This is a genomic window from Pseudomonas sp. B21-035, from assembly GCF_024748945.1.
Classification (GTDB): domain Bacteria; phylum Pseudomonadota; class Gammaproteobacteria; order Pseudomonadales; family Pseudomonadaceae; genus Aquipseudomonas.
On the sequence record NZ_CP087179.1, the window covers coordinates 2,608,608 to 2,666,278 of the forward strand.

The 57,671-nt window shown below is 64.4% G+C and carries 34 protein-coding genes and 3 pseudogenes (2 of these 37 cut by a window edge); 14 read left to right on the top strand and 23 right to left on the bottom strand.

Features of this window, described 5'->3' with window-relative positions:
• From LOY22_RS12055 to LOY22_RS12075, 5 genes are all read right to left on the bottom strand, one after another.
• Window positions 1-330 carry the start of a DUF4434 family protein gene (locus tag LOY22_RS12055; RefSeq protein ID WP_045198696.1) on the bottom strand. The gene continues 516 nt to the left of window position 1, outside the view, so 330 of the gene's 846 nt are visible here — the first part of the coding sequence; it begins with the start codon at window positions 328-330; its stop codon lies off the left edge, out of view.
• Window positions 330-3,305, bottom strand: coding sequence for an NfrA family protein (locus tag LOY22_RS12060; RefSeq protein ID WP_258597602.1), 2,976 nt, complete (start codon window positions 3,303-3,305; stop codon window positions 330-332). The genes LOY22_RS12055 and LOY22_RS12060 overlap by 1 nt, the downstream gene beginning before the upstream one ends.
• Complete coding sequence (nrfB, locus tag LOY22_RS12065; RefSeq protein ID WP_093383415.1) at window positions 3,302-5,476, bottom strand: cyclic di-3',5'-guanylate-activated glycosyltransferase NrfB; 2,175 nt, start codon at window positions 5,474-5,476, stop codon at window positions 3,302-3,304. The genes LOY22_RS12060 and nrfB overlap by 4 nt, the downstream gene beginning before the upstream one ends.
• Window positions 5,473-6,627 (bottom strand): non-hydrolyzing UDP-N-acetylglucosamine 2-epimerase, encoded by a 1,155-nt coding sequence (gene wecB / locus LOY22_RS12070; RefSeq protein WP_093383410.1) that lies wholly within the window; start codon window positions 6,625-6,627, stop codon window positions 5,473-5,475. The genes nrfB and wecB overlap by 4 nt, the downstream gene beginning before the upstream one ends.
• 113 nt (window positions 6,628-6,740) lie before the next feature.
• Window positions 6,741-7,625 (bottom strand): LysR substrate-binding domain-containing protein, encoded by an 885-nt coding sequence (locus LOY22_RS12075; RefSeq protein ID WP_176794263.1) that lies wholly within the window; start codon window positions 7,623-7,625, stop codon window positions 6,741-6,743.
• A 98-nt stretch (window positions 7,626-7,723) separates the two neighbouring features.
• Here LOY22_RS12075 and LOY22_RS12080 point away from each other — a divergent pair, with 98 nt between their 5' ends.
• The 3 genes from LOY22_RS12080 (at window position 7,724) to yiaY (ending at window position 11,114) form a co-directional block, all read left to right on the top strand.
• Entirely contained in the window at window positions 7,724-8,152 is a 429-nt protein-coding gene (locus LOY22_RS12080) for a PACE efflux transporter (RefSeq protein WP_258597604.1), read from the top strand.
• A gap of 179 nt (window positions 8,153-8,331) precedes the next feature.
• Window positions 8,332-9,894 carry a threonine ammonia-lyase, biosynthetic gene (ilvA, locus tag LOY22_RS12085; protein WP_052676528.1) on the top strand — a complete coding sequence of 521 codons (1,563 nt, stop codon included), beginning with the start codon at window positions 8,332-8,334 and terminating at the stop codon, window positions 9,892-9,894.
• A gap of 71 nt (window positions 9,895-9,965) precedes the next feature.
• Window positions 9,966-11,114, top strand: a complete 1,149-nt coding sequence (gene yiaY, locus LOY22_RS12090) for an L-threonine dehydrogenase (protein WP_093383396.1) — start codon at window positions 9,966-9,968, stop codon at window positions 11,112-11,114.
• A gap of 62 nt (window positions 11,115-11,176) precedes the next feature.
• On the opposite strand, the gene LOY22_RS12095 is transcribed toward yiaY, so the two are convergent.
• On the bottom strand, window positions 11,177-12,529 hold the full coding sequence (locus LOY22_RS12095; RefSeq protein WP_045198708.1) for a GntP family permease: 1,353 nt from the start codon (window positions 12,527-12,529) through the stop codon (window positions 11,177-11,179).
• A gap of 99 nt (window positions 12,530-12,628) precedes the next feature.
• Entirely contained in the window at window positions 12,629-13,168 is a 540-nt protein-coding gene (locus LOY22_RS12100) for a gluconokinase (RefSeq protein WP_093383393.1), read from the bottom strand.
• Window positions 13,169-13,374: 206 nt separating this feature from the next.
• Here LOY22_RS12100 and LOY22_RS12105 point away from each other — a divergent pair, with 206 nt between their 5' ends.
• The 3 genes and pseudogenes from LOY22_RS12105 to LOY22_RS27050 form a co-directional block, all read left to right on the top strand.
• A complete protein-coding gene (locus LOY22_RS12105; protein WP_258597605.1) occupies window positions 13,375-14,394 on the top strand; it encodes a LacI family DNA-binding transcriptional regulator in 1,020 nt (339 codons plus the stop codon).
• 204 nt (window positions 14,395-14,598) lie between these two features.
• Window positions 14,599-15,276: pseudogene (locus tag LOY22_RS27045) on the top strand (PAS domain-containing protein); the annotation flags it as partial.
• 105 nt (window positions 15,277-15,381) lie between these two features.
• Window positions 15,382-15,813 (top strand): annotated as a pseudogene (locus tag LOY22_RS27050) (methyl-accepting chemotaxis protein); the annotation flags it as partial.
• Here LOY22_RS27050 and LOY22_RS12115 read toward each other — a convergent pair.
• From LOY22_RS12115 to LOY22_RS12160, 10 genes and pseudogenes are all read right to left on the bottom strand, one after another.
• Window positions 15,788-19,099, bottom strand: a complete 3,312-nt coding sequence (locus tag LOY22_RS12115; protein ID WP_258597606.1) for a transporter substrate-binding domain-containing protein — start codon at window positions 19,097-19,099, stop codon at window positions 15,788-15,790. The pseudogene LOY22_RS27050 and the gene LOY22_RS12115 overlap by 26 nt on opposite strands.
• 7 nt (window positions 19,100-19,106) lie before the next feature.
• Entirely contained in the window at window positions 19,107-19,721 is a 615-nt protein-coding gene (locus LOY22_RS12120; protein ID WP_258597607.1) for a response regulator transcription factor, read from the bottom strand.
• A gap of 244 nt (window positions 19,722-19,965) precedes the next feature.
• A pseudogene (locus tag LOY22_RS12125) lies at window positions 19,966-22,210 on the bottom strand (FepA family TonB-dependent siderophore receptor).
• A gap of 183 nt (window positions 22,211-22,393) precedes the next feature.
• Complete coding sequence (locus LOY22_RS12130) at window positions 22,394-25,318, bottom strand: TonB-dependent receptor (protein ID WP_258597608.1); 2,925 nt, start codon at window positions 25,316-25,318, stop codon at window positions 22,394-22,396.
• 115 nt (window positions 25,319-25,433) lie between these two features.
• A complete protein-coding gene (locus tag LOY22_RS12135) occupies window positions 25,434-26,378 on the bottom strand; it encodes a FecR domain-containing protein (RefSeq protein WP_213601445.1) in 945 nt (314 codons plus the stop codon).
• Entirely contained in the window at window positions 26,375-26,887 is a 513-nt protein-coding gene (locus LOY22_RS12140) for a sigma-70 family RNA polymerase sigma factor (protein ID WP_258597610.1), read from the bottom strand. The genes LOY22_RS12135 and LOY22_RS12140 overlap by 4 nt, the downstream gene beginning before the upstream one ends.
• 149 nt (window positions 26,888-27,036) lie before the next feature.
• The gene (locus LOY22_RS12145; RefSeq protein ID WP_213601443.1) at window positions 27,037-28,482 is read right to left on the bottom strand and encodes a curlin; all 1,446 of its coding nucleotides are present in this window, start codon (window positions 28,480-28,482) and stop codon (window positions 27,037-27,039) included.
• A gap of 16 nt (window positions 28,483-28,498) precedes the next feature.
• Window positions 28,499-28,969, bottom strand: a complete 471-nt coding sequence (locus LOY22_RS12150) for a curlin (protein ID WP_045198721.1) — start codon at window positions 28,967-28,969, stop codon at window positions 28,499-28,501.
• A gap of 16 nt (window positions 28,970-28,985) precedes the next feature.
• Window positions 28,986-31,214 carry a cadherin-like domain-containing protein gene (locus tag LOY22_RS12155; protein ID WP_258597611.1) on the bottom strand — a complete coding sequence of 743 codons (2,229 nt, stop codon included), beginning with the start codon at window positions 31,212-31,214 and terminating at the stop codon, window positions 28,986-28,988.
• Between the two features lie 35 nt (window positions 31,215-31,249).
• Window positions 31,250-32,596, bottom strand: coding sequence for a hypothetical protein (locus LOY22_RS12160; protein ID WP_258597612.1), 1,347 nt, complete (start codon window positions 32,594-32,596; stop codon window positions 31,250-31,252).
• A 249-nt stretch (window positions 32,597-32,845) separates the two neighbouring features.
• Here LOY22_RS12160 and LOY22_RS12165 point away from each other — a divergent pair, with 249 nt between their 5' ends.
• The 5 genes from LOY22_RS12165 (at window position 32,846) to LOY22_RS12185 (ending at window position 41,272) form a co-directional block, all read left to right on the top strand.
• Window positions 32,846-34,303: a HAMP domain-containing sensor histidine kinase gene (locus LOY22_RS12165; protein ID WP_213601437.1), complete on the top strand. Its 1,458-nt coding sequence runs from the start codon at window positions 32,846-32,848 to the stop codon at window positions 34,301-34,303.
• 235 nt (window positions 34,304-34,538) lie between these two features.
• On the top strand, window positions 34,539-37,319 hold the full coding sequence (locus LOY22_RS12170; RefSeq protein ID WP_258597613.1) for a multicopper oxidase domain-containing protein: 2,781 nt from the start codon (window positions 34,539-34,541) through the stop codon (window positions 37,317-37,319).
• Between the two features lie 15 nt (window positions 37,320-37,334).
• A complete protein-coding gene (locus LOY22_RS12175) occupies window positions 37,335-38,270 on the top strand; it encodes an SCO family protein (RefSeq protein WP_258597614.1) in 936 nt (311 codons plus the stop codon).
• Window positions 38,271-38,382: 112 nt separating this feature from the next.
• Window positions 38,383-39,870: a HAMP domain-containing sensor histidine kinase gene (locus LOY22_RS12180; protein ID WP_093383336.1), complete on the top strand. Its 1,488-nt coding sequence runs from the start codon at window positions 38,383-38,385 to the stop codon at window positions 39,868-39,870.
• A complete protein-coding gene (locus tag LOY22_RS12185; protein ID WP_093383333.1) occupies window positions 39,845-41,272 on the top strand; it encodes a sigma-54 dependent transcriptional regulator in 1,428 nt (475 codons plus the stop codon). The genes LOY22_RS12180 and LOY22_RS12185 overlap by 26 nt, the downstream gene beginning before the upstream one ends.
• Before the next feature lie 246 nt (window positions 41,273-41,518).
• On the opposite strand, the gene LOY22_RS12190 is transcribed toward LOY22_RS12185, so the two are convergent.
• The 4 genes from LOY22_RS12190 to LOY22_RS12205 form a co-directional block, all read right to left on the bottom strand.
• The gene (locus tag LOY22_RS12190; RefSeq protein WP_045198739.1) at window positions 41,519-41,824 is read right to left on the bottom strand and encodes a hypothetical protein; all 306 of its coding nucleotides are present in this window, start codon (window positions 41,822-41,824) and stop codon (window positions 41,519-41,521) included.
• Window positions 41,825-41,904: 80 nt separating this feature from the next.
• Window positions 41,905-43,098, bottom strand: coding sequence for a hypothetical protein (locus LOY22_RS12195; protein ID WP_093383330.1), 1,194 nt, complete (start codon window positions 43,096-43,098; stop codon window positions 41,905-41,907).
• Window positions 43,099-43,181: 83 nt separating this feature from the next.
• A complete protein-coding gene (locus LOY22_RS12200) occupies window positions 43,182-43,649 on the bottom strand; it encodes a VOC family protein (RefSeq protein ID WP_093383327.1) in 468 nt (155 codons plus the stop codon).
• Window positions 43,650-43,758: 109 nt separating this feature from the next.
• Window positions 43,759-45,378, bottom strand: coding sequence for an NADP-dependent glyceraldehyde-3-phosphate dehydrogenase (locus LOY22_RS12205; protein ID WP_045198745.1), 1,620 nt, complete (start codon window positions 45,376-45,378; stop codon window positions 43,759-43,761).
• A gap of 139 nt (window positions 45,379-45,517) precedes the next feature.
• Here LOY22_RS12205 and LOY22_RS12210 point away from each other — a divergent pair, with 139 nt between their 5' ends.
• Window positions 45,518-47,773 (top strand): bifunctional diguanylate cyclase/phosphodiesterase, encoded by a 2,256-nt coding sequence (locus LOY22_RS12210; protein ID WP_093383320.1) that lies wholly within the window; start codon window positions 45,518-45,520, stop codon window positions 47,771-47,773.
• On the opposite strand, the gene LOY22_RS12215 is transcribed toward LOY22_RS12210, so the two are convergent.
• Both LOY22_RS12215 and LOY22_RS12220 read right to left on the bottom strand, forming a co-directional pair.
• On the bottom strand, window positions 47,749-52,080 hold the full coding sequence (locus tag LOY22_RS12215; protein WP_258597615.1) for a dermonecrotic toxin domain-containing protein: 4,332 nt from the start codon (window positions 52,078-52,080) through the stop codon (window positions 47,749-47,751). The two genes, LOY22_RS12210 and LOY22_RS12215, sit on opposite strands and share 25 nt — an antisense overlap.
• A gap of 66 nt (window positions 52,081-52,146) precedes the next feature.
• Complete coding sequence (locus tag LOY22_RS12220) at window positions 52,147-56,331, bottom strand: dermonecrotic toxin domain-containing protein (protein ID WP_258597616.1); 4,185 nt, start codon at window positions 56,329-56,331, stop codon at window positions 52,147-52,149.
• 394 nt (window positions 56,332-56,725) lie between these two features.
• On the opposite strand from LOY22_RS12220, the gene LOY22_RS12225 reads away from it, so the two are divergent.
• Both LOY22_RS12225 and LOY22_RS12230 read left to right on the top strand, forming a co-directional pair.
• Window positions 56,726-57,424, top strand: a complete 699-nt coding sequence (locus tag LOY22_RS12225) for a hypothetical protein (RefSeq protein ID WP_258597617.1) — start codon at window positions 56,726-56,728, stop codon at window positions 57,422-57,424.
• A gap of 91 nt (window positions 57,425-57,515) precedes the next feature.
• Window positions 57,516-57,671: the beginning of a hypothetical protein gene (locus LOY22_RS12230; RefSeq protein ID WP_258597618.1), read on the top strand. It continues 804 nt past the right edge of the window; only the first 156 of its 960 coding nucleotides appear in the window; its start codon is at window positions 57,516-57,518; the stop codon falls past the right edge of the window.

The window sequence follows — 57,671 nt, forward strand, 5'->3', positions numbered from 1 at the left end:
GGCGGCCAGGCCGGCGCCATCGAGTTCGTCGATGCGCTGGTAATAGGCGGCGTCCATGTACAGCCCCAGCACCAGCTGCAGACCTTGTTCGTGGGCCAGGCGCAGGCTGTTGGCCAGCCAGCCCCGGGCACCGCCGAAGTCGCTGTCGCCATAGGCGCTCCACTGCACGATCAGGGTTTTGCCGCCCTGGGCCGCAGTGGCTTGCCACAGCGCGCGCCACTGCGCCTCGCTCAACTGCGCGTCGCGGTTCAGCGGTTGGTAGAACAGGCGCTCGTCGGCAGTTGCCTGCAGGCTCAGGACGAACAGCATCACAGCGATCAAGCGGCGCATCAAAAGGTCAACTCCGCACCCAGCAACACGCCGTTGGCGTGTTCATAAAGATTGCCGCCCAGCGACTGCTGGTATTCGGCGCGTACTTTCAGCGAACCGCGATAGGCGTTGTAGCGGTCGTCGTCGAACCACCATTGCCAGCGCAGGCCCAGGCCGGTGCGCAGGTCCTGGCGCCAGTCGTTGCTCGGGTCCTGGCTTGAGAACTCGAGAAAACCATACGGCATCAGGGTTTGTGGCGAGGCACTGGGCAGCTTCCAGGTGTGCCCGCGCTGGTAGCGCGACAGCCATTGATGGTCGCCGGCGCGGGTCCACCAGGCGGCATCGAGGTAGAGGAAGCGCTCGTCCCACTCGTCCTCGTCGACCCGCCAGTCGTTGCGCCATTTGCCCTGGTCGAGGTACGAAGCGGTGGCGCGCAGCAGCAGGTCGTTGCTCGACTCGGCATGGCCGCGCAGGTCGCCATAGTTGTCGCCGACCTTGCTCGGGCTGAGCAACTGGCCAAGGCTCAGGCCGCCGTAACGGGCATCGTCGATCTGGCGCTGGTGGTACAACTCGGTGTACAGGTTCAGGTTGCTGGTGCCCAACGGCTTGTAGCGCAGGCCGACGCCTGTGCCCATGCTCTGCGCATAGTCGTTGCGCCCGCTGCCACCGAACAGCACCCGGCCATAGACCGAGAAGGTGCTGCCATTGCGGCTCGGCTCTTCGCCCAGGGCGTGGTCCCACATCGCCAGTTGCACGTTTTGCGAAGTGGCGCGGCGGTCCTGGCGGTCATCGCGAAAGTTGTCGTTGGTCGAGACGCCGGCCGGCGACCAGGTGCTGGCCAGGGTGAAGCTGTCGCGCCGCGACAGCGCCTCGTGGGCGCGGCGCTGACGGTACTTGCGGGCGTCCAGGCTGCCGAACTGGTCGTCGCCATCGACCAGGTCGTGTTCGACATCCAGCACCCGGCGCAGCTCTTTGCGGGCCGCGGCGCTGTTCTCGACTTCGTCGTAGCGCCAGGCCAGGGTTTCGCTGATCCGGTAATCCTCGGGGAAGGCCTTGGCGGCGCGCTCAAGGTAGGGGATCGAGCGGGCGCGGGTTACTTGTTGTTCCGAGCCCGCCAGGCGCATGCCGTAGTCGGCGCTGTAGCGCGGCTGCTCTGGCGCCAGGCGCACGGCCTCGGCAAGCCAGGCGGTGCTCTGCGCCAGGTCGCCGTTCTGCGCGGCGGTCACCGCAGCGCCATAGTAATGGTCGGGGCGCGGTTGCTGCGCGAGGGCCTGGCGCTGGTAGTCCATGGCGTCGTGGACCTGGTAGTCGCGCTGGGCGATGGCCGCGCCCAGCGCCCAGTCATCGGCCGTTACCGGCGTTGCCTGTTTCCAATAGGTGTATGCCAGGTGAGGATTGTCGGCGTTCAGCGCACTGCGCGCGGCGGTAAGCCGGGCGTTGGCGGTCCACTCGCTGTCGGCCAGGGCTTTCCACAGCGGTTGCGCGGCGTAGGAATCGCCGGCGGCTTCCAGGGCGTAGGCCAGCGGCAGGCGGCTGCCGGTATCGCCCAGGTCTGCGGCGGCCTGGTAATAGACCACCGCTTCGCCAGGGCGCTCGGGCATGGCGCAGCGGCCCAGGGCACGCAACTGGCCGACTTCGCTGGGTGTGGCGGGGATCGCCTGGCGGACCGTGTCGCACTGCCCGCGCTCGGCCAGGCGGGCGAGCAGCAGGGCGCGGTTGGCGGCATCGACCCGCGGGATCAAGCCGGCCATTCGCCGGCTGTCGAGCGGCGCATCGTCGGCACTGTAAAGCCCGGCCAGGCGCTGCAGCAAGGGTTGTGGCAAGCGGCCCTGGCGGCGGTCGTAGGCCTGTTCGAGCAGTTGGCGCACATGCTCCTTGCGGCCCTCCTTGAGCTGCAGGAAGCTCGCTTGTTCGAGGGCCTGCAGGTCGCCGCTCTGGCGGTACAGGCGCTCCCACATCTGTGCGGAACGCGCCTCGCCACCCGGGCCCTGCAGGCGCTGGTTGAGTACCAGCCAGGCTTTGGGGTTGTCATCGGCGCGGCAGCCTTTGAGCTGCTCGCGGGCGGCCTGCGGATCGTGGCGCGACAGCCATTCGGTGGTTTCCAGGCATGGCCGGTTCAGCTCGTTGCTGAGCCGCCGTACCAGCGCGGCATCATCGCCCTGGCGCGCCAGTTCCCACAGCTGCCGACGATTGGCCGGGTCGTGCAGGTCTTGCTCGGGCAGCGACTGCAGCCAGCGCTGGGCCAGCTCGGTGTGGCCCATGGCAATTGCCCGGTTGGCCATGGCCAGGCGGGTCTGGCGGGCGATCTCGGGGGTGGGCGCCTGCTTGAGCAGTTGTTGCAGTGGCGCCTCGTCCAGGCGCTGTACGTAGGCGTTGGCCAGGCGTTGCCAGTCTTGCGCCGGCAGCTCGCCGCGCTCGGCCAGCGGCGCCAGGGCGGCGATGGTCTGGCTCCAGTTGCGCAGTTGCTCGGCCCAGTTGGCCCGGGCCAGGCGCAGGATGTTGTCGTCGCCATGTGCCGGCAGGTGGTTGAGCCACTCCAGGGCCTTGGCCGCGCCACCGAACTTGGCCAGGCTCAGGCTGTAGGCCTGCCACAGGCGGATACGCTGGTTGAGGCTGCTGGTGGCGATCCAGCCCTCGACCCGGCTTGCGGCGGGTGGGTCCTGCTCGATCCAGGTCAGGCGCAGCTCCAGCAGGGCGTCGGCGTCGCTGCTGCTGGCGGCTTCGGCCAGTTGCTCGGCTTCGCGGTAGCGGCGCTGATGGGCCAGGGCCTGGATCAGCAAGGCGCGGGCTTCGCTGTTGTTGGGTACCCGCTCGAGCAGGTGGCGGGTCAGGCGTTCGACTTCTTTCCAGTTGTCGGCCTTGGCCTCGCGGTAGCTGCGTTCAAGGAAGGGGTAGCTGCGAAAGCGTTCGAAGTCGCTAAGCGGCGCGGCCAGGCCGTGCACGGTGTAGAACGACAACAACAAACTGGCCAGCGTCAGCGGCGGGCGCACACTCATGCCACCTCCCGGGTCAGGTCATAAGCGGCTTGCTGTTCTTCGAGCTGCTCGGCGAGGGCGTCTTGCAGTACCGCTTCGCTGATGATGCCGCGGGCAATCAGGTGCTCGCCCAGGGACATGTGCTCCGGGTTGAAATCGATCAAGGCCTGGTTGAACAACGTGGGGGGGACCATGCCGCGCACCTGCAACAGGGTGCCGAGCATGATTTGGTGGTGACTGACCCGCTCAAGCAACGCGGCATCGTCCTGATGCTTTTCGAGAACCGCGAGCATGTGCCGGGTCTCCTCCTTCTGCCAGGGGCTGGGGTAGTGGTAACGCAGGCCGAGGGTGACCCGGCCCTGGGGCGCCAGGCGATATTGCACCGGGCGCTTGAGTTGACGGCTGATGACCCCGAGGGACACCTGGCTGACCGGGCCTTCGCTGGCCAGGATCAATGTATCGCCGTCTTGCGCTACCGGCAGCACCCCGTAGTGCACTGCCAGGCGGCGGGGCAGCAGGGTAATCAATTTGCGCTCAAGTTTGAATGGATTTAATGGCGCCCAGGGTAAATCCAGTTGTTCGGCCAGGGTTTGCACCAGTTGCTCGCTGGTCAACAGCCCGCGCAGCAGCAGTTCGCGGCCCAGGCGCCGGCGCACGGGACTGGTGATCAGCACTTGCAATTGCGCCTCGCTGATCAGCCCCTTGGCCACCAGGCGCTGACCCAGAGGCGTGCGTGCCGGCGCGCCGAGGGCCGGGAACTCGTGGGTGGTCTTGTCCCACGCCACCCGGCGCGAGTCGCCCATTTCCATGACCTGGCGCAGCGCCCGCAGGTTGGCGAAGAAGTTGACGAAGTTGCTCCACATCATCCGCGGCGCCGACAGCAGCCCCTCGAAGATGCCGTAGTAACGGGTGACGAAAAATCCGCGCTGGAACAGGCGGTTGATCAACAACAGGCCGTTGAGCCAGAGCAGGGTCATCAGCAGCGGGCTGTCGCTGAGAATTGACTGGAAGCGCCAGGCGTTGGGCGCCAGCATCGTCACCAGCCACATGGCGATCAGCACCAGGAACAGCAGGTTGACCAGAAAACTCAGCAGGTAGGCGAACAAGCCGCGGCGGTCGCGCCAGAGAAAATAGTTGAGCGCGCCGGTGCGGCTCCAGCCCAGGTTGCTGGTGCCCTGGAAGACAATGCCGACAATCCACCGCGACTTTTGCCGGATCGCATGCTGCCAGTCGCGCGGGAAGTGCTCGCGCACGCAGATGACCTGGGCGAACTCTCGGCTCATGCCCCAGCGCCAGTCGCGCTTGAGGGCCAGTTGCGGGTCGCTCATCGAGTAGCGGGCGAAGATACACTTCATGCCCTTTTGCTTGAGGCGAAAACCGATGTCGTAGTCTTCGGTCAGGCTCTGCACGTCGAAGGCAATGCCGTCGCCGTCTTCGAGCAGGGCGCTGATCGCCTTGCGGCTGAAGCAGGTGCCGACCCCGGCGCTGGGCACCTGGCCGGTCAACGCTTCGCGCACGATCACGTCCTTGCCGTGGTTTTCGGCGAACTCGTCGACGTAGTGCCCGGCAGTAAAACCGCGCCACTCGGGGGCGAAGGGGTAGACCGGGATCTGGATCATGTCCTTGTTCGGCAGCAGGTAGTTGTACAGCCGCAGCTCCATGGGCGAGATGACGTCTTCGGCGTCGTGCAGGATGAAGCCGGCGAACTCGATGCGCGCGTCCTGCTCAAAACGCAGGATCGCATCGATGATGTTGTTCAGGCAGTCGGCCTTGCTGGTCGGCCCGGGCCGCGCGCACACCACCTTGTGCACGTTGGGGTAGTGCAGGCACACGGCGTCGACGTCGGCCTGGGTCTGCGGGTCGTTGGGGTAGGTGCCGACGAAGATCTGGTAGTTTTCGTAGTCGATGGTCGAGGCCGCCAGGCGCGCCATCTCGCCGACCACACCGACCTCGTTCCAGGCCGGGACCATGATTGCCAGGGGTTTTTCCGGCACTTCGAAAAGGCGTTTTTCGTCGGCCTTCTCGTACTTGTCGTAGATGCGAAAGCGGCGAATCAGCTTGCGGCCCCAATAGACGATGTCGATGAACAGGTCATCCAGGCCGAGCAGGAACATCAAACTGGCAAGGACGATGGCCAGCAGCTTGAGGCCGAACAATACATAGGTGAAGAAATCGACCCAGGCCAGGCTCATGCCTCGTCTCGCTCAGCGGCGTTTTCCTCGAGCCAGCGGCTCAGGCGTTCGGCGATGCGTTCGCTGGCATGGCCGTCGCCGTAAGGGCTGAACACCCGGCTCATGCGTTGGTAGGCCTCGCTGTCATCGAGCAGGCGGCTGGTTTCCTTGACGATGCGTTCGGTCTGGGTGCCCACCAGCATCACCGTGCCGCCTTCGAGCACTGACGGCCGCTCGGTGACCTTGCGCAGCACCAGCAGAGGCTTGCCGAGTGCCGGCGCTTCTTCCTGGACGCCGCCCGAATCGGTGAGGATCAGGTAGGCGCGGTCCATCAGCCAGACGAAATGCTGATAGTCCTGGGGCGCCACCAGGAGGATGTTCGGCTGATGCGAGAGCAGCGCGTACACGGCTTTTTGCACCTGCGGGTTGAGGTGCACCGGGTAGACGAACTGCACGTGCGGGTAACGCAAGGCAAGTTCGGCCAGGGCCAGGCAGATGCGTTCGAAACCCTGGCCGAAGTTTTCCCGGCGATGGCCGGTAATCAGTACCAGGCGCTGGTCGTCGCGCAGTTGCGCCAGCGGCGACTCGGGCGCAGGTTTCCACTGGCTCTTGTTCAGGTGCTCGCGCATCCACAGCAGCGCATCGATCACGGTGTTGCCGGTGACTTCGATGTGCTCGAGCACCACGCCTTCGCGCAGCAGGTTGTCGCGGGCCTTGGTGGTGGGCGGGAAATGCAGGTCGGCGATCACCCCGGTCAGGCGCCGGTTGGCTTCCTCGGGCCACGGCGCCTTGAGGTTGCCGGTGCGCAGCCCTGCCTCGACGTGGCCGATGGGGATCTGCCGGTTGAACGCCGCCAGCGCGGCGATGAAACTGGTGGTGGTGTCGCCGTGCACCAGGACGATGTCGGGCTGGATGCGTGCGTAGGTGTCGTCGAGCTGTTTGAGCAATTGCTGGGACAGGCCGTTGAGGGTCTGGTTCTGGGTCATCACCTTGAGGTCTTCATCGACGCTCAGGCCAAAATCGTGCAGCACTTGCTGGAGCATTTCCCGGTGCTGGCCGGTGGAGCAGATGTTCAGCTCGATATCCGGCCACTGGCGCAACACCTGGGCCAGCGGGGCCATTTTGATCGCTTCCGGGCGTGTGCCAAACACCATCATGACTGTGTACGCCATTATCCCGCTCCTCGTCCGTCCTTTTCTGAGAAGTTGTACGTTCTGCCGCTCTTGTAAGGTTTAGATACAAGCAGTAGAAGGCGGGGTTGTCCAATGGGCGGGTCAGCGATTGCTCAAGGCCCCAGGGAGAGTGCCAGCCAGTCGAGAAACGCCCGCAGCGCAGGTTCGCGCTCGCGCCCCGGCAACCACACGGCGCTGTACTGCGCGGCCGGCAAGCGCACCTCAGGGTGCCACGGCTGCAGCACACCCTGGCGCACACTGTCGGCCACCAGCACGTTGCTGGCCAGCACCAGCCCATAGCCGGCAGCGGCCGCCTGCAGGGCATGGTGCTCATCGTCATAGTGATGAAAACGCGCCCGTTGCAGCCAGTCTTCACACCCGGCCAGGGCGCACCAGCGGGCCCAGTCGATGACCACGCCACTGACCGAAGCCCACGGCACTTCAAGCATCGACAGCGGCAGATTGGCAGGCGGCGGCTGCCAACCGGGCGGGGTGTATACCGCGAAATGCTCGGCCAGCAATGGCAACCGCTGCAACGCCGGATCAGGATTGAATTCGGCACGCAAGGCCAGGTCGAAACGGTGCTCGCGCTGCAGGTCGACCACCTCGTTGCCGGTCAGCACCCGCACCTGGATGTCGGCATGGCGGCGATGGAAATCGCCCAGCCGCGGGATCAGCCATGCACTGGCGAAGGCCGCGGTGGTGGTCAGGGTCAGTTGCTGGCGATCACAGGGCGGTTGCAGGTCGTCAAGACTTTGCTGCAGGTTGGCCAGGCCCTGGTGCACCTGCAGGTACAGGCGCTCGCCGGCGTCGCTGAGCCTGACACCCTGGCGGCTGCGCTCGAACAGCAGCAGGCCCAGCTGCGATTCCAGGCGTTTGATCTGGTGCGAAACCGCCGCAGGCGTGACTGCCAGTTCGTCGCTGGCAGCCTTGAAGCCGCCCAGGCGGGCCGCCGATTCGAAGGTGCGCAGGGCAGTCAGGGGCAGTTTGCCGAACACGGTGCTCAAGCCAATTGAGGGAGGCTCAATTTAGCTCAATTGAAGCATCGCCTCAACGCCGCTAGGGTGGGGCTTCATTGACGTTCAGGGAGGCAGATATGCAAGGCAAGTCGCGCAAGGTCGTCCAGGCCATTCTCTACGAAACCATCGCCGTGCTGTGCGTGGCGCCGGCGCTGTCCTGGGCCTTCGATGCCGGCATAGCCCACTCCACGGTGCTGTCGCTGATTCTGTCGGCGGTGGCCCTGGCCTGGAACATGTTCTACAACTGGGCGTTCGAGCATTGGGAAGCCCGCCAGGCCCAGCGCCAGCGCACCCTGTGGCGGCGGTTTCTCCACGCCCTGGGCTTTGAAGGCGGGCTGGTGCTGATCCTCTTGCCGGTGGTCGCCGGCTGGCTGCAGATCAGCCTGTGGCAGGCGCTGCTGACCAACCTTGCGCTGTTCGCATTCTTCTTTGTCTATGCCTTCGTGTTCCAGTGGGCCTTCGACCGGGTGTTCGATGTGCCCGATTCTGCCCGCGAGCCTGCTTGACTTTGCCTGGGCGGCTGCGCTAGTTTCGCTGGCATGAACACATTCCTGCAGTCGCCTCAGCGCAGCATTATTACCGCCATTATCGTTTTGGCGGGCTAGCTGGCACTTGCACCGAACCCGCCCTGGAGGCGGGTTCTTTCTCTCTCTCCTGGGCACTTTAAAAAAACCAGGAGTCACCGATGACCAGCCTTGCCGTTAGCCCCCGCACACCTGCCGCGCCGCTGAACCTGCTGTCTGACTACGTGCGGCGCATTCTTGCGGCGCCGGTGTACGACCTGGCGATCGAAACGCCCCTGCAAGCGGCGCCGGCGCTGTCGCGCAGCCTTGGCAACCAGGTGTTGCTCAAGCGCGAAGACCTGCAGCCGACCTTTTCCTTCAAGATCCGCGGCGCCTACACCCGTCTCAGCCGCCTGAGCCCGGCCCAGCGCCAGCGCGGGGTGATCACCGCGTCCGCCGGCAACCACGCCCAGGGCGTGGCCTTGGCCGCCCGCGAACTGGGCATGCGCGCCACTATCGTGATGCCGACCACCACCCCGGAACTCAAGGTCGAAGGCGTGCGTTCGCGCGGCGGCCAGGTGGTGCTGCACGGCGAAAGCTTCCCCCACGCCCTGGCCCATGCACTGAAACTGGCTGACAGCGAAGGCGCGACCTTCGTGCCGCCGTTCGACGACCCCGACGTGATCGCCGGTCAAGGCACGGTGGCCATGGAGATCCTCCGTCAGCAACCCGGCGCGCTGGATGCGATCTTCGTTCCGGTCGGTGGCGGCGGCCTGATCGCCGGCATCGCCGCCTACGTCAAGTACCTGCGCCCCGAGGTCAAGGTGATCGGCGTCGAGCCGCAGGACTCGAACTGCCTGCAAGCGGCCATGGCCGCCGGCGAGCGGGTGGTGCTGGCCCAGGTCGGCAGCTTTGCCGAAGGCGTGGCGGTGGCGCAGATCGGCGCCCATTGCTTCGAGTTGTGCCGCCACTATGTCGATGAGGTCATCACCGTCAGCAGCGACGAGCTGTGCGCGGCGATCAAGGACATCTACGACGACACCCGCTCGATCACCGAACCTTCCGGCGCCCTGGCTGTGGCCGGGATCAAGAAGTACGTGGCCCGCGAAGGCGCCCAGGGTCAGACCCTGGTGGCGATCGACTCCGGTGCCAACGTCAATTTCGACCGCCTGCGCCATGTTGCCGAGCGCGCCGAACTGGGCGAGCAGCGCGAAGCGATCATCGCCGTGACCATCCCCGAGCAGCCGGGCAGTTTCCGCGCCTTTTGCCAGGCCCTGGGCAAGCGCCAGATCACCGAGTTCAACTACCGCTACTACCCCGGCAAGGAGGCGCGACTGTTCGTTGGCGTGCAGACCCATCCGCAGACCGACCCGCGCGACCAGTTGCTGGCCAGCCTGCGCGATCAGGGTTACAGCGTGCTCGACCTGACCGACAACGAACTGGCCAAGGCCCACGTGCGCCACACCGTGGGCGGGCATGCCGGGCCTGGGGCGGACGAGCGCGTGCTGCGCTTTGAATTCCCCGAGCGTCCGGGGGCCTTGCTGGGCTTTCTCGAGCGCCTGGGCAAGCGCTGGAACATCAGCCTGTTCCACTACCGCAACCACGGCGCCGCCGAAGCGCGGGTGTTTGCCGCCCTGGAAGTGCCGCAGGACGAACAGGCCGGCCTGCCCGCAGCGCTGGACGCCATGGGCTACCGCTACTGGGACGAAAGCGACAACCCGGCCTACCGGCTGTTCCTCGGCTGACTCAGATCAACACGGGGCAGGGCAGACAGGCGGATCCTCATGGCAAAGGAACATTGCATGAGGATTTCGCCATGAGCAGCACGTTTTTCATCCCCGCCGTCAACATCATGGGCATCGATTGCCTCGAAGAGGCGATGGCTGCCATTGCCGGATACGGCCTGCGCAAGGCCCTGATCGTCACCGACGCGGGCCTGGCCAAGGCCGGGATCGCCGAGCGCATTGCCGAAATGCTGGCGATGCGCGACATCGACTCGGCGATCTTCGATGGCGCCAAGCCCAACCCGAGCATTGCCAACGTCGAGCAGGGCCTGGCGCTGTTGCAGCGCGAGCGTTGCGACTGCGTGATTTCCCTGGGCGGCGGCTCGCCCCATGACTGCGCCAAGGGCATTGCCCTGTGCGCCACCAACGGCGGGCATATCCGTGATTACGAAGGGGTGGACCAGTCGGCCAAGCCGCAACTGCCGCTGATTGCCATCAACACCACCGCCGGCACCGCCAGTGAGATGACCCGCTTCTGCATCATCACCGACGAAGCGCGCCACGTGAAAATGGCCATTGTCGACCGCAACGTCACGCCGCTGCTGTCGGTCAACGACCCGGCGCTGATGGTCGGCATGCCCAAGGGCTTGACCGCGGCCACCGGCATGGATGCCCTGACCCACGCCATCGAGGCCTACGTTTCCACTGCCGCCACGCCGATCACCGACGCCTGCGCGATCAAGGCCATCGAGCTGATCAGCGACAACCTGCGCCAGGCCGTGGCCGACGGCAGCGACCTCAAGGCCCGGGAAAACATGGCCTACGCCCAGTTCCTCGCCGGCATGGCGTTCAACAACGCCTCGCTGGGTTACGTGCATGCCATGGCCCACCAGCTCGGCGGTTTTTATGACTTGCCCCATGGCGTGTGCAACGCGGTGCTGCTGCCCCATGTGCAGCGCTTCAACGCCAGCGTCAGCGCCGCGCGCCTGCGCGATGTGGCCAAGGCCATGGGCGTGGATGTCAGCGCCATGAGCGCCGAGCAGGGCAGCGATGCCGCCCTGGCGGCGATCGAGCAGCTGTCGCGGGCCATTGATATTGCGCCGGGGCTGGCGGTGCTGGGGGCCAAGGAGGCCGATATTCCGACCCTGGCGGCCAATGCCCTGAAGGATGCCTGCGGCCTGACCAACCCGCGGGTGGCCAGCCAGGCAGAGATCGAGGCGATCTTTAAAGCAGCCTTTTAACAGCCTCGCGGGGCAAGCCCGCTCCTACAGTGCAGGAGCGGGCTTGCCCCGCGATGAGGCCCTCAAACCACCAACGACAGCAGCATGATAAAGATGATGCCGACCACCGAGAGGATGGTCTCCATCATGCTCCAGGTCTTGAAGGTCTCGGCCACGGTCATGTTGAAGTACTGTTTCACCAGCCAGAAGCCGGCATCGTTGACGTGCGACAAAATCAACGAGCCGGCGCCGGTCGCCAGTACCAGCAGTTCACGGTTGACCCCCGGCATCATGCCGATCACTGGCGCAACGATGCCCGCGCCGGTAATGGTCGCCACCGTCGCGGAACCGGTGGCGATACGAATCACCGCCGCCACCAGCCAGGCCAGCATGATCGGCGAAATCTGTGCCTGCACGGCCATCTGCCCGATCACATTACCCACCCCGGTATCGACCAGCATCTGCTTGAAGCCACCGCCGGCACCGACGATCAGGATGATCGCCGCCGTCGGCGCCAGGCTCTGGTCAAGCAGCTTCATGATCTGCTGGCGGGAGAACCCGCGCGCCGCGCCAAAGGTGTAGAACGCCAGCAGCAAGGCGGCAAGCAGGGCGCTGATTGGGTGGCCGATCAGGTCCATCCATTGGCGCACGATGTGCTCGGCCGGTAGCACCACGTCGGCGAAGGTTTTCAGCAGCATCAGGAACACCGGCAGCAGCACGGTGATCAGGGTGATGCTGAAGCTGGGCAGGTTCTGCTGGTCGGACTCGCGGGCGATCTGCTCCATCAGCTCCTTGTTGGGGTTGCCCGGGATGTATTTGGAGATGAAGTTGCCGTACAGGGGACCGGCAATGATCGCCGTGGGCAGGGCGACGATCAGCCCGTAGAAAATGGTTTTGCCGATGTCGGCATTGAAGATGCCGATCGCCAGCAGCGGCCCCGGGTGCGGCGGCACCAGGCCGTGGACCACCGACAAGCCGGCCAGCAGCGGAATGCCGATCTTGATCAACGACACCCCGGAGCGCCGGGCGACGATGAACACCAGCGGGATCAACAGCACGAAGCCGATCTCGAAGAACAGCGGAATGCCCACCAGGAAAGCGGCGAACATCATCGCCCAGTGCACCTTCTGTTTACCGAAGGCGCGGATCAGTGTCTGGGCGATCTGGTCGGCGCCGCCGGAGTCGGCCATCAGCTTGCCGAGCATGGTGCCCAGGGCCAGGACGATGCCGACAAAACCCAGCACGCCACCGAAGCCGTCCTGGAATGATTTCATCACCTTGGCCACCGGCATCCCCGAGGTCAGGCCGAGAAAACCGGCCGCCAGGGTCAGGGCGACAAAAGGGTGGACCTTGAAGTGGGTGATCAGCAGCACCAGGCCGATGATGGTGACCACCGCATCGAGCAGCAGGTAGGTATCAGTTGCCAAACCAAACATGGTTCAGTGCCTCGTATTGTCATTGTTGTGGGCGGAACTATTACAGCGTTTACGGGTCGAGACAGCGCTATCTTGGGTGAGCCGAAAAAACAGCCAGGGTCAGGCCGTTCGCGCCAGCAGCGGTTCACCGCAGGGCTTTAGCCACTGGTCTACCTCGATGGCCAGCTTGTCCACCGCCAGGGTGGCGTCCAGCGCCAGGGTCAGCGGCTCGCTGTTGGGCCGTTCGAGGGCGGCGAACTGGCTGTCGATCAGGCTGGCGGGCATGAAGTGGCCGGGGCGGGCGAGCACGCGGCGGCTGGCTTCAGCGGGGGTGAGATCGAGAAACACGAAGCCCAGGTCCGGCACGGCATGGCGCAGGGCATCGCGGTAGCGCTTCTTCAGCGCCGAGCAGGTGAGGATCGGACGCTCGCCAGCCTTCAGGCACGCTTGCAGTTCCTCGCCCAGGCGAATCAACCAACCGGCACGGTCGTCGTCGTCCAGGGGGATGCCGGCACTCATTTTCTGGATATTGGCAGCGGGGTGGAAGTCGTCGCCTTCGATCAGGCGACCGCCGCTCAGGCCTGCAATGGCGGCACCGACGTAGCTCTTGCCACAGCCAGCGACGCCCATGACCACAATCGCGGAGAGGGGTGGGTTCATCGGTACCTCCTGCAGGGCAAGATAGCGCTATCTTGAAGCGAGACGGCTAACGTCTCGGGCGCTTCCCACCCAGATGTTATTGATTTTGTAAAAGCAGTCTGGATGCTCATTCCTGGCCTCATGCAGTTTTGCATTGCCTGTGGTCTGAGACAGCGCTACCTTAGTGCCCGTTCCCCATTCTTTGCAAGTCGAAAATAAAACCCCTCATGACCCGCATTGGCTCTCGTACTACCGGTCGTCCCACCCTGGCGGAAGTTGCCAGGCTTTCCGGGGTTTCCCCGATCACCGCTTCGCGGGCACTGCGCGGGGTCAGCACGGTTGCCCCTGAGCTCGTGGAAAAGGTCCAGGTCGCCGCCGCCAGCCTCGGCTATGTGGCCAACCCGGCTGCGCGGGCACTGGCCTCCAAGCAGAGCCAGTCGATCGTGGTGTTGATCCCGTCGCTGTCCAACCACCTGTTCATCGACACCCTCGAAGCCATTCACGAGGTCATGCGTCCCCGTGGCCTTGAAGTGCTGATCGGCAACTATCACTACGATATCGCCGAAGAAGAAAACCTGATCCGCAACTACCTGGCTTATCAGCCGCGCGGCATCCTGCTCACCGGTTTTGACCGCAGCGACGCCGCCAAGCAGATGCTCGCCGCCAGCGGCGTGCCGTGCGTACACATGATGGAGCTGGGCGGCGAAGGCCAGGCCATGTCGGTAGGGTTTTCCCAACAGGAAGCGGGAAGGGCGGCGGCGCGCCATCTGCTCGAGCGCGGTTGCAAGCGCCCGGGCTTTATTGCCGCGCAACTTGACCCACGGGTGATGCAGCGCGCCGAAGGCTTTCGCCTGGCCCTGGCCGAAGCCGGCCTGGATGCCCACGGCCGCGAGCTGCTGGCACCACAACCTTCATCGATCGGCCTGGGCGGCGAGCTGTTTGCCCAGCTGCTGCAGCGCCATGCCGATGTCGATGGCATTTTCTTCTGCAACGACGACCTGGCCCAGGGGGCGATTCTTGAAGCCTTGCGCCAGGGCATCAAGGTGCCGCAGCAGGTGGCCATGGTCGGTTTCAACGACCTGCCGGCTTCGGCGCACATGGTGCCGCGCCTGACCTCGATCCGCACCCCGCGCGCGGCCATTGGCCGTTGCGCCGCGCAGGCGCTGTTGGGCCTGCTTGATGGCAAGCGCAGTCAGTTGCAGTGCCAGGATCTGGGCTTCGAACTGATGGTTCGCGAAAGCAGCTGAAACCGCCAGTCGGCGGGCGCTGCAAGGTGATGTCAGAGTGCTTGCACGGTGCCAATCGCCATCTATGCTCAGCAAATCCCGAGCATGGAGTGTTACAAAATGTTTGATTTGCATCGTAAGTCCGATCTGGCTGAAATCGAGCGTTGCACCCAGGCCCTGGGCCAGATGACTGCCAAGTTGGCGGCGGTCAGCCGCTCGATGGCGATGATCGAGTTCAGCCCCGACGGGATCATCCTCGACGCCAACGAAAACTTCTGCAAGACCATGGGCTACGGCGTCGAAGAGATCCGTGGCAAGCATCACCGCCTGTTCTGCGACGAAGCCTTCGGCAAAAGCGAGGAATACCGCCAGCTGTGGCGTGACCTGAACCGTGGCGAGCCGCGCAGCGGCACCTTCGCCCGGATCGACAAGCGCGGCCGCGAAGTCTGGCTCGAAGCCAGCTACATGCCGGTGCTTGGCGCCCAGCAGCAGGTCACCAGCGTCATCAAGGTCGCTTCCGATATCACTCAGCGGGTGCAGCACGAGCACGAGACCGAGAGCCTGATCAACGCCATCAGCCGCTCGATGGCAATGATCGAGTTCACCCCGGATGGCAAGGTCATCGACGCCAACCAGAACTTCCTCAATACCATGCACTACCGCCTCGACGAGGTGGTGGGCAAGCACCACAGCCTGTTCTGCCACAAAAGCGAAAGCGAGTCGGCGGCCTACAAAGCCTTCTGGGCCTCGCTCAACCGTGGCGAGTACCATTCCCACCGATTCGAGCGGGTCAACAAGCTCGGGCAGATGGTTTACCTCGAAGCCTCCTACAACCCGATCTTCGACACCCGCGGGCGCCTGTACAAGGTGGTCAAGTTCGCCAGCGACATCACCCGCCAGGTCAGCACCCAGCAGACCGCCGCCGAGTCGGCCCATGCCACTTCGGTGCAGAACGACGCCTGCGCGCGCAAAGGCTCGCAGGTGGTGCAGCAAACCGTGCAGGTGATCGAGGAAATCTCCCAGGACCTCAACGCCGCCGCGCGCAGTATCGATGCCGTGAGCAAACAGTCGGAACTGATCGGGCAGATCGTCCAGACCATCCGCAGCATCGCCGACCAGACCAACCTGCTGGCCCTCAACGCGGCCATCGAAGCGGCGCGCGCTGGCGAGCACGGACGCGGTTTTGCGGTGGTCGCCGATGAGGTGCGTAACCTGGCGGCGCGCACCAGCAAGGCGACCCTGGAGATCGTCGAAGTGGTGCGCCAGAACCACGACCTGTCGTTGACTGCCGTGGCCAGCATGCAGTCGAGCCTGAGCCGCACGGGCCTTGGCGTGGAGCTGGCCAACGAAGCCGGTGAGGTGATTCTGGAAATCCAGCAGGGCTCGCAGCATGTGGTCGATGCGATCAGCCAGATCAACTCGACCTTGCAGTTGCACTGACGCGCTGATTGAGCTCGGTCTCGAGGGTCTGCAGGCTCAGTTCCAGGGCCCTGGCCAGGGCCTGCAGGTGCTCGATACCGGCGTCGCCGACACAGGCTTGCTCAAGCGCTTCGCAGCGCTGCACCACGCCCCGGGCCTTGAGCATCTTGGCGCCGCCCTTGATCCGGTGAGCCAGGCTGCGCAAGGCATCGCGGCTGGGCGTCGGGCCGAGGGCGCGCAGGGCCTTGAGGTCGTCGCCGTTGCTCTGGGCCAGTTCCCGTAGCAGGCGTTCGACCAGTTGCGGGTCGCCCAGGGTCAGGTACCTGAGGTTGTCGACCTCGAAGCCGCTGGCATGTGCTTCAAGGTTATCGCTTGCCACTACCGGCGCAGCCGGGCTGTCGATGCCGGTCAGGTGACGGCGCAGTTCATTGAGACCGATCGGCTTGAACAGGCAATCGTTCATGCCGCTGGCCAGGCAACGCTCGCGCTCTTCGGCCTGGGCGTTGGCGGTCAGGCCGAGGATCAGGCAGGGCTGGCGTTGCTGTTGCTGCTCCTCATTGCGCAGACGCCGTGCCAGTTGATGGCCGTCCATGCCGGGCATATGGCAATCAGTGATGACTACCTCGACCTGCCCCTGCAGCCACAACCCCAGCGCCGCCTGGCCATCGCCGGCCTGGCTGACCTGATGGCCGAGCACGCTCAACTGGCGCTCAAGCAGCATCAGGTTGGCCGGGTAGTCGTCCACCACCAGGATGTTCAAGGCCTGCGTGGCTGGCGCTTGCTCGATCGGCGCCACCGGGGCGTGCACCACCGTCGCCAGCGCCAGTTGCAATTCGATATCGACGCGGGTGCCGCGGCCCGGGCTGCTGCTCAGGCTCAGGCGGCCGCCCATCAGCTCGCACAGGGTGCGGCTGATCACCAGGCCCAGGCCGGTGCCCTGGCGCGCGGGTTGCTCGCCCACCTGGGCGAAGTTGTGGAACAAGTGCGCCTGGTCTGCAGCGCTGATGCCGATGCCGCTGTCTTGCACGCTCAGCAGCACCCGACGCAGTTGCCCGGGTTGCGCCGGGCCGTAGCGCAGGGTGACTTGCACCTGGCCCTGCTCGGTGAACTTCAGGGCATTGCCCAGCAGGTTCGAGAGCACTTGCTTGAGCCGCAGCGGGTCGACCATGAGGCCTTCGTCGAGGGTCTGCAGGTCGGTGACCAAGGCCAGGCCCTTGAGCCGCGCATTGCCCTCGAACACGCGCACGGTGGCGGCGACCAGGGCAGTCAGGTCGGTCGCTTCGGCGTTCAGTTGCATGTGCCCGGACTCGATGCGGGCGATGTCGAGAATGTCGCCGATCAGCGCCAGCAGGCCGTTGGCCGAGTCGAAGGCGACCTGCAGCGACGCACGGTCGGCGCGGCCCTGTTCGGCGTCCTTGACCGCAAGCTCGAGCAGGCCGATCACCGCGTTCATCGGCGTGCGGATTTCATGGCTCATGGTCGCCAGAAAGGTGCTTTTGGCGCGGCTGGCATCGTCGGCCTGGTCCTTGGCCAGGCGCAGCTCTTCGAGCAGGCGTTTGCTGAAGCCCAGCTCATGCTGCAATGCCTGCTGGGCTTCGCTGCGCTGGCGGATAAGGCTGCGCAGGTAGCGGTTCCAGAACACCACGCAGGCGATCAGCAGGCTGGCGACGATGAGGATCTGTACGATCAGCGAGCGGTAGTTGTACCAGGGGCTGTCGCTGATCAAGGCGTTGGTGCGCCAGCGGTTGGTCAGCTTCGCCAGTTCGTCGGGCGGGATGCTGAGCAGGGCTTTGTCGATGATGGCGTGGAGTTCGGTGGCCGGCAAAGCCGTGGCAAACGAGGAGGTAATCGGTTGATCGCCGTACAGTGAGGCGATGCGCAGGCGATCCTTGAACAGCCGGCTGATGAAGTAGGCGGCGTTGATACGCGAGCTCAGCACCAGATCGACGCGCTTTTGCGCCAGCGCCTCCATCAATGCGAGCGGGTTATCGACCTCGATCAGCGTCAGCGACGGGTAGCGTTCCCGTAGTTGGGGCTTCAAGGGTGAATCGCGGATCACCGCCAGGCGTTTACCCTGCAACTGCTCCGGCGTTTGCCCGTCGTCGCTGTCAACCCGGCTGACCAGCACCCAGGGATCGACCAGGTAGGGCCGGGTGAAGTTGACCTGCCTGGCGCGGTCGGGGCTATAGACCAGGGTCCCGGCCAGGTCGGCTTTGCCCTGTTGCAGCAAGGTGATCGCGGCGGCGCCGGCATCGGCTTCGACGAACTCGAATTTGAGCCCCGTGCGCAGGCTGATCTGCTCCAGCACATCGGCGGTAATGCCACGGACCTGCTGCTGGTCATCGTAGAAGTTCAAGGGCGCAAAATATTTGTTGACCAGCACTCGCACAATCGGGTGCTGTGCGATCCAGCGGCGCTCCTCGGTGGTCAACACCAGCACGTCGCGATCCAGCAGCATGCTGGTACTGCCGCTGCTCCAGCGGCGCAGGATGTTCAGCCGCTCGGTTTCGCTGGTGACCGCCAGTGACTGGTTGAGCAAGCGCAGCAATCGGTCGTTGCCACGAGCCAGGGCAAAGGCGAAGGTTTCGCGCTCGTGCCTGACGAAGTGCGAGATCTGCACACTTTCCTGAAAGCTCTTGCCGATCAGGTAGTCACTGCTGATGGCATCGCCAACAAAGGCGTCGGCCTGTCCCAGCGACACTGCCGACAAGCCGGCCATGGTCGAGGAGTACAGCTGCAGGTGGGCTTTGGGAAACAGGTGCTGGACTTCTTCATCCGGCAGGTAGTGATCGACCATGGCCAGGCGCAGCCCGTCCAGTTCGTCATCGACGGCGCGGGTCTTGCCCTGGGGCGTGACGATCACCGGCAGGTCGTCGGCATAGGGTTGGCTGAGCACCAGTTGCGCATCGGCGGCTTCAAAGCCATTGGAACTGCCGAGCAGGTCGATGGCCCCGGTGTGCAGGGCAGTGATTGCCTGTTGACGGCTGTTGTAGCGGCGAACCTCTACCCGGATGCCCAGCAGCTCGCTGATCAGCCCGGCGTAGTCGGCGGTCAGGCCTTCGTATTCGTTCTGGCTGACGTTGATATCAAAAGGCGGGTAGTCCGGGCGCGAGGTTCCCAGGCGCAGCACGGCTTTTTCCTTCAGCCAGCGCCGGTCATCTGCTGACAGGGCCACGCCTTCGCCGCCGACCACCGAACGCGCCAGTAATGTACGTGGCTCGCCGGGCTCATCGGCCAGGCTGCTGTCGAGCAGCAACAGCGGCAGGCAGCCCAGCACCAGGGCCAGCAGAGCAGGGCGGATGTTCATGATGGGCTCAGATCACCTGGTTACGAGTGGCCAGAGCCATTAACTCGACGAAAGATCCTACCTGGAGTTTCTCCATGATCCGGCTTTTGTAGGTGCTGATGGTCTTCGGACTCAGCAGCATGCGTTTGCCGATGTCGTTATTCGACAGCCCGGCCGCAAGCATGCGCAACACTTCCATCTCGCGGTGCGACAGGCTGCCCAGACGATCTTTTTCGCTACCCAGCGGGCCGCGGTTGGCCGACATGTCCGGGAAGGTCGAGTAACCCTTGATCATGGCTTTCAAAGCGAAGATCAGTGCCTCCAGGTCCTCGTCTTTGTGGACGAAGGCGGAGCTGCCTGCATCCAGGCAGCGCCGGGCGAACAAGGCGGCCGGCTGACCGGTGAGGACCATGATTTTCGGGGTTTTTTCCAGCAGGTGCAGGCGCTTGATCACGCTCAGGCCATCGAGCCCGGGCAGGCCGATATCGAGGATTACCACGTCCGGGCGCAGCTCGCGGGCCATTTGCACGGCGGCCACGCCGTCACCGGTTTCACCGACTATTTCGTAGCGGTCACGCTCGAGCAGCATACGCACCGCAAGACGAATCGTGGGGTGATCATCGACGATGAGTACCGTAGGCATTGGCGCAACTCCTTGACGAAGAGGGTAGGCCGTTTCCTGAATCATTCAGGAAGACGAATCGGGCCGGAGCCGGCGAGTCGCCAACGATACGTCGAATCAGGTTGCAAGAGTATGGGAAGTATAGAGGCGTTGAAAATTGTGGTAGGAATTGTCGAAAATTCCTACGCACTTAAGTTGTGGCTTGTCGGGGTGAATGACTCGGCCTGAGACCTGCGAGGCCAGCTTCCATCCCCCACTCACTCCATCAGAACGACGTGGTAAACGAGGCGAAGTACGCCCGGCCCGCTTCGTTATAGGTCAGTGCCCCGGCTTCATCGGAGTTGCCCTCGCGGTACAGGCGCTTGTCGAACAGGTTGTTGACGCCCACGCGCATGCTCAGGTTCTTGGTGAACTCGTAACCGCTGCTGATGCCGACAATGCCATAGGGATCGACGTCCTTCTGCACCTTCTTGTCCAGGGTTTCATTGGCCCGGGCGTTGTAGGTCGGCGCTTCCTGCTTGCCGTAGTAGGTGCCGTTGAGCTGGAACGACAGCTTGTCGGTGACATTCCAGTCCAGGGTCGAGTTGACCGTGTACTCGGGATGATGCTCAGCGGCTCGCCGGTTTTCTTGTCCTTGGACTCGATCATGTAGGTGAAGTTGGTGTTCCAGTCCAGCGCCGGAGTCAGCTCGACGAACAGGTTGCCCTCAACCCCTTGCACCACGGCCTTGCCGGTGTTTTCCCAGCGCAGGATGCGCCGGCCGTTGGGCAGGCGGAACAAGGTCTGGTTTCCGGCTTCGATCTTGTTCTTGTAGTCGTTACGGAAGTAGGTGGCGCTGGTGCGCCAGGTGCCTTTGTCGTAGGCCAGGCCCAGTTCCTTGTTGACGCTGGTTTCCGGGTCGAGGTTGGCGTTGCCCAGCAGGTAGCAGCCGCCGTTGTTGACTTCACCGGAGTTGCAGCCCGTACCGCGGCTGTACAGCAGGTAGTTGGGGTTGGCCTGGTACAGGTTGGGGGTCTTGTAGGCGCGGGCGATGCCGCCCTTGATGCTCAGGGCCTCGGTGATCTGGTGCGAGGCGTTCAGGCTCGGGCTCCAGTTGTCGCCGTAGTCTTCGTGGTGGTCCAGGCGCAGGCCGGGGTGACGATGGTGTTTTCACCGACTTCGATGTTGTCCTCGGCGTACAAGGCAAAGCTGCGCGCGGTGGATTTGGTCTGGGTGCGGTCAAAGCCCGGCAGCTCGGCACCCGGGTCATAGCTTTGCGGGCGCAGCGAACCCGGGTCGTTGAGCGACTCGTAGAGGTACTCGCCGCCCAGGGTCAGCACCTGCTCCAGGCCCATGCTCAGCGGCAGGTTGACCTCGCCGGTGGCGCGGGTGTTGCGCAGGCGCGACTCGAAGCGCCCGGCACCGCCCGATGGCGCGCCTTCGCCCCAGCCGGCCAGGCCTTCGTTGAGACGCTCGTTGCGGGTCAGGTCGTAGGACAGCGAGGCGGTCGAGGTGCCCCAGTCGTAGTCGCCACGGTGGGTCAGGGCAAAGCTTGAGCGCTGCATGACGTTGGTTTCCTTGCCCACCTGGCTCTCGACGAACTCGCCGCCGGCGTTGAGCATGGTGTCGCCGGCAAAGATGTTGCCCTGGCGGCTGTAGCTGGACTCCAGGTCGACGGTGTTGGCCGGGTCGATCTTCCAGCTCAGCAGGCCGTTGATGTCCTTGTTGCGCACACCTTCGCGGCCGGCCATCAGCGATTCTTCATAGGCCTGGTGCGCCGAGTTGATCTTCATGTCGTCGGCGTCGGTCTTGTTCAGGTTGCCGTACACGCGAAAGATCAGGCTGTCGGTGAGCGGCCCGCTGAGGCTGAAGTTGACCCGCTTGCCGGTGCCTTCGGAGTCGTCCTCGGGGAGCATGGTGTAGAGGGTCATCGAGCCGCGCAGGTCCTGGGTCGGGCGCTTGGTGATGATGTTGACCACACCACCCATGGCACCCGAGCCGTAGCGTGCGGCGGCCGGGCCGCGGAGGATCTCGATGCGTTCGACTTCTTCGGCCGGCACCCAGTTGGTTTCGCCGCGGGTGTCGCGGTCGCCGCTCCAGCCGTAGCGCACGGCGTTGCGCGAGGTCGACGGCTTGCCATCGATGAGGATCAGGGTGTTTTCCGGGCCCATGCCGCGCAGGTCGATCTGGCGGTTGTTGCCACGCGCGCCGCTGCTGCTGTTGCCGGTGAGGTTGACCCCCGGTTCGCGGCGGATGATGTCGGAAAGATCGTTGACCGGCGGACGCTTCTTGATGTCTTCAGCGGTGATGATCGACACGCCTGGCGCTTGCTTGAGCTCCTCTTCGGCGGTGCCCAGCACCCGGGTGTTCTCCAGCTCGATCGCCTGCCGGCTGCCGTCCACTGGCAGGTCGGTGGGCTGCACCTGGACTTCATCCGGTTGCAGCTCCAGGGGCGCTGCAGCCAGTGCCGTGGAACCCAGGGTGGCCAGCAAGGCAATGCTCAAGCGGCTGAGGTTGAAGCGCGACACCATGTCAGATCTCTCCTGAAACAAAGGGTGAACGGCCTGGACGGAAGGGCCGGGCCGTTCGGGAAGTCGAGAATGATAAGAATTACCATTCGCGTGTAAACCCTTAAGGAGAAAAATAAAATATTAACGAAGCAGGGCGGTAAAACCCTGCTACGGCGATTCCGACAGATTAATGGCAAAAGGCCTTTAGAACTGTAGGGATGCTGCCAGGCTTGAGGTGCGGCCGGGTGCCGGCATCATGCTTTGCGACATGGGGTCGAGGTAGTACTGGTCGGTAAAGTTGTAAACATTGAAACTGACCTTGAGTTCGTCGCTGACCTGGTAGTCGGCAAAAAAATCATAGATGCGCGCTTCCAGGTAGTGCTGCTGCGGTGTGGTGGTGCCTACGTGCCAGCTTTTGTCCAGCACGTACATCGGCCCGCTGGTGTAGCGCATGCGTATGCCACTGGCCAGTTTCTGCTCGAAGGCCTTGGCCCCCAGCACCAGGTTGACGCTGTAGCGCGGCGGGTTCTGGGTGTTGGTGTAGGAACCCTGGAAACCGCCGGTGGTGCAGTCCGGCGTTTCGCTCTTGCCGCCGTCGCGCAGGGCCTGGGCAAAGGCGCGGTCGCAGGTTTCGGCCTTGATGTTGTAGACGTACGAGGCGTCGGCGAACCACCAGGCACTGTCGTAGTGGCTTTGCAGCTCGATGCCCTGGGTGGTGAAGCTGTCGACGTTGCGGATCTTCAGCTCGCCGTTGAAACCGGGGCGGCCCTTGGGGTTGTAGCGGTAGTTGCGGGTGACCATGTCATCGATGGTGTTGTGAAAGTAGGCCAGCTTGAACCCGGCCTGGTCGTTGTCCAGCAGCAGGTTGCTGCCCTTGAACGATGCGCCGACCTCGAAGGTTTTCATTCGCTCCGGGCGCAAGTCGTAGTTCGGTTCTGCCGACCAGCTGCCCAGGGTGGTCTCGAACAGCGACGGCATGCGCATGCCCTGGTTGTACAGGGCATACGCCATGACATTGGGGGTAAAGGCATAGCTGACGCTGTAGGCCGGGGCGAAGCCGTGGCCAGACAGTTCGGCGTTGTCGGCGAAGCCTGCAAATTCGGCGTTCCACCATGGCTCGTCGGGGCCGGCCCCGGCCGGCGCGGCATACAGCGCCTGGCGGTTGCGGTCGTAAATGCGGTAACCGCTGTAGCGCCCGCCAGCGGTGAAGGTCAACTGCGGGACCGGTTTGTATTCCAGGGCAGTGCTGAGGCTGTATTCGTGGCGATAGCCATTGCGTTCGATGCGGTTGTTTTCCAGGTCGTCCTGCCACGGCTTGCGGCTAGGGTCGATGCTTTCGTACTGGTACGAGGCGCCATAGGTCAGGGCGTAGTCGCCGCTGCCGGTCAGCAGGCGGCTGGTGTTGCTGATGTCAGTGCCGACCTTGAGGTTGCTCAGGTCGGACTTGAGCGATTGGCGGTAGTGCTCGCTTTGCTCGTCCTGATAGCCCTGGCCGCGTTGCGGCGCGGTAAAGCCGACGTTGTTGTACATGATGCTGCGCCCGAAGGTTGCCCAGGCATGACCGTTGAGGTCGATGTAGCGGGCCAGGCTGTCGTCCTCGGGGCGCCATTTGAACTCGCTGGTGAGGGTGTGCAGCTTCATGTTGCCGGGCTTGAACTGGATCATCTGGTTGGCGCCGCTGTAGTCGTAGACCGGGTCGAGGGTCTCGCGCACAAAGCAGCCGGTGCTGTCCCACATATTGTCGCCGTCCGGCACCGGGGCCGCGATGGCCGAGCATTGCTGGTAATACTCGGGGGCGGCGCTCATCCAGAAGGCTTCGTCGTAGCGGTCGATGTCTTTTTTGAAGTCGCCCAGTGGCTGGGTCATCGACGGGCCTGAGCGGCCAATCTGCGAGGGCATGATTTCGCCAAAGCTCGAATCCATGTAGCGGTAGCCCAGGCCCAGCTCCAGGCCGTTGTCGCGGTACAGGGTGCCCTTGAGCATGAAGGATTTGTTGTGGGTGCTGGAGTTGAGCACCTCTTCGCCGGGCCAGTAGTTGCGTGCCACGGTGTTGGCATCGACCAGGGCGCCGCCACTGATTACCGAGGTGTCGTAGCGCGAATAACCGTGCTTGCCGGCAAAGTAGTTGTTGTTACGTCGCTCGGCGTAGGCGGCGACCACATCGAAAGCTTCGTCCTTGTGGGCGAAGGCCAGGCTGCGCGACCAGTCGTGCGCGTGCAGCAGGTCGTTGCGCTCGGTGCGTGGGCGCACCCGATAGTCGCTGGGGACGTCGGCGCTGCTGTTGTCCGCCAGCGAGCCGCGCAGGCGCCAGCCGGTGGTCTCGCCGGGCTTGAGGATGTCATCGACGGTCAGTGTCTGCATCTCGACCGAGCCGCCGATGGCGCCGGAAGCACCGGCGTCCAGGCTCGGGCCCTTGTTGACGGTGACGCTGCTGATCAGGTCCGGGTCGATGTAGGCGCGCTGTGCAGTGCCGGCGTAACCGCGGTAAACATCCAGCGACTGCTGGCTGCCATCGACCTTGACCGGCACCCGGCCCTGGCCCTGGATGCCGCGGATGTTGACTTCGATGCCGCCGCCGTTGCGCCCGTCGGAGGTCTGCACGCCAGCGATGCCGGCGAGCAGGTCGGCATTGGAGCGACCGCGAAAACGCTCCAGTTGCTCCAGATTGCGGGTTTCCACCGAGCGTGGCACGCCGTAGTCCTTGAGCCCGTCGTCCTCGGCTTGGCCCTTGACCCGGGTGGCGCCGAGCTCCAGGGCATCACTGGCGTGCGCGGAATTTTCGATCAGCACCCGGCCGTCGTCACTGAAGTAGGCGCTCAGGCCGCTACCGGCTAGCAGTTTGCTCAAGGCCTGGGCCGGCGCGTAATGGCCCTGCAGGCCCAGCGACGGCTTGCCGGCGGTCAGGCGCGCATCCACCGACAGCAGCAGGCCGGCACTGGCGGCGAACTGGGTCAGGGCCTGGTCGAGGGTGCCAGCGGGAATCTGGTACAGGCGTTGTTCCTGGCGGGCAGCTTCGGCCTGGGCGGGCATGGCCAGGCTGCAGCAGGCGCTGCCGAGCAGGCCGGCGAGCAATCCGCTGCGGATTGCCAAGCTCAGGGGGGACGGGCAGGGGGGCGGCAGGTTCGGCATCCCGAAGACTCCTTTGAGAATGCGTATTGGTTAGTTTTGATGACTAACCCGAACGAGCGGCGCAAACCGACAACGGCTTGCGCAGTTATTTTTGCGAAAGTGCAAGCACGGGCGGTCAACGCGCGGTGACGGTCACCCAGTAGCGGCTCAGGTAGTGCACCCGGATCGGCAGGCTGTCTTGCAGGGCGGCGAGGGTGCGCTCGCTGTCGGCGAGGGCAAATACGCCGGTGATTGGCAGTTCGGCGATGGCCGGCTCGCAGCGGATGACCCCGCGCCGATGGCGGCCCAGTTCCTCGAGAAAGCGCCCCAGCGGCTGGCGCTCGGCAATCAGCCGGCCGTGCTCCCAGGCAATGCTGTTGCTATCGGCCGGATGCTGTGGCCCGCAGCCCTGGCGGTTGAACCACAGGCCGTGGCCGGCCGTGAGCAACTGCTCGGTGCCCGCTCCGGGTCGAATCATCAAGGCGCCTTCGAACAGCTCGACGCGGCTGCCACCCCGCAGCTCGCGCACGGCAAAGCGGGTACCGAGGGCCTGTACTTCACCGGCCAGGGTCTGGACCTTGAGCGGCCTTGGGTCTTTGCCGCTGGTCAGCAGCAGCTCGCCTTCGAGCAGGTGGATGCGCCGCTCTTGTGCGCTGAACTGGATGTTGACGCTGCTGCGGCTGTTGAGCAGCAGCTGGCTGCCATCGGCCAGTTGCAGGCGGCGCACTTCGCCGGGGGCGCTGCGCTGGTCGGCCATCGCCTCGCGCCACGGCAGGTGCTGCTGGCCCAGATAGCCACTGCCGCCCACCAGCAGCAGGACGCACAGCTGCCTGAGCAGAGTACGCCGGCTCTGGCGCTCTTCGAGCACGCTGCGGGCAGTTTGCGCAGGCACGGCGGCGAGGGTCTGCTGCAGGGTTTGCAGGCGCTGCCAGGCGCGCCGGTGCTCGGCATCGGCCGCTTGCCAATCGGCAAACGCCAGGCGTTGCCCGGCATCCAGCGGGCCGTCCCAGTGCAGCATCAGCCAGTGGCTGGCCTGCTCGACAATCGCCGCGTCGATCGGTGCATCGTTTACCGCGCTCATTCGCTGTAGAGCACCTGGTAGCAGGCCTGGATGGCGCGGATCATGTACTTTTGCACCGAGCTTACGGTGACCCCCAGGCGCTCGGCGATCTCGGCATAGCCCAGGCCTTCGAAGCGCGACAGCAAAAAGGCGCTGCGCACCTTGGCCGGCATGCTGTCGAGCATCTGGTCGATCTGTTGCAGGGTCTGCAGGATTATCGCGCGGGTCTCCAGCGACGGCGTTTGCGGTTCGTCCAGGTGGGCGATGCTGGCCAGGTACGCCTGCTCGATGCGTTGCCGGCGCCACTGGTCGATGACCAGGTTGCGCGCCAGTTGCACCAGGTAGCTGCGGCCCTCGTCGTGGCCGGGCAAACGGCCGCTGACCAGCAGGCGCAGGAAGGTGTCGTGGGCGATGTCGGCAGCACGCTCACGGTCGCCCAGGCGCTTGCGCAGCCAGGCCTGCAGCCAGCCGTGGTGATCGCGATAGAGGCCATGGAGCTGTTGCTGGGGAGCGGGGGAGGTAGGGGACACCCGGAGATCCTGAAACATGAAAGATGCAGTTGCGAATTGTTCGCATTATAAGGGCAAAAAAAGAACCGTGACCAGCCTGTCGGCGAGTCACGGTCAAGGGGGGGAGAATCAGATTGCCGGCGATGGGGCGCGAAGCGGCCCCGAATTAATTACTGCTGCAACACCGTCGCCTGGTTACCCGCACCAAACTGCTGGATGGTCGCGGCCATGTTTGCGCCGCTCTGGTCGACCATCGCCTGGTTGGCCGAGCCGCCCTGGGTCACGTAGGCGACGTTGACGCCGTCGGTCTGCTTGATGTTGGCCTGGTTGTTGTCGCCGTACAGCTGCCAGGTGTAGCTCTGGTTGCCGCTGCCCGATTGCTCGACCTTGACGCTGTTGCCGGCGCCGCTGCTGACGCCGGTGGCGTAGTTGGCGGTGCCGCGCTGGTCGGCGATCAGCAGGTTGTCGCTGCCGTTCTGTTCAAAATACAGCTCGTTGTTGTTGTCGACCTGGGCAAGTTCGGCGCTGTTGCCGCTGCCGTTCTGGTTCAGGCGGGCGAGCTGGGTGCTGCCGTCCTGGGTGAAGTTGGCACTGTTGCCGCTGCCGTTCTGGTTGACCTCGGCGCGCTGGGCGCTGCCGAACTGGCCGCCGGACTTGTCGCCCTTCCAGTTACTGGCGAGGATCTTGTTGCCGGTGCCGGTGGAGCTCACCGTGAGCACGTGGTTGTCGCCATTCTGGTAGGTGTAGTGGACGTTGCCCTGGCCGTTCTGGAACACCGTGGTGGTCGACTGCTGCGATCCGAACTGGTCGGCATAGCTGGCGTTGAGGCTGCCGGCCTGGGTGATGCTGGCCACGTTGCCCTCGCCGAAGCTCTGGTCGAGCACGCTTTCGTTGGTTTGCCCGTACTGGGTCACCGTGGCCTGGCTGCCCAGTTGGGTGTCTTGCCAGACTTCGCTGGAGTTGGCGCTGCCGGTCTGGCTGATGGTGACGCTGCCATCCTGGCCTTCGCGCTGATCGCCATAGGCCCAGTTGTCATCGCCGGCCTGGTAGATGCCGATCTGGCCATTGTTGTAGTTCAGGTGCTCGGCGGCGCTGTAGTTGCCGCTACCGGCCTGGATGCTCAGGGCGTTGTTGCCGCCGCCTCCGTACTGCTGCTCGACAAAGGCGCGGTTGTTATCGCCAAACTGCAAGGTGGTGCCCTGGCTGCCGGCCTGGGTGTCCTGGTAGATGAACGAGAAGTTACCGGTGCCTTGCTGGGTCTGCTGGGCGCTGTTCTCGACCCCCAGCGACTGGCTGGCGTGGGTGTTGTTCAGGGCCCCGGCGTTTTGCTGGTTGATCTGGCTGCCGAACTCGTACAACTGCTCGGCGTAGCCGGCGTTGTAGTCGCCGGTGCCGCTTTGCTGGATCTGGCTGTTGCCCCCGTCCTGCTTGGCGGCGTGGTTGTTGCCCAGGCCCAGCTGGTTCTGGGTGGTGGTACTGAGCGGCGCGGCGGTCTGCTTGACCTCGGCGATGTTCTCGGTGCCGAACTGGCTCTGGGTCGACTGGCTGTCGTCAGCCATGGCCTGGCCGGCAACGGCCAGGACAATGGCGGCGCTTAAAGGAGCGAGCTTGAACATGGTGGTGCCTCCAGGTTTAACGGTATTGGTTGACCTGCACGCGCTGCCCGTTGCCGGCCTGGATCACCGAGCTGGAAAGCCCGCTGCCGGCCTGCTCGATGCTGGCGCTGTTGCTGTTGCCGTATTGCTCGATCTGCGCGCGGTTGTTGCTGCCGCTCTGGCTGATCGAGGCGCTGTTGCCGTAGCCCTGCTGGCTGATCGAGGCCATCAGGTCGTTGCCTTGTTGCAGGATGTACGCCTCCTGCGCGCCGCCTTGCTGGACGATGCGCCCGAGCAGCGCCTGGCCGTCCTGGCCAATCGCTGCGCGGTTGCTCTGGCCGTTCTGCTCGACCAGCGCCTGCTGGCCACTTGAAGGCGCCAGTGGCTGCATCGACAGCTCGCCCAGGTCGCTGCCCATGGCCAGGTCAGCGTTGTCCATCAGGTCGTCGGCCAGGGCGCCCTGAGCGCTCAGGCTCAGGCACAGCAGCAAGGTGGTCAGGCGCGCCATGGTCGTTCTCCTGTGGTTACTGCACGGTGACCGGCACAGTGCGCACGGTGCCCAGGCTGGTGGTGACGGTTGCCGTCGGTGCCGGTGTGCTCGGCGCGACGCTGTTGGTGACGCTCAGCCGCCAGCGTCCGGTCAGCGGTACCGGGGTGGTGCCCAGGCTGACCAGGCCGGTCGGGGTGCTGACCTGCACGGTGACGGCGTTGAGCAGGATCGCCGAGGTGGTGCCGGAGATATCCCATGTAAAGCGACCGCCAGCTCGCGCCGTGACCGTTGCGGCGGTGACGGTGAAGTTCTCTGCCGGTGGCCGTGGCGACACCTGCACCGTGACCGTGGCCGGTGCCGACAGGGCACCTGCGCTGTCGCGGGCGATGTAGGTGAAGGTGGTGCTGAACGCGGCCAGGATCACTGCCGGCGGGGTGTAGGTGACCTGGTTGCCGTCGCTGCTGACCGTGCCGCGGCCCAGCGCCGGCTGGGTAACGCTGGCGACCGTCAGTGGTACGTTGCCATCCGGATCGCTGTCGTTGCCCAGCACGTTGATCGGCAAGGCCACGCCGAGGGTGCTGGCGGTGTCATTGACAGCCAGCGGCGGCTGGTTGGCAGCGACGTTGACGGTGACGTTGGTAACGGCCGATTTCAGCCCTTTGCTGTCCTGGGCACGGTAAGTGAAGGTGGCCACCAGCGGCGCATTGACCACTGCCGGTGGGGTGTAGGTGACGGCCGTGGTGCCGTTGAGCACCACCGTGCCCTGGCCGGTGGCCGGCTGGGTGAGGTCGCTGATGCTCAGCGGCACGTTTTCGTCAGGGTCGCTGTCGTTGGCCAGCAAGTTCAGGCTCAGCGGCACGCCAACGCGGGTGCTGCCGACGTCGGCCTGGGCCACTGGCGGCTGGTTGGCGGCGTCGACCGGGGCATTGCCGATTACCACCACCGGCTCGCTGTCGCTGCCGCCGGCGGCGGATTTCACCGTCACGATCGCAGGCGGCTGGCTCAGCTCGTTGACCGTCAGGGTCTGCAGGGTGCCGGACTTCGACAACCGCCCGTAACCCTGGGCGACCAGGTCGGGCACCTGCACTTCATCGCTGGAGCTGGCCTCGATGCGCAGGCGCTTGTTGGCCCAGTCATAGCGGGCGGTGGTGACCTTGACCACGTCGCTGAGCTTGCTCGACAGCGCGGTGGGGCGGGTGGCGCCGGTCGGGTCGCTGGCGGTGACGACGATGACTGGCGGCGGTGCGGCGCTGCTCAGGTGCTGGGCGAAGAACAGGCCATTGTTGTCGGCCAGCAGGTTGAACTGGCAGGGCGAGGGCGGGGTGCCCGGCACCAGCGCAAGGGTCTCGCGCATGCACAGCGTGGCGTTGTTCGGCGCCTTGGCGAACACCTCGACGCGGGTGCCGTCCGAGGTGCGCCGGTAGCTGGCCCGCTGCAGTTCGGCAGGGGTTTGCTTGCGTGGGTCGAGGACCTTGCCGGAGACCGTGAACAGGTTGGTCTGGATGGTCCCGGCCGGGCCCTGGATGCGCACGAAGTTGGTGTTGTTGGGGCTGCCGGTGACCGCTTCGGTGATGTTCGGGTCGCCGACGTAGGTTTCGCTGGCGCCGGTGTCCGGGTTGATCTCGGTGTAGGGGCCGCCGACGCCGCGCAGGAACGGCCCGATCGCGCCGTTGAGCACGCCGCTGAAGTTGCCCGGGGCGCCGATGCCGATGTCGCGGGTAATGTTGATGGCGCGGCGCCCGGCGGTGGTGACGTTGACCGTCTCGACCCCGTACGGGTGGGTGATCACGTAAGTGCCGGTGCGCGGCACCGAGGCGCGGATACGGATACGGGCGAAGCTTTGCTGGTCGCCGTCCACCGGGTTTTCGGCGGCAAACGCCGCCTCGATACCGGCGACATAGACTTCCAGCTCGTAACCGCTGTTGCCCACTTCAGGGATTTCGGTCTCGGCCAGAAACCAGAACATCTCCGGCGGCCAGTTGTCGGGGAACACCAGCGGCAGGGCGTCGTCGTACACCCCGGGCTCCGGCAGCAAGGTACACATGTAGGCCGGCGGCACCGAAACCGCTACCCGCGAGCTTGCCGCCCGCGACTGGCACAGCTCCAGCGACAGGTTGCCGTGGTCCTGGTACCACATCGGGTAACGCCCGGTGGCCAGGGTGTAGGGGCCGGGATCGACCGCCTTGAGGCCGGCCCAGGCAGTGCCGGCCAGCGAGAGGGAAAGCCCGGCTGCGCAGAGCGCCAGGCGTGGCCAGTTGTTCATGCTGCCTCCTGCTACGGGACGTGGCGTAAGAGTGTTCATGGCACGAGCACCACTTCTTCGCTGTCGCTACCGCCGTTGGTGCTGGTCACCGTGACCTTGGCGGGCGGAATCGGCGACAGGCCGGTGGTGAGGGTCTTGACCGCGCCATTGCCGCTCAGGGTGCCGATCGTGGCGCCGTTGCCGGTGCGGGCGCTGAGCACTGGCGGGCTGGTTTCGTCGCTGGTGCTGGCAACCAGGGTCAGTTGCCCGGAGGCCAGGCTGTACTCGGCGCGCTCGATCACCACCAGGTCGGTCAGCGCCAGGGTCAGGGTGGTAGGGGTACTGGTGGAGATCGCCAGGCTGTTGTCGGCGGTCACCTGCAGGTTCAGCGGCAGCGACGGGTTGAGCACCGACTGGGCGTACCAGGCGCCAGTGGTGTTGGCCTCGCTGAGGTTGAGGTTGGGGGTCTGGCTGACCAGGGTGGCGGTCGCCGGTGGCGGCGGGGCCTGTACGAACAGGTCCTGCTGGGCGCGCAGGTCGCCGTTTTCGCTGTGCCGCGAATAGGTGCTGCGCTGGGCGATCACCGGGGTCGGGCGGGCGACGGTGGAGAGCTTGCCCGAGACCGAGAACAGTTCGGTACGCAAATCCAGGCCGTTGGGGCCCTCGATGCGCACGAAGTTGGTGTTGAACGGGCTGCCGGTCACCGCTTCCTGCAGGTTCGGGTCGCCGATGAAGCGTTCGCTGGCGCCAGTGGCCGGGTTGGTTTCGCTGTAGGGGCCACCAGCACCGCGCAGGAACGGGCCGACATCGCCCTTGAGCGCGCCGGTGTAGGTTTTCGGCGAGCCGATACCGATGTCGCGGGTCATGTTGATTGCCCGCCGCCCGGCCGCCGGTACATCGAACACTTCGACGCCGTAGGGGTGGGTGACGATGTAGGTGCCTGGCGTGGGCACGTCGACGCGGATACGCACCCGGGCAAAGCTGACCTGGTCACCGTCGACCACGTCTTCGGCAGCGAAGGCGGCCTCGATGGCGGTGCCGTAGGTCAGGTCGATGCCGCTGGCGGCGTCGGTGATGGCGGCATCGGCGGTGAACCAGAAGGTTTCGTCGGGGTAGTTGCTCGGGAAGCTGATCGGCCGGGTGTCGTCGAACACCCCGGGGGCGGGGTTGAGCACGCACATGTATGACGGCGCCCCGGGTGCGCCGGGCACCCGCGAACTGACCGCCTTGGACAGGCACAGGTCGAGCACCCGGCCATGGGTGTCCTGGTACCAGGCAGCAAAGCCGCCGGTAGCGGGCAGGTAAGGGCCGGGGTCTACTTCGAACAGGGCGGCCTGGGCCGGTGCCTGGATAATGCTCGCCAGGATCAGCAGAGCCAGTGGGTGGGGCGTTGGACGGTGCATGAGTCTTCCCTCTTGCATTCGGGCCCATGGACTTGGGTCGTCTGCACAGGCATCGGCAACATCCGTACCAATTTATTCTCAAGACCCTGCAGGCCTTGCTGCACAAGGCCTGGCGTGCGGTTACAGGGTGTCGGCAGAGCCACTCGACTCGGGGCGCTGGCCCCAGGGTTGGGGGCAAGTGGGGCAAGCGGGCGGGGGAATTGCGCGGGCTGGGCTATAACCTAAGGAGCGTTCATTCGGGAGTCAGTGATGAGCAGCCAGCCACGCCTCGATTCGTCGTCCCTGCAGCTCGCAAGCCCGGCCCCGGCCGCCGCGCGCAAGCCGTTCAACCTGCTGCGCTGGTACGCCTTCGTCAGCCTGGCGATCATCCTTTCAGTGGCCGTGGGCCTGGGCTTGATCTCCAGCCGCTTCGTGATCAACGAAAGCGTCGAGCGCGACGCCTTGCTCACCGCCCAGTTCATCCAGGCCATCGCCCTGGCCGAAGTGCGCCACGTGTCGATCCCCAACGTGCGGACCATGGGCGAATTGCTCGACCCGCGCCTGGACCAGGCCTTCCCGGATGTCGACCCCGAGGCCCGGCGCAGCGCCCGGGGCGAGTTCCTCGACCATATCGCCCACCTGCCCGACGTGTTGCTGGCCAATATCTACGCCCCGGACCGCATGGTCATCTGGTCGAGCAACCCGGCGCTGGTGGGCAAGATGATCGACGCCGATGACGACCTTGACCATGCCTTCGACCAGAAGATGCGCGTCTCGGCCAGCTACCACGACGTCGACCAGGCGCGCAGCGAGCAGAAGTTCATTACCCCGCCCGAGCAGTTGTTCATCGAGAACTACATCCCGCTGTTCGATGCCGAGGGCGGCAACGTCACTGCCATGGTCGAGATCTACAAGGAGCCCCGCGACCTGATTTTGCGTATCGAACGCGGCCTGTTGCTGATCTGGCTGGCCACGGCGATCGGCGCGGGGCTTGTGTACATCGGCCTGTACGGCATCATGCGCCGCGCCGCCCGGCAGTTGGCGGTGCAGCAAAAGCGCCTGATCAACAACGAAACCTATGTGGCCCTGGGCGAGATGTCGTCGGCGGTGGCCCACAGCCTGCGCAACCCCCTGGCGAGCATTCGCTCCAGCGCCGAACTTGCCCAGGAGATCGAAGAGGGGCCGGCGCAGAAGAACATCGGCGACATCATCAGCCAGGTCGACCGCATGTCCCACTGGGTGCGCGAGCTGTTGCAGTCGCTGCGGCCCTTGAACGATACCCCGGAGCCGGTAGACCTGCTGCGGGTGCTGCAGGACAGCCTGCAAGGCTTTGCCCCGCAACTACTGCGCCAGGGCGTGCGCCTGCAGATGGGCGAGTTGCCCCAGGTTCAGGTGCTGTGCCAGCCGGTACTGCTCGGGCAGATCTTCAACAGCCTGATCGCCAACGCCCTGGAGGCCATGCCCGAAGGCGGTGAGCTGCGTGTCGAGCGGCGCCGGCACACGCGCCAGGGCCTGACCCTGCAGTTGTGCGACAGCGGCAAGGGCATGACCGAGGAGCAGCAACGCATGGCCTTCAAGCCGTTCTTCAGCACCAAGCAAGGCGGACTGGGGGTTGGCCTGGTGCTGGTGCGGCGGATCATGGAGCGCTTTGGCGGAACGGTGAAGCTCAGTAGCGAGGAGGGGCAGGGTACGTGTGTGTTGCTGACGTTCAGGGTGGTGGGGAAGTAACGGATAAAGAACTTTAATAAATACTAATAACTATATGAATTTAAACACATTGCTGTTTTTTAGCTCCCGCAGGGTAAAGACCCAGAACTGGGGGTGGTTTTCCAGCATCACTCTTCGTAAATAATATTAGGTAGTAGGAATAACCTATTGATAATTAACGAATACACATCCTGATACAGATGTGGCCAGGTAATTGCAAAACGACATTACCGGTCCCTGAATCTGGGTGAAGATGATGAAAACCCCAAACCCCACGCCTCTTGTCCTGAGCATCGCCCTGGCCATTGCCTTAATGGCTGATGCCAACGCCAGCCGCCTGGATGATGTCGAGCCGCCAGAGCCTGGCGACCCCTCGGCCTTCAGCGATCCACCCGCCGACAGCGCCGCAGCGTTGAACAACCTGCTGTCGCTGCCCGAGGCCAATCTCGGCGCCTTCGACCTGCCCGAGGGCGAGGGCGACCGCACCACCCCGCGCCAGGAGAACGAGCGCCCGCCAGCGCTGCAAACCAGCTTCAACTACCCCACCAATGGCGCCCCCAGCCCGATGTTCGGCGCCCAGCCGTTCAGCCAGCAACTGCTGCTGTTCGAAGAATTCGGCCCGACCCGCCTCGACCCGACCACCCCCGCCGGGCTGCTGGTGTTCCCGGCGCCCAGCACCGGCCCGGCGCCGCAGCAAGACCCGCTCAACGTCGCGCGCAGTGCGCCGTCCGGGCCGTTGCTCGATGCCTTTCTCAAGCAGCCGGGCCTGACTCCGTTCCCCGGCCAGTTTGCCAACGTTGTCGACCGTAACCCCTGGCAGCAGCAGATCGAGCTGTTCCTCAACCGCCACATCGGCTCTGCCGCCGAAGGCCGGCCACCAGGAAAGGGCTGGTCGCACCAGCGCTGGAACGAGTTCTACCCCCAGGCCGTCTACAAAACCGCGCAAGCCGGGGCGCGGATCAACAGCGGCCTGCGTGACGCCATGCAGATGCACCACTACAGCGTCGGCGAGTTCGGCCCCGGCGGCCTTTACTACAACACCGCCGGCCAGGCCAACACCCTGGGCACCACCAAGGGCGTCGATACCCGCTTCCACCCCAACATGCCGCTGCAGGATCACAAGTCGCTATGGACCTTCGACGGCACCTTGCCGGCCAAGCTGTTGATGGTGCGATACGGCCAGCCGCTGCTGATGCGCCATTACAACGCCTTGCCGATCGACCCCGCCGCCAACCACGGCTTTGGCCTGCACACCATCAGCACCCATGAACACAACGGCCACGCCCCGGCCGAAAGCGACGGCTACGCCAACGCGTTCTTCTTCCCGGGCCAGTACTACGACTACCGCTGGCCGATCCAGCTGGCCGGCTACGACAGCATCAACACCCGCGCCGAAGACCCGCGCGCGGCGTTCCCCTGCACCCCGGGCGAAACCCTGTGGGTCAACGACGCCAACCCGGGGCTGAAAACCTGCGAGAACGGCAGTATCCGCATTCGCGGCGACTGGCGCGAAACCATGAGCACCCACTGGTTTCATGACCACATGCTCGATTTCACCGCGCAGAACGTCTACAAGGGCAACGCTGCGATGATGAACTACTACAGTGCCCTGGACCGCGGCAACGAGGCCTTCGACGATGGCGTCAACCTGCGCCTGCCCAGCGGCTCGGCGCTGTCGTGGGGCAATCGCGACTATGACCTCAACCTGCTGATCGCCGACAAGGCCTGGGGCCAGAACGGCCAGCTGTGGTTCAACCCGTTCAACACCGACGGCTTTCTCGGCGACCAGATCCTGGTCAACTGGCAATACAAGCCATACCTCGACGTGCGCGCCCGCAGCTACCGCCTGCGCATCCTCAACGGTTCGGTGTCGCGCTACCTGAAGCTGGCGCTGGTGCGTGAAATCAAGGGCAGCGGCGGCGAGTTCGCCGGGCCCAAGGGTTCGGGGCTTTCCTATGCGCGGGTGCCATTCCACATGATTGCCAACGACGGCAACATCATGGAGCACGCGGTGCCGTTCGACGGCAGCATGGACCTGGACGCCAACGGCGACAAACAGGACCACAACGCCATCCTGCCGACCCAGGGCATCGCCGAGCGCTTCGACATTGTCGTCAACTTCGCCAAGAACGGGATCAAGCCCGGCGACAAGCTGTTCCTGCTCAACCTCCAGGCCCATGACACCGGCAAGGGCCCCAAAGAGGCCATTGCCCTGGCCGACGTGCTGTCGGAGAAGTATCAGGCGGTGATCAAGCAGACCAGCAAGGGCCCGCAATGGGATAAAGGCGACCCCACCGTCAACAAGATCCTGCAGTTCAACGTCAAGCCCTACAGCGGCCAGGACCTGGCCATGGACCCGGCCGCCTACGAGCCGGCCAAACCCGGCAAGGCCGAGGGCAAGGTGATGATCCCGCTCAAGCTGCACCGCGACAACCCGGCGGACATCGCCCGCCTGGCCCAGGCCCGCCATCGCACCTTCATCTTCGGCCGCTCCGATGGCACCGACCAGGCGCCGTGGACGGTCAAGACCGACGGCGGCTTTGGCTATCACATGGACCCGCGCCGGCTCAACGCCGCGCCTCAGCTGGCCACTGGCCCCACCGACGCCGGCGCCAGCGGCTTCGGCACCCTGGAAATCTGGAAGATCCAGAACGGTGGCAACGGCTGGAGCCACCCGGTGCACGTGCACTTCGAGGAGGGCATCATCCTCAGCCGCGGCGGCAAGGCGCCGCCGGAATGGGAAAAGTGGGCGCGCAAGGACGTCTACCGGATCGGCAGCGAAGCCGACGGCCTGGACAACGTCGAGGTGGCGATCAACTTTCGCGAATTCGCCGGCACCTACATGGAGCACTGCCACAACACCCAGCACGAGGACAACTCGATGCTGCTGCGCTGGGACATCGAGCACCCCGGCCAGTTGCAGTTGATGCCAACGCCCTTGCCCAGCTGGGACGGGGTCAAGTACGTCAACTCGGCGGCGCTGCCGACCTGGCGCAACGGTGATGGCAAGGGCCCGCAGGTCAAGGTCGGCAAGTAGCCGGGGGAGGTTGCCATGGGCGTTATCGCACGTTGCCTGTTGCTCTGCTGGCTGTGCAGCAGCCTGCCGGGGCTGGCCGAGGAGGCCACGCCCTGGGGGGCGCAGTACTTCCCCAATACCGAGCTGATCGACCACAACGGTGAGCACCTGCGCTTTTTCGACGACCTGATCAAGAACAAGGTGGTGGTGATCAACTTCATCTTCACCGGTTGTGGCGATTCCTGCCCGCTGGAGACCGCGCGCCTGCGCCAGGTCCAGCAGCTGCTGGGCGAGCGGGTCGGGCGCGAGGTGTTCTTCTACTCGATCAGCATCGACCCGCTCAGCGATACCCCCGAGGTGCTCAAGGCCTACGCGGCAAAGTTCAAGGTGGCGCCCGGCTGGCGCTTTCTAACCGGCGACAAAGGCCAGATCGATGCCTTGCGCCGCAGCCTGGGCCTGTTTATCGAAGGCGTCGACAACGGCCGCAGTCGCGACCACAACCTCAGCCTGATCGTCGGCAACCAGGCCACCGGGCGCTGGATGAAGGCCTCACCCTTCGAAAACCCGTGGATTCTCGCCGACCAACTGGCCAACAGCCTGCAGAACTGGAAGCAACCCAGTAGCGAGCAGAGCTACGCCGATGCCCCGCAGATTCGCCCGCCGAGCAGCGGCGAAGAGCTGTTTCGCACCCGTTGCGCCGCTTGTCACAGCCTCGGCCCGGAAGATGGCCAGGCTACCGGCCTGCGCGCGGTCGGCCCGGACTTGCTCGGCGTTACCCGGCGCCGCGAGCAGCGCTGGCTGAGCCGCTGGATCCGCGAGCCGGATCGCATGCTCGCCGAGCAAGACCCGCAGGTCATGGCGCTGTACCGGCAATACAACGGCGTGGCCATGCCCAACCTGCGCCTGAACGAGGCCGATGCCCAGGCCTTGCTGGCGTTTCTCGAGCAGGAGGCCGAACGCCAACAGCCATAAAGGCAAAATACTATCACTGGCGCCGTGGCCATTAGTTTTGATGTGCCACGCCTGTGTGCACGCTGGGCTATAAGTTCTAAGAAAAGAAGCATCCACGGCAGGACCAGACCCGATGCAGATGCTCAACGGAAAACTGGCCGATGAGGGCCTCGACAGCCAGGCAGCCGACCGACCCTTGCGCCAGTTCAACCTGTTGCGCTGGTTCTCGTTGGTCAGCCTGTTGATCATCGCTTCGGTGGCGGGCGGGCTGGGCTATGTCTCGACCCGCTTTGTGGTCACCGACAGCGTCGAGCGCGATGCCATGCTCACCGCCCAGTTCATCCAGGCCATGGCCCAGGCCGAAGTGCGCCATTCGCGCATTCCGCCGGGCACCACCATGGGCGAGCTGCTCGACCCGCGCCTGGACCAGCACCACCCGGGGGTCAGCCCGACCCTGGCCGAGTCCACCCGGGTGGAGTTTCTCGACCATGTCGAACACCTGCCCGACACCTTGCTGGCCAACGTCTATGCCCTGGACCGGACCATCGTCTGGTCGACCAACCCGCAGCTGATCGGGGAGAAAATCGTCGGCGACGACGACCTGGATGAATCGTTCGCCTCGAAAGTGCCGGTCTCGGCCAGCTACCACAAGGCCAATGAAGACCGCGATGAACAAAAGTTCCAGCGCGCGCCGCAGTACCTGTTCATCGAGAACTACATCCCGATGTTCGACAGCGACGGGCAAAAGGTGCTGTCGATGGTCGAGGTGTACAAGGAACCCCAGGACCTGGTGCGGCGCATCCAGCGCGGCTACGTGCTGATCTGGGCCTCGACCCTGGTCGGTGGGGCGCTGATCTACTTCGGCCTGTTCTGGATCGTGCGCCGCGCCGCGAGCATGCTGCAGACCCAGCAAACCCAGCTGGTGGCCAGCGAAACCTTCGTCGCCCTTGGCGAAATGTCCTCGGCGGTGGCCCACAGCCTGCGCAACCCGCTGGCCAATATCCGCTCCAGCGCCGAACTTGCCCAGGACATCGCCAGTGCCCCGGCGCAGAAGAACATTGGCGACATCATTAGCCAGGTCGACCGCATGTCGCGCTGGGTGCGCGACTTGCTGGTGTCGCTGCGCCCGGTCAACGACGATGCCGAAGCGGTCGAGCTGGTGGCAGCGATCGACGACACCCGCCATGCCTACGCCCAGCAACTGGAGCGGCATAAGGTCCAGGTGCAGATCGACACGCCCGAGGCGGCCTGGGTGATCAGCCAGCCGGTGCTGCTGACGCAGATTCTCAACAGTCTGTTCGCTAATGCCCTCGAAGCCATGCCCACGGGCGGGCGCCTGAGCGTGGTGGTGCAGGCGCTGGAAGACGGCAAACAGCTGCAACTGGCCTTGAGCGACACCGGCAAGGGCATGACCCAGCAGCAGGAGCGGATGGTCTTCAAGCCGTTTTTTACGACCAAACAGGGCGGCCTCGGGGTCGGCCTGGTACTGGTCAAGCGGATCATGGAACGTTTTGGTGGCTCGGTGAGCCTGGCCAGCCGCGAAGAGGAAGGAACCCGCGTGTGCCTGATCTTCAATATTGCAGCGGGAGGGGACCATGGAGCAGAGCATCCTGGTGGTTGAGGACGATCAAATCCTCGCCGAGAACATCCAGACCTACCTTGAGCGCAAAGGCTTCGAGGTCACGGTTTGCCACAGCGCCGAAGAGGCCCTGGAGCAGCTGCCGCGCTGTCAGCCCGATGCGGTGCTGACCGACAACTCGCTGCCGGGCATGAACGGCCACGAGTTGCTCAAGGCCCTGGCCCAGCGCGCGCCGGAGCTCAAGGTGATCATGATGACCGGCTACGGCAACGTCGAAGACGCCGTGCTGGCGATGAAGGAGGGCGCCTTCCACTACCTGACCAAACCGGTGGTGCTGGCCGAGCTCAAACTGATGCTGGAGAAGGCCCTGGCCACCGAGCGCATGGAGCGCACCCTGTCGTTCTATCAGGAACGCGAGGCGCAAAAATCAGGTGGCCAGGCGCTGATAGGCGAATCACCGGCCATGCTCGGCCTCAAGCACACCATCCGCCAGTTGCTCGATGCCGAGCAGCGCATGGCCAGCGGCGACCTGCCGCCGGTGCTGGTAGAAGGCGAGACCGGTACCGGCAAGGAGCTGGTAGCCCGCGCCCTGCATTTTGACGGAGTGCGCAGCAAGGGGCCGTTTATCGAGTTCAACTGCGCATCGATCCCGGCCAACCTGCTGGAGGCTGAACTGTTCGGCCATGAGAAGGGCGCGTTTACCGATGCCAAGGATCGCCGGGTGGGCCTGGTCGAGGCGGCCGACGGCGGCACCTTGTTCCTCGACGAGATTGGCGAAATGGACCTGCTGCTGCAGGCCAAGCTGCTCAAGCTACTGGAAGACCGCACCATTCGCCGGATAGGCGCGGTGAAGGAGCGCAAGGTTGACCTGCGCATCATCAGCGCCACCAACTGCAACCTGGAGCAGATGGTCCAGCAGGGCAAGTTTCGCCGTGACCTGTTCTTTCGCCTGCGCATTATCTCGATCAAGGTGCCCAGGCTGTATGCCCGGGGTGAAGACATCCTGCTGCTGGCCCGGCATTTTCTTGCCCTGCATGGCAAACGCTATGGCAAGCCCAACCTGCGCTTTTGCGACGAGGCCGAGGAGTTGATGCTCAACTACAGCTGGCCGGGCAACGTGCGCGAGTTGCGCAACATGCTTGAACAGACGGTGTTGCTGGCGCCCCAGGACCTGATCGCCCCGCACCAGCTCAACGTGTGCATGAGCCTGGTCGACGAGCCGCTGGAAATGCCGGCGCCTGCCGTGCATGAGGCGTTCGGCAATGCTGAGGCCATGGCCTCGGCGAGCTTGCCGGAAGTGGAGCGCGACATGGTGCGCAAGATGCTCGACCGCACCGACTGGAACGTCACCAAATCGGCGCGGCTGCTGGGCCTGAGCCGGGACATGTTGCGCTACCGGATCGAAAAGCTCGGCCTGACCCGGCCGGACAAGCGCCAGTGGTAGGCGTACATAATGCCAAACCTGTGGGAGCGGGCTGGACCCGCGATCGAGCGCGCAGCGGTCGTAATCAGATCCACATTGGAGGTCAGCCCTAGGCTTTGTACGAAAAGTGCCTGCGCGACGATCATGCTGCGTTGAAAACAGGCTCGGAATGCTCATTTACAACTCGTAAAGTCGTGCGCGACCCCGGCCGTTCCTCGCCTGTTTTCGCCTTGCCTGATCGCCGCTCGGCGACTTCTCGTACAAACCCTAGTAGCTACCGGCACTGCCCCCGGCGTCGCCGCCATTCTCCGAGCCGCTGCCGTCTTTCTTCGGCTCGCGCCGGCTGCCATCGGTCTCGCTACCACCCTGGCGCCCGGCGTCATTGCCCTGGGTGCGCGGGTCGGTGCCGCTGGGCAGTGGGGTGTCGGTGGGGTTGGTGCCGGTGTTGATGCCCGGCAACGGCGTGGTCGGGGTGGTGTCCGGGTTGGGGTTAGTCGGGCCGGTGCCGGCGGCAACCGCCTGGGTGCCGAGCAATGCGGCAAACAATAAGGCAGCGAGGGCGCTACGGGTCATGGTCAAACTCCTTTTCAGGGCAGGTGCCAGAGGTTAGGCCCAGCCGCGAAGGGAAGGTGCGACGCACGCGACCAACGGCGCTACTCGCGCCCGCGCATGAAAAAACCTGCCACGTACTTGCGGAAGGTGTCCAGGCTCTTGAAGTCGGCATAGCGCTTGAAGGCCTCGCCCTCCGGCTCCGGCCCCAGTGGCTGCTCGGTCAGCGACACCGACAGCACCCGGTCCTGGTCGGAGCTGAGCACCAGCGCGTCCATGCCCTGGCCACCGAGCACCGGCCGGCGCATGATCACCTTGACGCCCTTGCTGGCCATCCAGTCGATCAGCGAGATGAGCATTTTCAGCGGCTCGCGCTCTTCATCGCGGTACACCGGAAACAGCTGCCCGCGCGACAGCACCGGCACGCTGGCGACATGGATCAGCTCATAGAAATGACTGCCGGCACTGGCCGGCGAGTAGATCGCCAGGGCCAGCAACGGCCCCGGGGTCTTGCTGCCGCCCCAGAGCAGGTGATGGCCCTGAAAGTCGAAGCCGTCCTCGCTGCGCTCGTTGAACACCTTGCGCGCCTTGATCTGGCTGACGCAGTCGAGCAGCAAGCCATGCCGGCGATGGGTGCCAAAGGCCGTGGACTCGCGCAGCCGCGCCTTGAGCATCATCATGTGCTTCATGTCCAGGCGGGTTTCCAGGTAGTTGCTGGCCGGCACCCGCTCGATCAGCGGATAACGGCTGGCCACGCCGCGCAACTCGGCAAACTGCCCGGTGAGGTCTTTTTTCAGGTGAGTGGCGTAGACGTTCAGGCCACTGGCCTCGATCAGGGTCAGCAGCAACGACAGCAATCGGTGCTGTTCGCGTTTGTCGCCAGTACCCGCGGATTCGCTGCTGGCTTCACTGGCGCGCTTGAAATCGCCAATCAGCCGCAGCGGCGCATCGGGCGCCAGCCACGCGGCCGGTGGTGCATCAGTGTCGCTGTCGCGGCTGGCGCTTTCACGCTCGTCCTTGATGAACGCACAGTCTGGCGCGTGCTCGGCGGTGCCCGGGTTGTTCTTGAGGAACAGGGTGCCGGTGTTGCCGTTGAGGTTGACGTTGAGCACCGGCATGGCCTTGGGCTGGCAATCACAGGCCAGCCAATGGCCGGCAGCGCGCACTTTGATCAGCAGCTGGTTGGCCTGCAGCAAGCGCGGGCCTTCGAGGTTGCCCTGGACAAACCCACGCAACAGCTCGTCTTCAGCAGGGGTGAGGGTGCGCACCAGCGCGGCGTTTTTTTCGATGATTCGCATGGACAATCCTGGCCTGCCTTCCTGTGCCTGCCACCTTAATGCAAAGCCCGGCTGGCGAACATGCCCGCCAGCCGAACCTGGCCCTACTGGCCGCCAAACAGCTTGGCGGCGCGCTCGCGGATCTCTTCCACGCTCAGGTCTTCCTTGTGGGTGGAGACGAACCAGAGGTTGCCGAACGGGTCTTTCAGGGTGCCGCTACGGTCGCCGTAGAACTGGTCTTTGACCTCGGTAACCTGGCTGGCACCGGCGGCGAGGGCCTGGGCATAGGTGGCATCGGCGTCCTCGACATACAGGTGCAGGCCAACGGCCGTGCCATTGAGCGACTGGCTGCTGACCAGCCCGCCAGACTGATCGCACGGGTCGGCAAGCATCAGCGAGGAATCGCCGATTTTCAGCTCGGCATGGCCGACGCGCCCGTCGGGGCCGTCGAGGCGGAACATCTCGAGCGCGCCGAAGGCCTTCTTGTAGAACTCGATGGCCTTGGCGGCATCCTTGATGCCCAGGTAGGGGGTAATGCTGTGCTGTCCTTCGGGGATTGGTTTGACTGCCATTTTATTGATCCTCCTTTAAGGCGCCGCAGGGTGAATGGCGCGAAACTGTATATTTATACAGTTTCGGCGATTGGGCAAATCAAAAATCGCGGCGCTGGACGAGCGGCAGTCAGAAAATGTAATCGGTGGTCAGGAAGCTCGACTCGCGGTTACGGATGATGTCGCTGATCAACTGCTTGTTGCTGTCCTGGAACTTGGTCGCCACCAGCGTACGGATCGAGAACACCCGCAGGGCGTCGTGAACCGAGAGGGTGCCCTCGGCCGAGTTCTTGCGCCCGTTGAACGGATAGGTGTCGGGGCCGCGCTGGCACTGGGCGTTGAGGTTGATGCGCCCGACCTGGTTGGCGAAGGTATCGACCAGCCTGCCGACCTCGGCCGAATGAGTGCCAAAGATGCTCAGTTGCTGGCCGAAATCGGAATCGAGCACGTAGTCGATCACTGTCTGCAGGTCGCGATAAGGCACCACTGGCACCACCGGGCCGAATTGCTCCTCCTGGTACACGCGCATCTGCGCGTTCACCGGGTATAGCAGGGCGGGGTAGAAGAACGAGCCACGGCTGGCGCCACCGCCTTCGTTGATGACCCTGGCGCCTTTGTCGATGGCATCGGCCACCAGGCCATTGAGGTAATCGATCTTGCCGGCCTCGGGCAGCGGCGTCAGGGCCACGCCCGGCTCCCAGGGCATGCCTGGCTTGAGCGCGGCCAGCTTGCGCTGGAATTTATCGAGGAATTCATCGACCACGTCTTCATGGACGAAGAGGATTTTCAGCGCCGTGCAGCGCTGGCCGTTGAACGACAGCGCGCCGGTGACCGCCTCGTTCACCGCGTTGTCCAGGTCAACCTCGGGCAGCACGATGCCCGGGTTCTTGGCATCCAGGCCCAAGGCTGCGCGCAGGCGGTGCGGGCGTGGGTGGAGTTTTTTCAGGTCGCTGGCGGCCTTGTTGGTGCCGATGAAGGCGAACACGTCGATCTTGCCGCTGGCCATCAGTGCGCTGACGGTCTCGCGGCCACGGCCGTAGATAACGTTGATGACCCCGGCCGGGAAACTGTCGCGGAAGGCCTCAAGCAGCGGACGGATCAACAGCACGCCGAACTTGGCCGGCTTGAACACCACGGTGTTGCCCATGATCAGCGCCGGGATCAGGGTGGTGAAGGTCTCGTTCAGCGGGTAGTTGTAGGGGCCCATGCACAAGGCCACGCCCAGCGGCGCGCGGCGGATCTGGCCGAGGGTGTCCTGCTCCAGCTCGAAGCGGCTGGAGCGGCGGTCCAGCTCTTTGAGGGCGCCGATGGTGTCGACGATGTAGTCGCAGGTGCGGTCGAACTCTTTTTCCGAGTCCTTTAGGTTCTTGCCGATTTCCCACATCAGCAGCTTGACCACCGCCGCGCGCTGTTCGCGCATCTTGGCCAGGAAGGTTTCGACATGCTGGATACGCTCGGCCACGCGCATGTTGGGCCAGGCGCCGCGGCCCTTGTCGTAGGCCTGCACGGCGGCGTCCAGGGCGGTGAGGGCGGTGTCGGCGTCCAGCAGCGGCGTGTTGCCGAGGATCACCTGGCGTTCTTCATTGCCCTCCTTGAGCCACACCGGGCTGCGCACCGTGGCCAGCGGCCCGTCCCATTGCTGCAACTGGCCGTTGACCAGGTACTCGCGTTGCACCAGCGGCTCACCCAGGCGGTACGCCTCAGGGATCTCGTTGGCGGTGGGAAACAGCGAATCGAGCAGACGGTCCATGGGCGCAGCACCTCTTTTTCGGTAATGGGTGAAACGTTTCAGTTTGAGCATAACGCCAGCGCGCTAAAAAAAGCCAGCCTGGCTAAACAATGCGCCGCCGGCGCCGATAAAGCAGTAATGCGATGCGAACTACGGACCTATGAGCACAAGAATCCTCGCCCTTGATGACAATCCGGTCCTGTCGAAGAACCTGCGCACCACCCTCAATCGCCTGCTGCCCGTAGGTTTTGCCCTGATCGGCATCGGCCTGTCGGTGGTGCTCGGGCGCCTGGACGTGCAGCGCCAGGAAGCCGAGGTGATCGCCAATGCCAGCGCGCGCCTGTCGGGCGTGCGCGCCAGCATCGAGGCGCAGTTGCGCTCGGCGTTCGGCGAGACCGAGGGCATTGCCCAACTGCTGAGTGCCGATGGCGAAATCAGCCCCGAGCATTTTCACGACATGGCCCGCCAGGCCATCGCCTCGGTGCCGCACATCCGCCATGTTTCCCTGGCGCCCAACGATGTGATCGCCGACGTCTACCCGCTCAATGGCAATCAGGGCGTGCTGGGCATGGACTACCGCCGGCTGCCCGACCAGTACCCGCTGCTGCAGCGTGCCCGCGACAACTACAGCCCGGTGCTGGCAGGCCCCGTGCAGTTGCTGCAGGGCGGGCGCGGGCTGATCTACCGGCGCCCGGTGTTCCTCAAGGGCCACAAGGGCGTCAACCTGTACTGGGGCAATGTCTCGATTGTTGCCGATATCGACCGCTTGCTCAGCACCGCCGGGCTTGATCTGGACCCGGGCTTCGAGCTGGCCCTGCGCGGCGCCGATGGCCAGGGCCCGGCGGGCGCGGTGATCTGGGGTGACCCGCAGTTGTTCGAACAGCACCCGGTGACGGTCAATGTCGATGTGCCCGGCGGGCTCTGGCAACTGGCGGCCAGCCCCCTGGGCGGCTGGCCGTCGATGAGCCTGTTCGCCTCGCCGCTGTTTTTGTTTGCCCTGACCTGCACCGGGCTGTTCAGCGTGTTCGTCGCCCAGCTCAACCGCAGCAACCACCTGATCAACCTGCGCAACCTGGAACTCAAGCAGTCCCAGGCGCAACTGGAGCGCCTGGCGCATTTCGATGCCATTACCGGGCTGCCCAACCGCCTGCGCTTTCAGCAGCAGTTGCTCGAAGCCATCAGCCAGGGCCAGCGCCTGGCCGTGCTGGTGCTCGACATCGACGGCTTCAAGCAGATCAACGACAGCCTCGGCCACGCCATGGGCGACCTGTTGCTGCAGCAGGCCACGGCGCGCTTCATGCAGATCATCGAGCCTGAGGATTGCCTGTGCCGCCTGGGTGGCGACGAATTTGCCTTTGTTCTCAAAGGGCCGGATGACCGTTGCATCGAGCGTATCCAGGCCCTGCTGCAAACCCTGCAATTGCCGTTTGACCTCAAGGGCAACGCCGCGCTGGTGACCGGCAGCATCGGCCTGGCCTGGTGCCCGGAACACGGGCAGAGCGCCGACCGCCTGCTGCGCCACGCCGACACCGCGATGTACGCGGCCAAGGAGAGCGGGCGCAATGCCTACCGCCTGTACCAGCCGGAAATGACCCAGCGCCTGCAGCAGCGCCTGGACCTGGAGCACAACCTGCGCCGGGCGCTCAAGCACAATGAATTCGAGCTCTGGTACCAGCCCAAGATCGACCTGTTCAGCGGCCGCGTCGAAGGCGCCGAGGCGCTGCTGCGCTGGCGTGACCCCGAGCACGGGCTGGTGTCGCCGGCGCAGTTCATCCCGCTGGCCGAGCGCACCGGGCTGATCATCCCCCTGGGCGAGAAAGTGCTGGATCTTGCCTGCGCGCAGATCGCCGCCTGGCGCGCCGCCGACTGCCTGCCGGGGCCGGTGGCAATCAACGTCGCGGCCCTGCAGATCGAGCGCAGCGACTATGTCGCCAGCCTCAGGCGCAGCCTCAAACGCTATGACCTGGGGCCGACCCTGCTGGAAGTCGAGATCACCGAAAGCCTGCTGATGGAAAGCCAGCAGCACGCCTGCGCAGTCCTGGCGCAGTTGCAGGAACTGGGCGTGACCACCGCAGTGGACGACTTCGGCACCGGATATTCGTCGCTGGCGTACCTGAAGATGCTGCCGATCGATCACCTGAAGATCGACCGCGCCTTTATCAAGGACCTGCCCGAAGACGACGACGGCGCCGCCATTACCCGGGCGATCATCGACCTGGGCCACGCCCTGGGCTTCAAGATCACCGCCGAAGGCATCGAAACCGCCGAGCAGTACGCTTTTTTGCGCAATGCCGGGTGTGATCAGGGCCAGGGCTTCTGGATGGGCCGGCCGATGCCGGTGGCCGAGTTTGATAGCTGGCTGGCCGCGCGTACGGCCAACCAGCATGGCAGTTACTCCACGTTGAGCAATTCGTGATAAACGAGCTGTGTCAATTCCCTGAGCAACTGGTGTTCCTCGGCTTGATGGTTTTGCCGTACCAGTTGTTCGGTCACTGAGCGCTCATCGGGGTTGGCGATTTCTTGCTGGACGGCCTGCAAGCGTTGATTCAATTCGTCGTCCAACTCATCAAAGCGCTCGTCAAAGCGCAATCGCAAGTAGGTAACCCAGTCCCGGTTAAGGTACTGGTGCTGTTCATTACGGCGCAACACCGCCTCGACTCCGACGTCGCTGTCGGGGGTGAGTGTCAGCAATTGTTGGTGCAACTGCTCGACCCAGTCGGCGGGCAGTTGTTGCAAGGTCATCTGGATCGAGTCGGTCACCAGTGCCTCCGCCGGCAGTGGCGTTTGCGCAAGGATCATCGCCGGGTCTTCGGCCAGTTGCCGCAAGGTCCAGTAATACAGCGCCTCGAGACGCTGGGCGCGCGGCGCGAATTGTGCGTCCTCCAGCGGTGTTTGTCGCTCGACATGCGCCTGGATGGCTTGGCGCCAGGAACGCCGCTGCATGACCTGCAGCAGGTTGCGGCCGAGTTGCCGAGCGTCGTTGCCGTTGAAGGCGAGGACGCCATCGACCATGTCTTCCAACAGCAGAATGCGCGCGCCACCGGCATACTGGGCGAGCCACTCATCGACAGGCGGCTGTGTTTCGACCACCTCCAGAATCCGCCACAGGCGCCTGCGCGTGGTGGCCGGCGCCAGCAGGTAGCTGAAGCTGTCATAGAGCTCGCGCAGGCGCCGGACGAAACTCAGGCGTTGCGGTACCTGCAGGCGCTCCCACAGTAGCAGTTGATCGTCCGACGCCTGAAAAAGCAGATCGCTGTAGGCATCTTGAGACACCAGTAGATCGACCCGGTTATCGGCGAAGTAGCGTTGGATCTGCAACGCTGTCTCTTGCGTAAAAGGGTTGCGCTCCAGCTGCAACGCATGGCCGACCGCCCGGGGTGGGTCGAAGTGCTCTGGCAGGTGCGTCAATAGGTTATCCGACAGGTCGATCAGAGTCGGGGCCTGCAGGTTTTCCAGGCCGCGCGGCAGCTGCGTCAGGCCACAGCTGGTCAGCGAGAGGTGACGCAAATAGAGCTGACCGCTGAAGTCAGGAGCGGTGGTTATCGGGTTGCCTTCCAGAAACAGGTGCTGCAGGCGCGGATAGGTTGCCAGCCGGGCCTGGTTGCTGGCTGTCCAGGCCAACTGGTTATCACCCAGGTCGAGCGATACCAGCTGTTCACCCAGGCCTTGGGGGATTTCGCTGAGTAGGCTACTGCGCAATGACAGGTTGCGCAGCTGTGGAAAGTGATTGGCGAACCCTGCGGGCAGTTGGCCCAGCGGGTTGAAGTTGAGTGACAGCAGTTGAACGTGAGCGAAGATACCCGGCTCGAGTTGCGCCAAGCCGTCAAGGTCTTCGCCAGCCAGGTCCAGCTCGTTCAGGTACAGGGCAAACAGCGGTTGCCCCTGGGCCGTGGGTGATAAGTGCATGCGCTGCCAGGCTTCGATCAGGTTGGGTATCGCATCCTGGCGCCGCGGGTTGTCGATGGCCCACCTCTGCAGATCGATGCGCAGGCGTTGCAACTGCATTTCAAGCTGTTGCAACGCGGCGATGGGTTTGACGTTGGCGGCGCGCCAGCCATCGATTGCTGCCCGTATCTGCGCTAGGCTGCTTCGCGGATACAGCGCCCGATAGCGTGCCAGCAGCGAGGTGCTCGGCGAAGTTGGCCCGTAACTCATCGGCGCCCCGCCGCGCAAACCGATAGAGTCCGACCAGCCTGGCTCGTAGGACCACAACCATTGAGAAAGCTGGTCGCGGTTGGCCTGTGTCAGGTCCAGGATACGCCTGCCAAGCTGGTCGCCGTCGCCGGCCTGTAGTGCCAGGGCCTGGCGATCGGCGTCGGGCAGGGCATCGAGGATCGCCTGGTAGCGATTAATACTTGATTCCGCCAGCGGCAGGCCGGCCCGGTAGGCGCGCCAGCCGTGGCCACCCCAGCGCCCGGCTATGACCAGCACCCGGCGCTCGCTGGCCTGCTTGGGGCCGACCTGTGCAAGCAGCGGGCCGTCCGGGTTGCCCCGGCGCAGTTCCAGGCGCAGCGCCTCGGGCCAGCCTGGCAAGCGCTTGAGGCAGGCGAACACCAGGCGCTCGCAGTCGTCGTTGGCCAGGCGGGGCTGGTACAGGCCTTCAAGGGCCCGCGGCAAGGCCAGTTGTAAGGTGCTGACCCCGGCCGGTGGGCCGGCGTAGTGCTCGGCGAAGGCCAGATCGAACGAGGTGTCACCCAGGCGATCGACCTCTGCTTCGCTGGTGTTTGCCGCCTGCAAGCGCTCAAGGCAGTCGAGGAGCAACTCAGGGGGCTGCTCGTGTTGCACATGCGCACGGCGCAGGGTGTCTTCGCTGACGCCGCTGATCCACGCCGCCTGGCTCAGTTGCTGGTCGCTGTAGGCCTCGACCGGGTGCCCCAGGCGCCGCAGCAAGGTCGCCCGCGACCATTGCAGCGGCTGTTCGTACATATGCCGCCAGGCGCCCTGATTGTTGTGCAGCAGCGGCGGCTGGTAGGCCCCGGGGTCTTGGGGGTGGACGATCCGCCATTGCCGCGAAGCGGGGTCCAGCTGCTGCTCAAACAGTTCGCCCTCCAGGCGGATGTAGTGTTTGCCGTCGGCTACATACTGGCCCATGGCATTGGCCCGTAGCCCCTCAGGCAGGCGTATGTCGCTGCGATAGCTGGCCAACGAGGGCTGCCACAGGCGCTGGCTGCCATCGGCACGTTGCACGCTGATCAACGACTCCATCAACTCGCCATTGACCAGCTTGCCGGCCACACCACCCGCTGCCGCCAGGCCTCCGGCGACTGCCACGTTAAGAGCGATTGACTGCAGGTGTGCCAGGGCGGTGTCGACGTCACCCTCTTGCCAGGCCTCGACACCCTCGAAGGCGCTGTACAGCATCTGCGCGGCGAACACGCCCATCATCACCTGGCCCAGGCCCGGGACAAAGAACGCTGCCAGATTGAGAAAGTTCAGCCCCAGGTCTTCCAGACCCTGCAGCAGCGCCTGGCGGGCCTGTTCGTCGACATCGGCGGTAGGCACCGCCAGGGTCCGGGCTTCGTTGCGCAGGCGGCGCAGCTGGGCGCTTTGTAGGTAATTGAACAGTTCGCCTTCGATCGGTTGGTGCTTGAGGTGCAGCTTGGCAAAACCGGGCAGCGGCCAGTCGGCATCGGCCGCCGCCTTGGCGGCCAGGTTGTGCCTGAGCACGCTGGCAAAGTGCGCACGTTGCTCAAGGGGTACGAAGTGCATGAACAGCGCACGAAACTGCGCCTGGCACAGCTTGCCCTTGAGGTCATGGAGCAGCGCCTGCAACGAGGGATACTGCTGCACGGCGGGCGTGGTTCCCGGCAGGTACAGCAACACCGGGCCGACAGACTTCAGCCGGTTGCGGTCGAGCACGCCCTGGCGCGGCGAAAAGACCGACAGCGGGTTGAACAGCGCCAGCGGCGTGGACAGTTGCTCCGACACCCGGGCGATACGTTCAGCCTCGGATTCGGCGGGGGCAAGCATCCAGGCATCGTGCAGATCGATGCCGAACAGGCTCAGCGACCAGCAGCGCACGGGCCGGCTACCGATTTTCACGGGCGTTTTGCTGGCGAGCAGGTCGTTGAGGGCGCTCATGCCGTTGTCACCCAGGCGTTTTTGTTCATGGGCAAGGTGCAGGTCCAGGCGCAGCTGGTCCTTGTGTACCTGCTCGAAGGCGTCGCGCACCTGCCTGGCTTGGTCGCCATACACCAGCAGCCCGTCGAGGTGATCCTGGTAGCGCCGGCCAAGGTCGAGCCTGCGGCACTCGGCGGCAAACGCCGTGGCACTGATCGCCAGGGCCTGGCCTTGGGCGTCGCGGATGGCGCTGGGTGGGTCGAAGTAAATGCCGCTGAAGTTGTGCAGCGCGTATTGCAGCAGGCTGGCTGTAGGCCCGCTGATGTCACGGCCGGTCAGCAGGCCGCCGACGTTGCTGCGCACCGGTGTCAGGGTGCAGCGGGTAACGTCCACATCCAGGCCAAAGGCGTCTTTCAGGCGCGCTGCGAGCAGGGGCTGGGTGAAGGCCATGATGCCTTGCAAAGGCTTTAGCAAGGCGTGCAGGGCGTTGCGCGAGCGGCGTAACTGCAGTTGGTACTGCCTTGCCCGGGTACTGGATAGCGCGTCGGCGCCTGCTGTAAGCAGGCTCTGGCGCAGCTGCTGCCAGTTCTGCTGGCTGGCATGCAAGGCCCAGCCAGGCAATTGCTGACTGAGGAAGGCGTGGTGCGGATTGCTGGAAGGCATGCGGGAGGCTCCTGTGGCATGAAGCCGTCAGCAAGCTCCCGCACGCCTGTCAGCGGGTGGTAGTTATTACTCTTCGTGGGGTTCGACCTCGATATTGCGGGTCAGGCGCCGCACCAGGGCATCGAGGCGCTGCAAAAACTGCTGCTCGAGGTCCTGGCGATACACCTGCAGGTGCTGCGGATCTTCAATCATTCCCTCGGCCAGTTCCAGGGTGCGTGCGTACTGGCTTTCCAGCTCGATGAACTGCGCGGCAAAGCGTTGGCGCAGCAGGGCGACCCAATCGGCATGAACGAAAAGTCGCGTGCCCTGGTAGCGTTGCAAAATCGCGTTCAGGCCCGCCTCGGTACCCGGGTTGAGCTGTTCGATGTGCTCGCGCAACGGTTCCAGCCAGGTGCCTGGTTGGTGCTGCAGATAGGGTTCGATCAACTCGGTGGACAGCGGCTCGCCAGCCAGGGGCGTAGGTGCCATGACCAGGGTCAGGTCTTCGCCCAGTTGTTGCAAGAACCAAAAGAAAAACGCTTGCTGAATCGGCTCGCGGTTCACCGCTGCTGCGGCATCACCCAGAATCAACGCCGCACTGGTTTGTTCGGCGGCGCTCTGCACCGCCTGCAAACGCACGCGCTCAAGCACCTGGCGCAGCAGCCGTTCGGCCCGTAAGGCCGGGCTCGGCGCCGCCAGGGCGAAGGTGCTTTGCGCCTGGGGCTCGAGAACCAGCAGGTTGCGGGCGACCTCAGGCACCATCAATGTCTGATTGGCCGGGGCGTGTTCGAGCCAGCTTAGTACCCGCCACCAGCGGCGCAAGGTGGCGTGGGGGGCGGACTGGTAATCCAGGCGCGTGTATAGCCCGCGCAGGTGGCGCAGGAACGGGCGCGGGGCATGCACCTGCAGGCGCTGCCACAGCGCCAGTTGCTCGTCGCTGGCGGTGAACAACAGGCCGTCGTAGTTGACATCGGCGACCATCAGGTCGACGTGATGGGTAGTAAAGTACTGCTCGATACGCTCCAGGGTCACCGCGTCGAAGGGGTTGTTCTCCAGGCGCAGGGCCCGCGCGATGGGCTCGGGCAGCACGAAACCGACCGGCAGGCGCTGCAGCAGGTTATCGCTGAGGTCGATCAGCTGCGCCTGTTGCAAGCCTGGCAGGCCGGGTGGCAGCGCGCTGATTTGCGTGTGCGACAAGTCAAGCATGCGCAGCCGCGTCAGGCCACTGAGGTCCGGCGGTGTCTCCAGGGGGGTGGCCGACAGTTGCAACTCTTCCAGGTTGCGGTATTGCTGCAGGGCGGCCTGATCATCGGGGGTCCACACCAGCGCGCTGTCCGACAGGTCCATGACCCGCAGTTGCGGGCCCAGGCCACTGGGTACGCTGCTCAGCTGGGTACTGCTCAATGACAGGCGCTGCAGGTTGGGGAAGTGCCGGCTGAAGGCCCTTGGCAGCGCGTCCAGCGGGTTGTCGTCCAGCGACAGTTCGCGCACATGGGCGAACGACGCCTGGATGGCCGGGAAACTGCGCAGGTCGTCGGTGTTCAGCCCGGTTTCGTCCATGTTCAGCTGGAACACCCGCGAGCCATCGGGCAATTGCCGATAGCGTTCCTGCTGCCAGACGCTGATCAGCTCGTCGCGCAGGGTCTGGCGCGCCTCGTTGGCGGCGGACCAGTGCGCCAGGTCGCGCTGCAGGCCGGCGAACTGTTGCTCCAGGTGGCCGAGCTGCTCGGCGGCATTGAGGTTGACCCCGGCCCAGCTGTCCAGCGCCCTTTGCGCCTGGGCGTCGGTCAGTGCCGGATACAGCCTGCGGTAGCGCGCCACCAGCGAGGCCAGGGCATGGCTGCCCTGCGGGTAGACACGGCCACTGCCGCCGCGCAAGCCACCGGTTTCAGGCCAGGCAAAGCGCCGGTACGACCACAGCCACTGGCTGAGCTGGTCGCGGTGCTGCAAGGCCAGGCTGCGCACCTTGTTCTTTAATGCAGTGCTGTCGCGCACGGCCAGCACCTCACGGGCGTCGCTGTCCAGGCTGTTGAACGCTGCCTCGAACAGGTCGTCGACCGATGGCCCGGGCTGCGCCTGGTAACCGTCCAGGGTCTTTACCACCACCGTGCGCCGGGGCGCCGAGCGCAGGCCAATCCGTTCCAGCAGCGGGCCATCGGCACTGCCGGCGTGCAGCTCCAGGGACAGGTCCACAGGCCAGTTGGGCAGGCGCTGCACACAGGCCAGCAGCAGGCGATCACTGTCGGCACTGGCCAGCACCGGGCTGTACAAGCCTTGCAGGGCGCGAACCAGCGGCAGCTCGGCGCTCGCCGCTGCAGGCGGCTGCGCCTTGTAGCTCTGCTCGAACTGCGCGCGGCTGCCGGCCCGGCGCGCGGCCTGCAGGCGAGCCAGGGTGTCGGCGAGCAGCAGCGGCGGTGGTGCATTGCCCACCAGCGCCTGGCGCAGTTGCGCCTCGGACGTGCCGCTGAGCTCCAGCGCCGCCAGCAGCTCGGCATCGCCCAAGCCCTCGCTGAGCGGCCCGAGGCGGCGCAGCAGTTGCCCGGCCGACCAGTTCAGCGGCCGTTCGTGAACCGAGCGCCAGGCGCCATGACTGTTATGCTCCAGCTCGGGTTCATAGGCGCCGGGATCGCTGGGGTGAACAAGGCGCCACCGCTTCACCGCCGGATCGAAGCGTTGCTCGTGCAGGTGACCGTCGATTCGCACGTAGGTCTTGTCGCCTTGCAGGTACTGGCCCAGGTCATTGGCACTCAGTTCAGCGGGCAGCTCGACAGCGCTACGGTAAGGGGCCAGCTCCGGCTGCCACAAACGCACCCGGCCATCGGCCAGGCGCACCTCGGCCAGCTTCGATAACTGCGCCGCCGCCTTGCCGGCCACCGCCAGGCCGCCGATAAACGCCACGTTCAACGCCACCGATTCCATATGCCCCATGGCCGCATCGATATCGCCGACCTGCCAGGCCTGCACGCCTTCAACCACTTCCTCGACCAATTGATAGGCGACCACGGCCATCATCACCTCACCCAGGCCGGGGACAAAGAACGCCGCAACATTGAGAAAGTTCAGCGCGCTGTTTTCCCAGAACGCCTTGATTTGCGCATGCCGCGCGGCATCGGCATCGGCATCGGCGCTCGGCACTGCCAGCAAACGGGCATCGTCCAGGGCCTGTTGCAGGTGCTGCTCGAACAGCAGGCGAAAGGGCGGGCTGGGCAGCTTGGCGGTGCTCAGGTGCAGGTCGGCGCCAGTTTGCAGCAGCCAGTCTTGGTCCGCCTTGGCGTCGCCGCCATCGAGGTTGCGCTTGAGCACGCTGAAAAAGTGCGCCTGTTGCGCGGTGCTGACAAAGCGGGCGAAGAGCTGCCGGAAATCAGCCTTGCACAAGCGCGTTAGCAAGGCCGCCGTGCACTCGGCCAGCGATGCATATTCAACCAGCTCGCCGTCCGCCGCTGCGGGTAGCCACAGCACTACGGGTTGATCATCACCCAGGCCTTGCGGGTGAAACAGCAGCACCTCGCGCAGGGCGACGGCGAACAGGCTGGGTTGCTGCACCGGCATCAGCTGGGCGCTGCCGTCCAGCAGGGCCAGCAAGCGGTCCTGGGTATCGCCGCTGATCTGCAGGCGCAAACGCGCCAACTGCACGGCGGCGCGCAAACGGTCCTGGGCGGCGGTCATCCACAAGTGGGCGACGAAGGGCGCGCTGTACTGGCTGAGCAGATGCGCCTGATAGCGCTGGCCCAAGTCCAGGGCCCGGCAGGCGGCGGCGAAGGCAGCCGGGGCAAGCGCCAGCCGGGTTTGCGCAGCGTCGCGCAAATGGCTCGGCGACAGAAACGCCTGATCGGCATAAAAGTTATGCAGCGCCGCCTGCACCAGGCTGATCGGTGCCTTGGCCACCGCCTTGGGCGGCTGGCGCGGGGAAAACAGCACCTCTTCATAGTCCACCCATTGCGCCTGGCTCACCTCAAGGCGCAGGCCAAAGTCCGCCTGCAAGCGCTCGGCCAGCAGCGGCTCGGCAAAGCCTGTCAAGCTCTGCACGCCGCGCAGCTTGCCTGCCAGTGCCGCCGTAGAAGCCCGGCTGCGGGCCTGGGCGACCAGCACCGCCTCGCGCAGGTCGGGCGCGGCGTTGGCGAACCAGTCGGCCTCAAGGCCAACGTGGCCCTGGGGCGGTTGTAGGGTATGGCGCAGGCGTTGCCAGTGCTCGGCGCGGGTGTGTCGGGTCCAGGTGGGGAGGTTTTGCTCGATGATGCTGTGGTGGGGGATGTGGGGGGTGGTTGGGGTCATGGGGGTGGTCCTGTGGGGGTGAAGGCCGACAGGAGACGATGAGGGGATTGGGGGAGGGTGGTAGTTATTGCAGGGTGAGCAGTCGATTGTCGACTAAGCGTTGTGGGCACGTAAAAAGCGCTTCAGCAGGCCCTGCGCAGTTCATTGCCTTGGTAAGTAAGTGTTGGCTCGCTTGGCCTTCCATAGAAATGAATAACCGGCTAGCACGGTTTTGTCAGCGTGTAAACTGTTACTTCTGTCAGTTGTCTTAATCAATAAGACCTTTCAGTATCGGAAGCGAAAAGTGTTTGTTTATTGAATAGAAGAGCAAGCCTTTAGCTTCCTCAATGTGCAGAGCTACTGGCTAACTTTGATTTGCTACCGAACCCCTGCTTGGTGTGGAGGGCTTGACGTTATGTTCGATATTCGCGGCTTATGGTTTCCGTTGTTAGTGAATCCAGGTATCCACAAAGAAAAAAAATATAAGCTAAAAATCGAGGCAAGAGCCCCGGGCGGCCAATTTCCTTTGGTCACACATTATACTTCGCTTAGTCTGGTTGCGGCCGCTTCATCGGGTGTCGAATATGTTGATGAGTCGCGAGTTAAATCAATACTGGTAGGGCCGCATTGGTCAACGCTGGAGTGTGACTTTGTTGCGCCTGAAGGCATTGATTCGTGGAGTTTATATTTAAAGACGGGCCTTTTGAGCAGTGTCGAGATTCAAAAAGTTACCTTGTATATGGAGGTTGAGTTTGGCGAGGGGGGTGGCAAACCTGTCAGTGAGAGTAAATTGGCTGGTACATACACCAATGCTACTCAGGGTGCTGTTCTGGTAATTGATCAGTCAATCGACGACGTGTCGGGAGATTTTTTTGGCACTTTAACCTACAAGGAAGTGATTTATAAGATGCGAGGACGGTACGCCTTCGAGAAAAACACAGGGCTTAACAGTGCGATTTGCTGGTTTGCAAGTAGCCCTGGTCATGGTTGTTTTGGGGCGAGTATGAGTTGCGCGGATAAGGAGTTTAAGGTGCTAATGAGTAATGCGGTGAAATACGAATATGGCCGCCGTCGAATAGATATTTTTCCTGGCAATTGGAATCGCGATAGCTAGCAGGGGCTCTGTTCGTATAAAATAGAAAGCTAGCTCAGGGGTGATTGATATGTCAATAATCTCAGCTTTTAGCGAGAGGTTTGAAAGCAGCATGCGTGGGGTGATTGTGCGCGCGATGTTTCTCTTGGGTGTTATCTCGATGGCCGGTGCTGCTGATGCATGGGAGAAGGTCGATGGCGAGGCCTTGGTCAAGACGCTTAAAGCGCGTTATGAAAATATTGTTGGGCAATGTGACGACCAGCCAGCC

Excerpts from the sequence above, each read along its gene's own strand:
- LOY22_RS12190 (WP_045198739.1), bottom strand. The coding sequence starts at position 41,824 with ATGACCCGTAGCGCCCTCGCTGCCTTATTGTTTGCCGCATTGCTCGGC.
- LOY22_RS12155 (WP_258597611.1), bottom strand. The coding sequence starts at position 31,214 with ATGAACAACTGGCCACGCCTGGCGCTCTGCGCAGCCGGGCTTTCCCTC.
- LOY22_RS12225 (WP_258597617.1), top strand. The coding sequence starts at position 56,726 with ATGTTCGATATTCGCGGCTTATGGTTTCCGTTGTTAGTGAATCCAGGT.
- LOY22_RS12100 (WP_093383393.1), bottom strand. The coding sequence starts at position 13,168 with ATGAACCCACCCCTCTCCGCGATTGTGGTCATGGGCGTCGCTGGCTGT.
- LOY22_RS12195 (WP_093383330.1), bottom strand. The coding sequence starts at position 43,098 with ATGCGAATCATCGAAAAAAACGCCGCGCTGGTGCGCACCCTCACCCCT.
- LOY22_RS12160 (WP_258597612.1), bottom strand. The coding sequence starts at position 32,596 with ATGCACCGTCCAACGCCCCACCCACTGGCTCTGCTGATCCTGGCGAGC.
- LOY22_RS12200 (WP_093383327.1), bottom strand. The coding sequence starts at position 43,649 with ATGGCAGTCAAACCAATCCCCGAAGGACAGCACAGCATTACCCCCTAC.
- LOY22_RS12080 (WP_258597604.1), top strand. The coding sequence starts at position 7,724 with ATGCAAGGCAAGTCGCGCAAGGTCGTCCAGGCCATTCTCTACGAAACC.
- LOY22_RS12130 (WP_258597608.1), bottom strand. The coding sequence starts at position 25,318 with ATGCCGAACCTGCCGCCCCCCTGCCCGTCCCCCCTGAGCTTGGCAATC.
- LOY22_RS12105 (WP_258597605.1), top strand. The coding sequence starts at position 13,375 with ATGACCCGCATTGGCTCTCGTACTACCGGTCGTCCCACCCTGGCGGAA.
- LOY22_RS12170 (WP_258597613.1), top strand. The coding sequence starts at position 34,539 with ATGAAAACCCCAAACCCCACGCCTCTTGTCCTGAGCATCGCCCTGGCC.
- LOY22_RS12210 (WP_093383320.1), top strand. The coding sequence starts at position 45,518 with ATGAGCACAAGAATCCTCGCCCTTGATGACAATCCGGTCCTGTCGAAG.
- LOY22_RS12095 (WP_045198708.1), bottom strand. The coding sequence starts at position 12,529 with ATGTTTGGTTTGGCAACTGATACCTACCTGCTGCTCGATGCGGTGGTC.
- LOY22_RS12145 (WP_213601443.1), bottom strand. The coding sequence starts at position 28,482 with ATGTTCAAGCTCGCTCCTTTAAGCGCCGCCATTGTCCTGGCCGTTGCC.
- LOY22_RS12215 (WP_258597615.1), bottom strand. The coding sequence starts at position 52,080 with ATGCCTTCCAGCAATCCGCACCACGCCTTCCTCAGTCAGCAATTGCCT.
- LOY22_RS12180 (WP_093383336.1), top strand. The coding sequence starts at position 38,383 with ATGCAGATGCTCAACGGAAAACTGGCCGATGAGGGCCTCGACAGCCAG.
- LOY22_RS12135 (WP_213601445.1), bottom strand. The coding sequence starts at position 26,378 with ATGAGCGCGGTAAACGATGCACCGATCGACGCGGCGATTGTCGAGCAG.
- LOY22_RS12220 (WP_258597616.1), bottom strand. The coding sequence starts at position 56,331 with ATGACCCCAACCACCCCCCACATCCCCCACCACAGCATCATCGAGCAA.
- LOY22_RS12205 (WP_045198745.1), bottom strand. The coding sequence starts at position 45,378 with ATGGACCGTCTGCTCGATTCGCTGTTTCCCACCGCCAACGAGATCCCT.
- LOY22_RS12185 (WP_093383333.1), top strand. The coding sequence starts at position 39,845 with ATGGAGCAGAGCATCCTGGTGGTTGAGGACGATCAAATCCTCGCCGAG.
- yiaY (WP_093383396.1), top strand. The coding sequence starts at position 9,966 with ATGAGCAGCACGTTTTTCATCCCCGCCGTCAACATCATGGGCATCGAT.
- LOY22_RS12060 (WP_258597602.1), bottom strand. The coding sequence starts at position 3,305 with ATGAGTGTGCGCCCGCCGCTGACGCTGGCCAGTTTGTTGTTGTCGTTC.
- LOY22_RS12150 (WP_045198721.1), bottom strand. The coding sequence starts at position 28,969 with ATGGCGCGCCTGACCACCTTGCTGCTGTGCCTGAGCCTGAGCGCTCAG.
- ilvA (WP_052676528.1), top strand. The coding sequence starts at position 8,332 with ATGACCAGCCTTGCCGTTAGCCCCCGCACACCTGCCGCGCCGCTGAAC.
- LOY22_RS12175 (WP_258597614.1), top strand. The coding sequence starts at position 37,335 with ATGGGCGTTATCGCACGTTGCCTGTTGCTCTGCTGGCTGTGCAGCAGC.
- LOY22_RS12115 (WP_258597606.1), bottom strand. The coding sequence starts at position 19,099 with ATGAACATCCGCCCTGCTCTGCTGGCCCTGGTGCTGGGCTGCCTGCCG.
- nrfB (WP_093383415.1), bottom strand. The coding sequence starts at position 5,476 with ATGAGCCTGGCCTGGGTCGATTTCTTCACCTATGTATTGTTCGGCCTC.
- wecB (WP_093383410.1), bottom strand. The coding sequence starts at position 6,627 with ATGGCGTACACAGTCATGATGGTGTTTGGCACACGCCCGGAAGCGATC.
- LOY22_RS12165 (WP_213601437.1), top strand. The coding sequence starts at position 32,846 with ATGAGCAGCCAGCCACGCCTCGATTCGTCGTCCCTGCAGCTCGCAAGC.
- LOY22_RS12120 (WP_258597607.1), bottom strand. The coding sequence starts at position 19,721 with ATGCCTACGGTACTCATCGTCGATGATCACCCCACGATTCGTCTTGCG.